Origin of the sequence: Nocardia arseniciresistens (assembly GCF_046764875.1) — a bacterium.
In the GTDB taxonomy this organism is placed as follows: domain Bacteria; phylum Actinomycetota; class Actinomycetes; order Mycobacteriales; family Mycobacteriaceae; genus Nocardia; species Nocardia arseniciresistens.
Map to the genome: position 1 here is coordinate 1 of NZ_JBKORD010000031.1, position 57358 is coordinate 57358.

Sequence of the window (57358 nt, forward strand, 5' to 3'; positions counted from 1 at the left end):
GTTCGCGGCCCCCTTGGTCTCGCTTCCGAGCAGTCGAGACTCGCGCCTTCGGCGCATGCGCTTCGACTGCTCGGAAGCGAGACGGGCCGCGAACTCTAGTGCTCGGTCTCGCTTCGCTCGGGATACGTGGTCGTGGCGAGTGAGGGCGTTCGGGGGGATGGTCACGATCTTGGTTGGTGCGCTGATCAGAAGTCGGGGCCCTTTTCGGCGGGTGCTTTGCGTGGTTTGCGGAGACTTGCCAGGCGGATGGCCGATTTCAGGTCGGTGACCTCGTGGACCTTCATGCCGCTCTTGGATCGTTCCAGGCCCGGCGGGACGAGGGCGGTGGTGAAGCCGAGGCGTTCGGCCTCGGCGAGCCTGCGGGCGAGTCCGGTTACCTTGCGGACCTCGCCTGCCAGCCCGACTTCGCCGAGAATCACCCATCCCGGCGGTAGCGCGGTGTCGGATTCCGCGCTGGCGATGGCCAGCGCGATGGCAAGGTCGGCGGCGGGCTCCAGCAGTCGCATGCCGCCGACCGTCGCGGCGTAGACGTCATGTTTGCCGAGGAAAACTCGACCGCGGCTCTGTAGTACGGCCAGGACCATCGCGACCCGGTTGTAGTCGAGGCCGCTGACCGCACGGCGCGGCTGCGGCATCTCGGTGTTCACGGTGAGGCCCTGTACCTCGGCGACCAGCGGCCGTTTGCCATCCATGGCCACCGTGACAGCGGTGCCCGACACCGAATCCGTGCGGTGATGCAGAAACAGCCCAGAAGGGTCGCTGACGCACGAGATGCCGTCGTCGTGCAGTTCGAAACAGCCGACCTCGTCGGCGCCACCGAACCGGTTCTTGATGCCGCGCACCATGCGCAGCGTGGAGTTCTTGTCGCCCTCGAATTGCAGCACGACGTCGACCAGGTGTTCCAGGGTGCGCGGGCCCGCGATGTTGCCGTCCTTGGTGACATGACCGACAAGCAGCACCGCGATTCCGCTCGCCTTTGCCAGTGAGGTCAGCGCGGCCGCGACCGCGCGCACCTGGGTGACACCACCGATGGTCCCGTCCACATCGGGCGCGAGCATGGTCTGCACCGAGTCGACGACGAGCAATGAAGGACGCACCTGTTCGACATGCCCGAGAACGACCGAAAGATCCGACTCCGCGGCGAGGTATACCCGCTCGTGCACCGCACCGGTCCGGTCGGCACGCAGCCGGACCTGACCCGCCGACTCCTCCGCGGTGACATACAACGACTTCTGCTCGCGCTGATTCGCCCACCGGTGCGCGACCTCGAGCAGCAGCGTCGATTTGCCGACTCCGGGCTCGCCGGAGAGCAGCACGACCGATCCGGGAACGATGCCGCCGCCGAGCACCCGGTCGAGCTCCGAGACGCCGGTCGGCTGCGCCTGCGTCACCTTCGAATCGATCTGCGAGATCGGCGCGGCGGCGGTGCTCGGTAGCATTGCCCGTCGCCCCGCGGGCGCGCCGACACCGGCCGCCGACCCGGCCAGCTCGTTCACCGTGCCCCATGCGCCGCAGTCGGGGCACTTACCCACCCACTTGGCGACCTCGTGCCTACAGGCCGAGCACTGGAAGATCGACTTGGTCTTTGCCACAGGCGCACCTTACGTACCACGTCCGACAAGCCGGCTGGACAAAATAGAAAACGGCCGCCGCGCATTGCGCGACGACCGTGTTCGCCCCGCGGCGGCGGGGTGACATCTAACTCAGTGTCCGCCCTTGGCCGGCTCGGCCGCGCCGGACTTATCGGACTCGTGCCGGTCGGTCCCGAGACCCGCATCGACGGGAACCTGCACCTGAACGGTGCCGTTCTGCTTGAAATTGAACTTCACGGTGTAGGTGAGGCCGGGCGTGATGTTCCTGGCCAGGCTGGTGATCTCGATCGTCGCGGGCTTGGCGGCCGGATCCGAGGACGGCTTATCTCCCGTCTCGTGCGCGGTCGTCGGCGCCGCGTCGTGGGCCTCCGGCTTGGCGGCGGCCGCGGCGGAAGGTCCTGCGACGACTGTCTGCTGCGGCGCGATCTCGACCTTCGCGTCGGAAGCGGGACCGGCGATCTTCACGGGACCGAGATCGGTGGTGACGCTGGTGAGCTCGTCGGGGACCGTCTCACTGTTGTTGATGATCGACAGCGCGATCAGTGCCTTGCCACCCTGGATGTTGGTGTAACCCTGGGCCGGGTAGACGATGTGCACGTTGCGCAGCGCGATCTTGTTGATGTCGGCGTGGTTGCCGTTCACGGCGGCGACCTGCGTCGCGGTCTGCGCGATCTGGCCCGCACTACAGCCGGACAATGCGAGCGCCGCTCCCGCGGCGAGTGCGGCAACCGTCACCATGCGACGTCGCGCCTCCTTCGAGGCGGTCACAGTTTTCAGGGCAGTCACGGGTTGTCCTCCATGTCGACCGGGCACACTCCGCTGGGGAGCGTAGTAACTAGGCAGCGTAGTAGTTGGCTCCCGGACGCGGGCGTGGGGGCTCGCGACTCGCGGGTGGTTGGTAACAGTTCGATCGAATGTCGCCCACTTGCTCGGGTGCTGCCGACCGCGCAGATCGACCGATGTGGTATTCACGCCGGTCGATAACTCCTTCTGGCACAACGTAATGCACACCGCACCGGTTCTGTCAACCCCCGCGGTGCGCTCGTTGTGGCCCTGACCTGCGCAGTTGATCGCGCCGTTATCGAGTCGCATGTTAAACTGTGAACATCGAAAGGGGCACGGGACACATGATTTTTAAGGTCGGAGACACCGTCGTTTACCCCCACCATGGAGCGGCGCTGATCGAAGCTATCGAGACTCGCACCATAAAGGGTGAGCAAAAAGAGTATCTGGTCCTGAAGGTCGCCCAAGGTGACCTGACTGTGCGCGTTCCCGCAGAGAACGCCGAATACGTCGGTGTGCGTGACGTAGTTGGCCAGGAGGGTCTCGATCGAGTCTTCCAGGTGCTGCGGGCACCGCATACCGAAGAACCGACTAACTGGTCTCGCCGCTACAAGGCCAACCTGGAGAAGCTCGCCTCCGGCGATGTGAACAAGGTTGCCGAGGTCGTTCGTGACCTGTGGCGTCGTGAGCAGGATCGCGGACTGTCCGCGGGCGAGAAGCGCATGCTGGCGAAGGCCCGTCAGATCCTTGTCGGTGAACTCGCGCTTGCCGAGGGCACCGATGACGGCAAGGCCGAGACGCTGCTCGATGAGGTTCTCGCAGCGGCTTCCTGACCGTGAATGATTTACACAACGGCGGTCCCGTCGTTGCGTTGGTACCTGCCGCCGGTCGCGGCGTTCGTTTGGGTGAGTCCATGCCCAAGGCGTTCGTCGCGGTCGGCGGCATATCTATGGTCCGGCTGGCCGTCGACGGCCTGATCGCCTCGAGGGCGGTCGACCGGGTCGTGGTCATGGTCCCCGCCGAATTCGTGGAGAGCGCCGTCGCCCTATTGCCTCCCTCGGACTCGGTGCGCGTTGTCATCGGCGGCGCCGAGCGCACCGACTCGGTGCGTGCGGGTATCGACGCGGCGCCGGACGCCTCCTACTTCCTTGTGCACGACGCCGCGAGGGCGTTGACTCCGCCCGAGCTGATCGCGCGAGTCGCCGCCGAGTTGCGCGCGGGCCACCGTGCGGTTGTCCCCGCGCTGCCTGTCACCGACACCATCAAGTCGGTCGACGCGCACGGCGGTGTGACAGGTACTCCCGACCGTGCCGGCCTGCGCGCCATCCAGACCCCACAGGGTTTCGCCGCGGACCTGTTGCGCGCGGCCTACGCGACCGATGTCCATGCCACCGACGACGCGGGGCTTGTCGAACTGCTCGGCACCCAGGTGCGCACGATCCCCGGAGACCCCTTGGCTTTCAAGATCACCACCCCGCTCGATCTCCTGCTCGCGCATGCGGTGCTGGAGGGCATGGACGCGAGGACCTCGTGACCATGCGCGTCGGCATCGGCAGCGATGTGCACCCCATCGAACCCGGCCGCCCCTGCTGGATGGCCGGGCTGCTCTTCGAAGATGACGACGGCTGCGCGGGGCACTCCGACGGCGACGTCGCGGCGCACGCACTGTGCGACGCGCTGCTCTCGGCGGCCGGACTCGGCGACGTCGGCGCGGTGTTCGGTACGGGAAGGCCGGAGTGGGAAGGTGTCTCCGGCGCGGCGATGCTCGAGGAAGTGCGCAGGCTGTTGGACGAAGCGGGCTTCGGCATCGTCAATGCGGCGGTGCAGGTCATCGGCAATCGGCCCAAGATCGGTCCCCGTCGTTCCGAGGCGCAACAGGTGCTCGGCAAACTGCTCGACGCACCGGTTTCGGTCTCCGGAACAACCACGGACGGACTGGGTCTCACCGGTCGTGGCGAGGGTGTCGCGGCAGTGGCTACCGCGTTGCTGGAGGCGCGGGTATAGCATCCGGCCGGTCACACCCCGAGCCGGGCCATGAACCAGCAGGTACACCAGCTAGTATCGACGGTCGTGACTCTGCGCCTCTTTGACACCGACACGCGGACCGTGCGCGATTTCGCGCCACTGGTCCCCGGCCGTGCTTCGGTGTATCTCTGTGGCGCCACCGTTCAGGGTGAACCGCACATCGGCCATGTGCGAAGCGGAGTCGCGTTCGATGTGCTGCGGCGCTGGCTGCTCGCACACGATTACGACGTCTGGTTCATCAGGAACGTCACCGATATCGAAGATAAAATCCTGACCAAGGCGGGCGAAGCCGACCGGCCGTGGTGGGAATGGGCCTCGACCTACGAGCGGGCCTTCGATCGCGCGTATTGCCTGCTCGGAGTGCTGCCGCCGTCGGCAGAGCCGCGGGCAACCGGCCACATCACGCAGATGGTCGACCTGATGCGGCGACTGATCGAGCGCGGCCATGCCTACGCCTCGGAGGGCAACGTCTACTTCGACGTGCTCAGCTACCCGGACTACGGCAGGTTGTCGGGCCACCGGATCGACGATGTGCACCAGGGCGAGAGCCTCGGCCACGGCAAGCGCGACGCACGCGACTTCACGCTGTGGAAAGCGGCCAAGCCCGGCGAGCCGTGCTGGCCGTCGCCGTGGGGACCCGGCCGCCCGGGCTGGCATCTCGAATGCTCCGCGATGGCCGAGTTCTATCTCGGTCCCGAATTCGATATTCATTGCGGTGGTATGGATCTGGTGTTCCCGCACCACGAGAACGAGATCGCCCAGTCCAAGGCCGCCGGCGACGGCTTCGCGCGCTACTGGCTGCACAACGGCTGGGTGACCATGGGCGGCGAGAAGATGTCCAAGTCGCTCGGCAATGTGCTTTCGGTGCCGAATGTGCTCAAACACGTTCGGGCCGTGGAACTTCGGTTCTACCTCGGCAGCGCGCACTACCGGTCGATGCTGGAGTACTCGGACAAGGCGCTGCACGACGCCGCGCAGTCCTACCAACGCATCGAGGCATTCGTGCACCGCGTCGTCGAGCGCGTCGGTGAGATCCCGGTCGGAAAATGGACCGACGCGTTCGCCGCGGCCATCGACGACGACCTCGCCGTGCCGAAGGCGCTCGCGGAGATCCACTCCGTGGTCCACGAGGGCAACAAGGCCCTCGAGGCCGGCTCGATCGATACCGCTCGGGATCTGGCCGGACAAGTGCGTGCCATGCTCGGCATTCTCGGGGTGGACCCGCTCGACCCGCACTGGTACACCCCCGAGGACAACTCGACCGCACTCGGCGCGCTGGACGTGCTGGTGCGTGCGGAACTGGAGCGTCGCCAGCAGGCGCGCACGGACAAGGATTGGGCGAGCGCCGACGCGGCGCGTGACCGGTTGCAAGCAGCCGGTATCGAAGTGACAGACACACCGAACGGTCCGGAATGGTCGCTGGCCGCTACAACATCATCGCCTGGCGCGGTGCAGAGTGGAAAGGCGAACTGATGGCAGGAAACTCGCAACGTCGAGGCGCGATTCGTAAGGGCGGCACCAAGAAAGGCGCGGTCGTCGGCTCCGGTGGCCAGCGCCGCCGCGGCCTCGAAGCGCGTGGCGCGACGCCGCCCGCCGTCGAGCGCACCAAGCATCCCGCTTCCAAGCGGGCCGCGGCCAAGGCGAAGGCCGAGGCAAAGGGCAGGCCGACAGGGCCGCGCGGTGCGACGGGTCGCGCGGCAGGCCGCAAGAACGACGACGCTCCCGAGATGGTGCTCGGGCGCAACCCGGTCGTCGAATGCCTGCGCGCGGGCGTTCCCGCGACGGCGCTCTACGTAGCGGTCGGCACCGAGAACGATGAGCGACTGACCGAGAGCGTGCAGATGGCCGCCGACGCGGGCATCTCGATCCTGGAGGTGCCGCGCAGCGATCTGGACCGTTTGAGCGCCAACGGATTGCATCAGGGCGTCGGGCTGCAAGTGCCGCCGTACCGGTACTCGCACCCGGACGATCTGCTCGCGAGGGTCAGGGACTCGGCAGAGCCCGCACTGCTGGTCGCGCTGGACAACATCACCGACCCGCGCAACCTCGGCGCCGTGATCCGCTCGGTGGCAGCGTTCGGCGGACAGGGTGTGCTGATCCCGCAGCGCCGCAGCGCGAGCGTCTCCGCGGTGGCCTGGCGCACCAGTGCGGGTGCCGCGGCCAGGCTCCCGGTCGCCCGTGCGACGAACCTGACTCGCACGCTGAAGGATTGGGCCGCACAGGGTTTCCAGATCGTCGGCCTCGACGCGGGCGGCGACACCACCCTCGACGACTTCGACGGCAGCGACCCGACCGTCATCGTTGTCGGCTCGGAAGGCAAAGGCCTCTCACGTCTGGTCCGCGAGACCTGTGACTCGATCCTCGGAATTCCGATGTCGGGCCCGGTGGAATCGCTGAACGCGTCGGTCGCGGCGGGCGTTGTGCTCTCCGAGATCGCCCGACAGCGCCGCGTCTGAGCCGGCGCGCTGGCATGCCCGATAAATCGGGCATGCCATTGAGCGGCAAATCGACTCTCGCCCCGTAGAATTCGTGCGGTGGTGATACCCAACCAGCCCATCGGCCAGCCGGTCGAACATCCGAATGCGACGGCTGTGTTGTTCCTCGGCGCGGTGAGTCTGCTCTGCTGTGGCCTACTCGGGCCGGTGGCATGGGCACTCGGCCGACGTGCGCTCAGCCAGATCGAGGAATCCGGCGGCGCCTACGGCGGACGTACCCAGGTGACGGTCGGGCTCATCCTCGGCATCATCGGCACGATCCTGATGATCATCTGGGCCGTGTTGTTCCTGCTGATCATGGTCGGCGGCAACGCTTAGGGGCGTACCGCCGCCTTCGCTCCGGCCGTGCGCGGATTCAGGAAGGGCCACGCACCCATCAGGGGTCAATCCAGGCTCGGGCGGTCGGCTTCGCCCTTGCTGTCCCACGCGGGCCATTCCGCGCTGATGCTGCCGGTCCAGTTCGGCTGCCTTCGATCGCGGAACGCCGCCATCGCCTCGCCACCGTCGATGCTGTTGGCGACGTGCTTGTTCAGGTCGCCTTCCAGCTGTCCGACCATGGTCGGGCTCATTCCGATCCCCTCCCACAGCAGCCGCTTCGACAATGCCACCGGCAGCGGTGCCGACCCGTTGACGATGTCGTGCGCGATCTCCAACGCGGTCGGCACTACCTCGCCGCCGGGCAGGCAGCCGTTGGCAAGGCCCATCGCCTTGGCCTCGTCACCATCGAAGGTCCGTCCGGTCAGCATGATGTCCGCGGCATTGGCCATACCGACCAGCCGCGGCAGCGTCCAGTGCGCGTAGCCGTCCGCGAGCACGCCGCGGCGCACCTGGTTGAGGCCGTACACCGCGTCACGCGCCATGTACCGCAGATCGCACTGCAGGGCCAGTGCGAGCCCGATGCCGACCGCGTGGCCGTTCACCGCGGCGATCACCGGCTTGCGTACCCGCCACGGCGGCGGGTCGATGGTCGCGCTGACATCACCGACCCGGTTCGAAAGATCCGCGCCTGCGCAGAACGCGGGCGGCGTACCGGTGATGACAACCGCGCGAATCGCGTCTTCGGCATCGCAGCGCGCCAGCGCGGCGCTGAGTTCGGCAGCCATCGCCGGGGTGACGGCATTCTGCTGAGCTGGGCGATTTAGCGTGAGCACGGCGATGCCCGCGGAGACATCGACGAGCAGTTCCGGACTCATGCTTCTGGATGTTAGTGGAGTTTGATTGGCAGCGGGCTGTGTCTTTTTGGCGACGCCTGCGGCGTCGCGTGTTCGCGGCCCCCTTGGTCTCGCTTCCGAGCAGTCGAGACTCGCGCCTTCGGCGCATGCGCTTCGACTGCTCGGAAGCGAGACGGGCCGCGAACTCCAGTGCTCGGTCTCGCTTCGCTCGGAAGACGGGGTCGTGCCTAGTAGGAGTGTCGGTATGGACAGCCGCGACCCGGTGGATGTGGCTGTATCGCATGTGCTTCGCCCACTCGGATGTAAGGCCGTTGGCTGAGACGCGGGCAAGGCCCGCTGGCCGCGACGCGGCCTTTAGCTGCCGCGCAGGACCTTGCGGCCGATGGCGTACTTGTGGACCTCCGTCGGGCCGTCGTAGAGGCGGAAGGCGCGCATGTCGCGGAAGATCATTTCGACGACTGTCTCGTCGCTGATGCCGATGCCGCCGAGTACCTGCACGCAGCGGTCGGCGACCTTGAACAGTTCCTCGGAGACGAAGGCCTTGGCGACCGAGCTCTCGTGGCGTGCCTTGTCGCCGTTGTCCATCAGCCAGCAGGCGTGCCAGATGGTCAGGCGGCACTGGTGTAGCGCGATCTCGTTGTCGGCCAGCATGAACGACACACCCTGATGTTCGCCGATCGTCTTGCCGAAGGCGGTGCGGGTTTTGGCGTAGTCGACCGCGATGCTCTGTGACCGCTCCGCCGCGCCGAGCCAGCGCATGCAGTGCGTGAGCCGGGCGGGGGCCAGTCGCAGCTGGGCGTAGCGCAGCGCCTGTCCGGTCTCGCCGAGCAGCGCGGACTTGGGCAGGACGAGGTCATCGAAGCGGACGACGCCGTGGCCGCCGACGTAGTTGCGGTCCATCGTGTTCATGGTGCGTTCGATGACGATGCCGGGCTGGTCACCGTCGGTGAGGAACAGGGTAGGGCCCTCCGGCAGGTACGGGTTCGGCGCGACCTTGGCCATGATGATCCAGGTCTTGGCGCCGTTCGCGCCGGTGATCAGCCACTTGCGGCCGTTGATGGTGAAATTCTCGCCGTCGAAGGTCGCGGCGGTGGCCAGTTGGCCCGGGTCCGAGCCGGCGCCGTCCGGTTCGGTCATGGCGAAGACTGTGCGCCGGTGTCCCGCTACCGCGGGCGCGAGGTGGTGTTCGACCTGATCCGGGTTGGCGATCTTGGAGAGCAGGAACATATTGCCCTCGTCGGGTGCGGCGCAGTTCATGGCGACCGGGCCGAGGGTGGACCAGCCCGCCGCCTCATAGATCACGGCCTGCTCGATGTGCGTCAGGCCGCGTCCGCCGAGCGCCTCGGGGGCCTGGACGGTCAGCAGCTTCTCGGCGCGCGCGAGCTCGACGAGTTCCTGCCGGAGCTCATCGGTCGGTCCGTGCGAGGTCAGTCGCGGGTCGCGCTCGAAGGGGACGATCTTGTCGATGACGAACTGCCGTACCCGGTCGCGTTCGACGGCGAGTTCGGCGGGAATCGTGAAATCGATCATCGTTGGTCACCATTCGTTCGTTCGGGGGCGCGTTCGTCGAGCATACGAAACCTGCGCGGCACTACTGAAGGCACCCGCCCTCAGCAGTCGGAGGTGGCACTCTCGACCTACGGCCGCGCGCCGGGTTGCCCCTCAGCTGATGCGGGCGACCCTGCGGCGGCGCGGTCCGACAACGCGGCAGATCAGGTAGATCAGGAACGAGATCGTCGTGACGAAGGTCGACACCGGAACGCCGGGCGCGAGCGAAAGCAGGATGCCGCCGACAGCGGCGATCTCTGCGAACACCACCGCAAGCACGGTGGCTCGGACCGGATTCGCGGTCAGCTGGGCCGCCGCCGCTGCCGGGGTGATGAGCAGTGCGAGCACCAGCAGGGCACCGACGATCTGCACGCCGAACGCGGCCGTGATGCCGAGCATGACGGCGAACACCACCGACAGCGCCCGCACCGGTACGCCGCGGGCAAGTGCGACCTCCGGATCGGAGCTGGCGAAAAGCAGCGGCCGATAAACCATGGCGAGCACCGCGAGCACCAGCACGGTGCAGGTCGCGAGCAGTGCGATCCCGCTATAGCCGACGCTGACCACCTGGCCGGTCAGCAGCGAGAACTTCGATCCCGCGCGTTCAGGGCCGAGCCAGAGGAAAAGCACCGAGAGCCCGAGCCCGAACGACAACACCACCGCGATCACCGAATCACGTTCCCGCGCTTTGGTTCCCAGCACCCCGAACAGTACCGCCGCGACCACCGAGCCGACGATCGCGCCGAGGCCGACCCCGACTCCGGCCAGCAGCGCGGCGGCCGCACCGGTCAGCGAAAGCTCGCTGGTTCCGTGCACCGCGAACGACATCTGCCTGCTGATGATCAACGGGCCGATGGCGCCCGCGAGCAGCCCGAGCAGGGCCGCGGCGAGCACCGCCTGCTGGACGAAGGAGTACGAAAGCAGATTGGCGGTGGTGGAGAAGTCGAACATCTTCGACAGCACACCGGAGAGCTTGTCGATCACGAACGAACCCCGCGCGATTCTATGTCGGTGTCGGAAGGCGCCGTGCCACCGAAAGGCACCGCGCCGTGGCAATGTTGGGCCCCTGCCGCACCGAGCGCGTCCATCGTGTCACCGGTACCGACGACGACCAGCCTGCCGCGCACCCGCAGCACATCGACCTCGGTCTGATAGAGCTCCGACAGCACCGCCGAGGTCATCACCTCCTCAGGTGTCCCGAGCCGGAACTTGCCGTCCATCAGGTACAGCACCCGATCCACCAGCGGCAGAATCGGATTGATCTCGTGCGTCACGAAAAGCACCGCCGTGTTGTGGGTGTGTCTGCGCCGATCGATCAGTTCGGACACCAGCCGCTGGTTGGCCAGGTCCAGGCTGAGCAACGGCTCGTCACAGAGCAAAACCTTGGGGTCGCCGACCAGCGCCTGCGCGACCCGTAGTCGCTGCTGTTCGCCGCCGGACATGGATTCCAGTGGCGCGTAGGCGAATTTCTCCGCGCCGACGTCGGCGATGGCGGCCGTGACCTTGCGCTTGCGTGCCGCGCGCCCGCGCAGCCCGAGTCCCCAGCGGTGTCCGTCGACGCCGAGGCCGACCAGGTCGACACCGCGCAGCTGGACGCCGGAGTCGATGGTCTTCTGTTGCGGCACATAGCCGATATCGGGGTTGCCGGCGCGGGCGGGGGCTCCCGCGATATCGGCGGTCCCCGAGCTGAGCCCGAGCTGTCCGAGCAGCACCTTCAGCAGCGAGGTCTTGCCGGACCCGTTGGGTCCGAGCACCGCGACGAACTCGCCGGGCCGCACGTCGAGATCCAGTTCCTGCCAGAGCGTGCGTTCGCCGAAGGACAGCCGGGCAGCATCGAGATGGACGGCGGCCGAACCGCTGTCGGTGCGCGGTGGCAGCAGCCGTTCGACCGGTGTGGCGTGCTCGGTCAGCGCTGTCGACTCGCTCATGGCTGGTCCCCCTGGCCGCATCAACTCAGCGCCGCGGCGAGAGCCTGGGCGTTTTTGGTCTGCCACTGAATGTAATCCTCACCCGCAGGAAGGGTTTCGGTCACCTCGACGACGGGAATGCTCGCCGACTGTGCGATCCCGCGCAGGTCCTTGGTGATCTTGTCCTGGGTCTGGATGTTGTAGACGAACGCGCGGGCCTTCTTACCGGTCAGCAGATCCTGGGTCGCGGCGACGGCGGCGGGTGCGGGATCGGTCTCCTGCTCGATCGCTTCTTGGAACGCGTGCGGGGTCAGATCCTCGGTGCCCGCGGCAACAAGCAGGTAGTGCGCGAGCGGTTCGGTTTGCAGCACCGGCGTTTTCGGATGTTCCGCGGCGATCTTGGTGGCGATCGCGGTGATCGCGCCGAGCTGACTCTTGAAGGTCGCGGCGCGATCGGCGTATGCGGTGGCATGGGCAGAGTCGATCTCGCCGAGGGCCGCGGCGATCCGGTCGGCGACCGCGCTCACCGTGCTGATGTCGTAGAAGACGTGCTCGTTCTCGTCGCTCTTGTCGGTGCGGGATTCGAAGGCGTCGACGGTGCGCTTGTTCATGCCGGATACGGCCTTCTCGATGAACTCGTCGTAGCCGCCGCCGTTGTAGACGACCAGGTCCGCGTCGCTGATCTCGGCGGACTCCACGGCCGAGGTCTCGTGCGAGTGCGGGTCGGCCGATGGATCGCTGATCAAAGACGTCACGGTGGCATCCGGCCCCGCGATGGTCGCGGCGATGCCGCCCCACACGTTGGTGGAGGCGATGACGCTCGGCTTGTCGGAATCCTTCGAGGTCCCGCACGCGGTGAGGGCGAGGGCGGTGACCATCCCCACGGTGATGCCTGCGAATCTCATGGCAATTCGTGTTCTCACGCGGGGTACTCCTGGCGGCACTCTGGATCTCGCAAAGCTGTTCCGACCGAGCTGTAAGTAGTCGCTAGCGGCAGTGCTCTAGATCATAATGGAAATCGTTACCGTTTACTTTAGCAAGAGGACCGCCAGGACACGAGTCGGTGTTTCCTGCGTCACCCCGACACGAGCAGGGCCCGCGAACAGGTGATTCGTTCGCGGGCCCTGCTGTGTTCGTGGTGCGGTGGTCAGACGAGCGCTGCGACCGGCTTGCCGAGCAGCTGGGCGCACCGCAGCAGGCCGAGATGGCTGTAAGCCTGCGGGTGGTTGCCCAGCGAGCGTTCGGCCACCGGGTCGTACTCTTCGCTGAGCAGTCCGGTCGGGCCCGCGACGTCGACCAGCTGAGCGAACAGCGCCTCGGCGTCGGAACGCTTGCCGATCAGCAGGTACGCCTCGACCAGCCAGGCCGCGCACAGATGGAAACCGCCCTCGCCGCCGGGCAGGCCGTCGTCGTGGTGGTACCGGTACACCGTCGAGCCGCTGCGCAGCTCCGCCTCGGTGGCGACGACCGTCGCGGCGAACCGCGGGTCAGAGGGATCGATGAGCCCGCTGAGTCCGATGTGCAGCGTCGCCGCGTCCAGGTCGGTGCCGTCGTAGGCGGCGGTGTAGGACTGCACCTCTTCGTTCCAGCCCTTGGACTTGACCTCGTCGGCGATGGTGTCGCGCAACGTGATCCAGGCCGGATCGATCTGACGGTCGAACTTCTGCGCCAGCGTGATCGCCCTGTCGATGGTCAACCAGCCCATCACCTTCGAGTACACGTGGTGCCGCGGGTTGCCGCGGATCTCCCAGATGCCGTGGTCGGGTTCCTGCCAACGCCGCCGCACCGCGGAAACCATGGCGTGCACCAGCTCCCAGTCGGCATCGGGAAGCGCGTGCGCGGGATCGGAGATGCCCTTGTGCTCGCGGCCATGGGCCAGTGACGCGATGAGGTCGACGATCGGACCGAAAACGTCCAGCTGCACCTGCATATTCGCGGCGTTGCCGACACGCACCGGACGCGAGCCCGCGTAACCCGGAAGCTGGTCGATGGAAGCCTCGGGCGGCAGGGTCTCGCCGTACAGCGTGTACAGCGGGTGCAGCCGCTCCGGGCCCGGCAGCGTCGCGAGTACGCGGTGCACCCAGCCGAGGAATTGCTCCGCCTCGGTCAGTGAGCCGAGCGAAACCAGAGCCTGTGCGGTCAGCGAGGCATCGCGCAGCCAGCAGTAGCGGTAATCCCAGTTGCGCACGCCGCCGATGTCTTCCGGAAGCGAGGTGGTCGCGGCGGCCAGGATCGAGCCCGATGGCGCGTGTACGAGCCCACGCAGGGTCAGCGCCGAGCGCTTCATCAGATCCGGCTTCAGCGGCGGCAATTCGAGCTTGGCCGCCCACTTGGCCCAGTAATCTTCCGCGTCCCTGCGCCGTTCTGGCTCGCTGCTCATGGTCGGCGCGAGATCAGCTGTACCGCACCGCATTTCCAGCACAATCGCGCCGCGGGACGGATCGACGACGGCACGCGCCGAATTGTGCGTGCCGTCGGTCAGGATCTCCCAATCCACGCCGGGGGAGCGCAGCACCATCGGGTCGTTGGTGCCCAGTACCCGCAGTCCGGTCGGCTCGCATTCGATGGTCACCGGTACCTGGCCGAATTCCGGGCGGGGCGCGAAGGTGACGACAGCCTTGGCATCGCCGGTGATCACCCTGGTCAGGTCGGTCCTGGTCGGTGCCACGTCATGGGGCAGGTAATCGACCACTTGCAGGCTGGCCCAACGCGTTTCGACGGTCATGGTGCCGTCGATGTAGCGCTGTGAGAGCGGCAGGCCCGGCCGTTCCGGCGCGATGGTGAAGTGGCCCGCGTCCGGTCCGCCGAGCAGATGCGCGAACACCGCCGCCGAATCCGGTTCGGGATGGCAGAACCAGGTGACCGTCGCGTCCGGGGTCAATAGTGCGACCGAGCGCGGACTCGCCAGCATGGTCAGGCGCTCGATGCGCGGCGCGCTCGCGCCGGCCAGCCAGGTGCGCCGCTCGTCGAGCAGGAAGGCCAGTGCCCATGACACCCACTCGGTGTTGTCCACCCGGTACTTGGCCATGCTCTCGCCCGGGCCGACCTTGATGCCGACATCGGGGCCCGAGAGCATGCGGAAGGCCTTCTCGTCGGTGACGTCGTCGCCGAAGAACACCGCGGCGGAGGCGCCTTCCTGGTGCCGGACGGTGTCGAGCGCGACACCCTTGTCGGTCTGGATCACCGCGAGCTCGATGACTTCCTTGCCCTCGGTCACCTGCACACCGACCCAGCACGCCGGGCCCTGTCTGACCTGTTTCACCGCGCGTATACCGATTTCCGGGCTCGCATTGCGCACGTGCAACGCGACGCTGGCCGGTTTGATCTCCACCGAGGCGCCGGGGTTGTCCGCGGCGATCTGGGAAAGAGATGTCTGTACTTCTTGCAGCAGCTGTTTGGCGTCGTTGTCGATGGCGTGCACGAAGCCGACATCGAATTCCGAGCCATGACTACCGATGAGTTGTACCTCGACAGGGAGTCGAGACAATGCCGCGAGATCCCGCAACGCGCGGCCGGAAATCACGGCCGCGGTTGTGCCGGTGAGGCCGGCGAGCGCGCGAAGCGCGCTCACCGATTCCCGGTGGGGAAAGGCTTTCGCCGGGTCGGACACGATGGGCGCGAGAGTCCCGTCGTAGTCCGATGCGACCAAAAGCCGTGGTACTCGCGCAGCCGTTGACAAGGCACGGCGAAGTTCCAGTGGCAGATCCTGTGCGCTCACGCATCCAACCTAGTGATCGGAGGAGTTTTTTCGGGGGCGCGGTGAACAATACTGTGTTTAATTTGCCGCACATACGCGCGCCGCTACGCGTGCGCATCATTACGCACTGTGTTTGATTTGCGGCGCCTGCGGCGCTGCGGGTTCGCGGTCCCGAAGGCTTGCGTCTGAGCAGCCGAGACTCGCGACTTCGTCGCATCAGCTTCGGCTGCTCAGACGCAAGCCGACCGCGAACGGTCGTTCGTAAAACTTGTGTGGTGGCGGCTGGTGCGCGCCGCGGATGTGACACAAATAACGCGTACCCCGGCTGAGTTTGCCTGGGGTGTACTGATTGTCGAGCTGCTGGTTTGCTACCTGCCGCTATCGCCGAGTAGCAGATCGACCGTCAATTCCAGGCGCTCGGTGACATCGGTCGCCGACGCGCGCCTGGTCAGCCAGGCCACCAGGTTCGAAAGCCACACATCGCTGATAACCCGCGCGATCGCCAGCTGACGCTCGTCCGGCTCGCCGTCGTTCATGGCGCGCGCGAACACTCGATCCATCACCTTGCCGACCCGGTCGACCTCGGCGGCCGCCGACGCGTCGGCGAACATGAATGCTCTGGTCATTGCCTCGGTGAGCAGTGGATCGCGCTGCATCATCCTGGTGATCTGGGTGAGCAGCAGGTGCATGCGTTCGCGCGGTGACTGTCCGGCGAGCGGCTTGCGTTTGCCCTCGATCTGCTCGAATTCGCGCGACAGCGCCGAGACGAGCAGATGCACCTTGGACGGGAAATACCGATACAGCGTCCCGACCGCCACATCGGCGCGTTCGGCCACCGCGCGCATCTGCACCGCGTCGTATCCGCCCTTGGAGGCCAGCGCCAGGGTCGCGTCCAGAATTCGTTTCCGGCGTTCCCGCTGTGCGGCCGAACTCAGCTCGTCCTCACTGAGCGTGGTGACCGTCGCGGTAGGCGGCGCCGTGCTCGCGTCGGCAGGCTGGGATCGGGAGGGACTGGCCATTGATGAGAGCCCTTTCCGGAAACGTCGTTTTTTCGACTTGTTTTTCGGTGGTTTGGCGTGCGCTTTCGGTCCACGGGGGGAGGTCGTCTCTTGACTTCGGCCCAGCTAGGATATTAGAACATGTTCTAGGTGTGGGAGTCACGCCGGAGAGGCGGTACGGAGTGTGACCATCGCCACCACTGACGAGCATAAAGCCGTTCAGGAGTCGATGCATGGATGGGCCGGTTCGGTACGTCCAATTGCAACAATGCGCGACGATGCCACGAACTTCTGGCGCGCCTATTGGCCCGCGCTCGCGGACCTCGGGATCTTTCACGTCGCGGTCCCGGAGGATGCGGGCGGTGCGGGCGGATCGGTCGCCGACCTCGCCGTTCTTGTCGAGCAGGCGGCACACGATCTGGTAGGTGGACCGGTGCTGGCAACGGCATTGGCGAATCTGGTCACCGTCGGCGCCATCGAGGAGAACGTGCCGTGCGGCGTCGCCCTCGACTTCCTTGTCGAATCTGCGGTGAGCCTACCGGCGGTCTCCGATGAGCTCGTGCTCACCGGTGTCTGGGATTCGGTACTCGGTGCCGCACCGGGAACCGCGGTGCTGCTGCCCGTGCAAACCCCGAATGGTCGGCGCTGGTGCCTGATCCCGGCGGATGCCGCAGGTTTGCGGGTCGAACCGCTGCCACCGTTGGATCCGAGCACTCCGCTGGCCGAGGTGCACTGCGCCGAGGTGTTGGTACCCGTCGCGCGGGTGTTCGAATCGCCGTACCCGGTCGAGGATCTCGTTGTGGTGCTCGTCGCCGCCGAGCTCGCTGGGCTCGCGGGCTGGTGCCTGGAGACCGCGGTCGAATACGCCAAGGTGCGTGAGCAATTCGGCCGTCGGATCGGATCTTTCCAAGCGGTCAAACATATTTGCGCCTGGATGCTCTGCCGCGCCGAGTTGATCCGAGCGGTCGCTTCCGATGCCGCTGCCGCGGTGGACGAAGGCGGCGCCGAGTTGCCGATCGCGAGTGCGATCGCCGCCGCGATCTCGCTCGATGCCGCGGTCGAGACCGCGAAGGACTGCATCCAGGTGCTCGGCGGAATCGGGTTCACCTGGGAGCACGACGCGCATTTCTACCTGCGCAGGGCCGTTGCCCTCCGGCAATTGCTCGGTGGTTCCGCGCGTTGGCGGGCCAGGGTCACCGACCTGACTCGGACCGGGCGTCGCCGAACCACTGGAGCGGACCGGGTCTTCGCGGCCGACGGCGTGACCGTCGACGACAGCAGTGCGAACGAACTGGCCGCCGAGGTGGCGGGTATCGCCGCGCTGCCCGTCGAACAACGTCGCAACGCCATGGTCGAGGCCGGGCTCGTCATGCCGCACTGGCCCGTGCCCTACGGCCGTGGCGCAGATCCGATGGCGGGTCTGATGATCTCGGAGGAACTGCGCCGCGCCGGACTGGAATCGCCGGACCTGGCGATCGGCGGTTGGGCGGTGCCCACCCTGCTGCAACACGGAACACCGGAGCAGGTCGAACGATTCGCCTGGCCGACACTGCGCGGCGAGGTCGTCTGGTGTCAGCTGTTCAGTGAACCAGGGGCCGGTTCGGATCTGGCCGCGCTGCGCACCACCGCAAAGAAGGTCGACGGTGGCTGGGTGCTGAACGGCCAGAAGGTGTGGACGTCGTTGGGTGACAAGGCGAACTGGGCGATCTGCCTGGCTCGCACCGACCCCGCAGCGCCGAAGCATCGTGGCATCAGCTACTTCGTTCTCGATATGCGCAGCGCGGGGCTAGAGGTACGTCCGCTCGTGCAGATCACCGGAGAGGCGCGCTTCAGCGAGGTGTTCCTCGACGATGTCTTCGTCCCCGACGACGGTGTGGTCGGGGACCTGAACAACGGCTGGAAGATCGCCCGCTCGACGCTCTCGACAGAGCGGGTCGCGATGGGCGGCAATGGCATCGGGCCGGTGCTCGAGGAGCTCATCGCCAAACTGCCTGCGACGGGGCCCGGCGCGGAACTGCTGAACGACCGTCTCGGCGGCTTCGTATCGGATGCGATCGCTGGATTGTTGCTGGAGCAACGTGCTGCAGTGCGAATGCTGGCGGGCGGTGATCCGGGCGCGCAGAGTAGCGTGCGCAAGCTCGTCGGTGTCCGCCATCGCCAGGCGGTGGCCGAATTCGCCGTGGAGACGGCAGGTCCTATCGGTGCGCAGGACTCGGAAGTGGTAAAAGAGTTCCTGCTCACGCGCTGTTTATCGATCGCTGGGGGAACCGAGCAGATCCTGCTGACCGTGGCTGGTGAGCGGATACTCGGACTGCCCCGCGACACGGACAGCTAGTCGACGAGTAACTGGGAGAAAAAGCGTGGACTTCACCAGGGACGAGGGCCAGGACGCGGTGGCCGAGGTCGTCGTGAGTTTGCTGGAACATGAACCGGCACGCGATATCGAGCTGTGGCCGAAGCTCGTCGACAGCGGACTGCTGTCGGTCGCGTTGCCGGAGCGCTTCGGCGGTGATGGCATGGGCCTGCCGGAAGTAGCGGTGCTGCTTACCGAGCTGGCCACCGACGCGGTGGCCGTGCCCGCCGTGTCGACGCTCGGGTTCGGGCTGCTGCCGCTCTTGGCCGCATTGCCCGAGAGCGTTGCCGAACAGATATTCCCCGAGGTAGCGAAGGGGGCCGTGCTCACCGCGGCGCTGAGTGAGCCCGCCAATCCCTTCGTGGTCAACCCGCAAACAACGGCGGTCTCCGAGGGCGATTCGGTGCGGATTACCGGCCACAAGGTCGCTGTGCCCTATGCGCAGCTGGCGCGCTGGCTGCTGATTCCCACCGATTCCGGTATCGCGCTTGTCGATTCGGATGCCGAGGGACTTACGCTCACACCGTCGCCGGTGTCCGGTGGGATCCCGGAATGCAGTGTGCGGCTCGACAACGTCGAGATTCCGGCCGAGCGGTTGCTGCCCGGTGGCATCCCGGAGCTGCACCGGTTCGCGGTCGCCTCGATCGGTTCGGTCGCGGACGGGTTGCTGAAAGGCGCGCTCGTACTGACCGCCGAGCATGTGCGTACGCGCAGGCAGTTCAACAAGGCGCTTGCCGAATTCCAGGCCGTCGCGCAGCAGATCGCCGATCTGTACGTCGTCTCGCGCACGCTGCATGTCGCCGCGGTATCGGCGAACTGGGCACTGGCACAGGACGATTCCAGCCAGGCGCACCAGGAGCGGATCGACGACGATCTCGACGTACTCGCCTACACCGTCGCCTCGGAATTGCCCGCCGCTATGCAGAAGTGTCATCACCTGCACGGTGGCCTCGGCGTCGACATAACCCATCCGATGCACCGCTACTACTCGCAGGCCAAGGACATCGCGCGCTGGCTGGGCGGCGAATCGTTGCGCCTCGATCGATTGGGGGCCAGATGTTCATCGACCTGACCGCGGAGCAGCTCACGCTGCGCGATAAATTGCGTTCGTACTTCGCCGATCTCGTGACTCCTGAAGAGGAAGCCGAGATGTCGATCAATCGACACGGCGACGCCTATCGCGCGGTGGTGCGCCGGATGGGTGCGGACGGCTGGCTCGGCGTCGGCTGGCCGAAGGAGTACGGCGGCCAGGGTTTCGGCCCGATGGAGCAGCAGATCTTCTTCAACGAGGCGGTGCGCGCCGATGTGCCGCTGCCGCTGGTGACTCTGCTGACGGTCGGGCCGACATTGCAGCAGTTCGGCACCGACGAGCAGAAGGCGAAGTTCCTGCCCGGAATCCTTTCCGGCGATATCCATTTCGCGATCGGCTACTCCGAACCGGAGGCGGGCACCGACCTGGCCGCACTGCGGACCAGTGCGGTGCGCGACGAGTCCGGCGACTGGATCATCAACGGGCAGAAGATCTTCACCACCGGCGCACACGAGGCCGACTTCGTCTGGCTGGCCTGCCGAACCGGCACTGTCGAGTCGAGGCACCGCGGCATCACGATCCTGATCGTGGATACCACCGATCCAGGCTATTCCTGGACGCCGATCATCACCTGCGACGGCGCCCACCACACCAACGCCACCTACTTCGACAATGTGCGCGCCTCGGCGAACATGCTTGTCGGCGAGGAGGATCGGGGTTGGAAGCTGATCACCACCCAGCTCAACCACGAGCGGGTGAGCCTCGGCCCGTCCGGCAAGATCGAGCAGCTCTACGACAGGGTGCACGATTGGGCGCAGCCGCGCGGTGTGCTCGGCGAGGTCGACGTGCGCCGTGCGCTCGGCCGCCTGCACGCCATGGTCCGGCTCAACGAGCTGCTGAACTGGCAGGTGGCCGCCACCGTCGGCGGTGACCAGGCCGCCGTGATCGCCGATGCGTCGGCGACCAAGGTGTTCTCCACCGAATCGCTCCAAGAGGCGGGCAGGCTCGCCGAGGAAGTCATCGGCCGCTACGGAGATCCCGCCGATCCGGCCACCGCCGAATTGCTGAGCTGGCTCGACCGCAGGACCAAACAGAACCTGGTGGTGACCTTCGGCGGCGGTGTCAACGAAGTAATGCGCGAACTGGTCGCCTCGTCCGGGCTGAAGTTGCCGCGAGTACCGCGATAGTGAAGGAAACCATGACTCCGGAAGCGATTACCGCCGCCGCCGAACGCATCATCGCGGCAGGGGACTGCGCGCCCCGGCTCGGGCGTGACCCGGTGAACCAGCCGATGATCAACAACTGGGTCGAGGCGCTGGGGGATACCAACCCCGTCTACGTCGACGACGAGGCCGCACGGGCCGCCGGTTTCCCCGGCGCCGTCGCGCCACCGGCGATGGCCCAGGTGTGGACCATGTTCGGGCTCAACGGTTCTCGCCCACAAGATGATCCGATGGCCAAGGTTACCGACCTGCTCGACGCCGCCGGCTACACCTCGGTGGTCGCCACCGACTGTCAGCAGACCTATCACCGGTATCTGAATGTCGGTGAGCAGGTCGCGGTCACCAGCAGGCTGGCCGAAATCCGTGGCCCGAAGCGAACCGCGCTCGGGGAGGGCTGGTTCGTCACCTTCCAGACCAGCTGGCAGGTCGGCGACGAGGTCGTCGCCGAGATGCTTTTCCGGCTCTTGAAGTTCGTACCCGGCACCGCCGCCGCACCGAAAGAGCCCTCGGGAGCTCGCGTCGAGCCGCTGGTTTCCCAGGACACCGAGTTCTTCTGGGCGGGCACCATGGTGGGCGAGCTGCGGATCCAGCGGCTGCCGGACGGCACCCTGCGGCATCCGCCGATCCCGGCGATCTGGAAAGACAAGTCCGAGCAGACCGACTACGTGGTCGCCTCGGGACGCGGCGAAGTATTCAGCTACGTCGTGCATCACGCGCCGAAAGTGCCCGGGCGGCAACTGCCGTTCGTTGTGGCGCTGGTCGAATTGGAGGAAGGCGTGCGCATGCTCGGTGAACTGCGCGGTATCGACACGGCCGAAGTGAAGGTCGGCCTGCCGGTCGAGGTCGAGTTCGACAAGCTCGGCGACGATGTCGTGCTGCCGGTCTGGCGGGCGAGCGCATGAGTGAGCGAGCAGAGATCGGCCGAGGCGATGTTCGGGTCGGTACCGAACTTCCCGACCTCGTCATCGAGGTCGACCCGACCTTCGTGATCAGCACGGCCCTGGCCACCAGGGATTTTCAGGATGTTCACCACGACAGGGACAAGGCGGTAGCCCGCGGTTCCAAGGACATCTTCGTCAATATCCTCACCGACACCGGTCTGGTGCAGCGCTTCGTCACCGATTGGGCAGGGCCGCGCGCGATCGTGCGGTCGATCGCCCTGCGGCTGGGTGTTCCGCTGTACTCCGGTGACACGCTGACCCTTTCCGGCACAGTGACCGAGGTGTCGGGCGACGACATCCACATCGCCGTCGTCGGCAAGGACAGCCTCGGTGACCACATCACGGCGAAAGCCGTTATCTCCTATCGGGGTTCGAATGACTGAGCACGGTATATCCGGCCGCGCGGCCATCGTCGGCATCGGCGCCACCGACTTCTCCAAGGACTCCGGGCGCAGTGAATTGCGGCTTGCCGCCGAGGCCGTCACCGCCGCGCTCGCCGACGCGGGCCTCACGCCTGCCGATGTCGACGGCCTGACGACTTTCACCATGGACACCAATACCCAGGCCGCGGTCGCCCGCGCCGTCGGGATCCCGCAGCTGAAGTTCTTCAGCCACATCGGTTACGGCGGTGGCGCCGCGTGCGCCACCGTTCAGCAGGCGGTGATGGCGGTCGCGACCGGGGTCGCCGACGTTGTCGTCGCCTATCGCGCCTTCAACGAGCGTTCGGTGTCGCGCTTCGGCCAGTTCTCCACGGCACTCGCCGCCGCGCCGACCTCCTCGGGTATCGACGCGGGCTGGTCCTATCCGCAGGGTCTCGGCACGCCCGCCGCGCAGGTGGCCATGGTCGCCCGCCGCTACATGCACGTCTACGGCGCGACGAGCGAGGACTTCGGCAGGGTTGCCGTCGCCGACCGCAAGCATGCCGCGGTGAACCCGAACGCCTTCTTCTACGGCAAGCCGATCACGCTGGAAGAGCACCAGAATTCGCGCTGGATCGCCGAACCGCTGCACCTGCTCGACTGCTGCCAGGAGTCCGACGGTGGTGTCGCGATCGTCGTCACCAGCGCCGAACGCGCCCGTGACCTGCCGCAGCGTCCCGCTGTGATCACCGCGGCCGCACAGGGTTCCGGCGCCGATCAGTACGTGATGACCAGCTACTATCGCGACGCCATGACGGGTCTACCCGAAATGGGTCTGGTCGGCGAGCAGCTCTGGGCGCAGAGCGGTCTGCGTCCCGACGATATGCAGGCCGCCATCCTCTACGACCACTTCACCCCGTTCGTCCTCATGCAGCTGGAGGAACTCGGCTTCTGTGGTCGCGGCGAGGCCCGGGATTTCATCGCCGACGGCGCGATCGAGATGGGCGGTCGCCTCCCACTGAATACGCACGGCGGCCAGCTCGGTGAGGCCTACATCCATGGTATGAACGGCATCGCCGAGGCCGTCCGCCAAATCCGCGGCACCTCCGTGAATCCGGTCCAAGACCTGGAGCACATCCTGGTCACCGCGGGGACCGGCGTGCCGACCTCGGGCCTCGTACTCAGCGCCAACTGACCTGATCCCCGCGTAGGCCGCCGATCACGGAGGAGTTTTATGACCGACCGGCATCTCGTCGACGCTCATGTCCTGGTCATCCGTGACAACGAGTTGTTGCTCAGCAAGCGTCGCAGCGAGGACGAGTTCGACGGCCTGTGGCATCTGCCCGCGGGCAAGCTCGAAGCGGGTGAGTCCGTTGCCGCCGCGGCGGTACGCGAGGCGCACGAGGAGATCGGCATCGTCATCGATCCCGCGGATCTGCGGCTTTTCCACACCGCCCACGTGATCGGTTCCGGCCGTGAATCCCGCCTCGGACTGTTCTTCGAGGTGCTGCGATGGAACGGTGCGCCGACCAACCGGGAGCCGGATAAATGCTACGAACTTCGCTGGTTTCCACTCGACGCCCTGCCCGAGGACTCGATCATCCGCTATCCGCTCGCCGGAATCCGCGCCTTTTCTTCCGGCAGCACCTACAGCGAACGCGGCTGGGAACGATAGTCGCACGAGGCTATGACAGCCCGAAGCGGCAGAACGACTATCAGCGCGATCGCGACCAGGATGCTGCTGGCGTAGACAGGTCCGAGTTCGGCCAGCTGGGTACTCAATGTGGCGGCAGCGACGGGTCGGTGGCGCAAAGCCCAAGGCGACCCACCCCGCGAGCAGTAGCGGCCCGCCGACCGCGATAACAAGACCGGGCCGTTGATCGGACAGGCGTCCTGCGACGGTGACGCCGACAAATGCCCCTGACCCGAACAGTACGAGTACGACAGGGACCCACATCGAATCCAGATCGGCGACCTGGGTGACGATCGGAGCGAGATAGGTAAAGGTGCCGAAAGTTGAGGCATTGACCAGCGCGCCAAGGAGCATGACCACGATCAGTCTCGGGTGCCGCAGCTGCGCGATTTCCTGGCGTAGATCCGGTCCGGTCGATGCCTCCGGCTGTCTCGCGGTGGCGGGAAGGCCACGCGCAACCGCGACCGCCGAAGGTAGGCACAACATCGCTACCACCCAGAAAGTGGCGCGCCAGTCGAACAGCGTCCCGAGCAAGGCGCCGCCGGGCCCCCCGCGCCCAAAGTCTTATCGGCCACCACACTTCGACGTGGGCGGCGCTGACGATTCAGTGTTTAGGTAGGAGCTAGGTGGAACGCGGTTGATTGCTGAGCAGATAGGTCGATAGCAGTGCGGTGAGTTGGTCGATGCTCTCCGGTGTCCCCGTGGGCAACTGGGTGCGAGCGCCCGCGAAGCGGTCGAACACCGCACCCTCGATGATGGCGACGAAATCTGCCGCGGCCGCCGCGGGATCCGCGAAACCCAAGGCGTGGAACAGGTTTCGCGCGCGCTCCACGGAGAACAGGCTGTGCGCCAGCCGAGGGTGTAGATCGGGGTCGGCCAGGAGATCGATCAGTAGCGCGTGCCGGACGATCAGGTGATTGCGGCGGTCGGTGAGTAGCCGGTCGAGCCAGGTCGCGATGGCGCGGGCGATGTCGGTGGGATCGATCGCTGTGGCGCCGTGCGTGGTGCGAGCTGGATAGCCGAGGTGCTGCGCTGGATCGGCGGCAGCTTGTGCGGTGAGGAAGTCCGCGCGGGAGCGCTCGGTGATGCGGTCGGTGATCGCTTCGATTAGCGCGCGTTTGGTGCGGAAGTAGTACGAAGCCGACCCGGCGGGCAGGTCGAGTGCCGTATCGAGGGCTCGGTGGGTGAGCGCCCGGATGCCTTGGCCGGCAATCAGATCGATGGCGGCTTCGACGATGAGCGTGCGACGGTCTGTTGTGGACATCCTCACCTTTCCTGGCTACCGCATCGCCTGATCCTCTACAACTGTAGAGGATCAGGAGGATGTCATGAATACCGATGCGCTCGAATTGAATGCCGACCAGCTGCGGGTCGCCGCTCGCCTCGGCGAACTCGTCGACCGGCGCGGCCGACCGGTCAACCGCCACCACGGGATCTACCTGCACGGCAGGCCCGGTCGCGGCAAGACGATGCTGATGGACCGGTTCTTCACGAGCGTGACATCGAGCCACAAGCGCCGCTTCCACTTCCACAGCTTCTTCGCCCGATTACACGCGGCCCTCGCCGCATCCGGATCCATCGATCGCGCCATCGCCACGCTCCTCGGCGACGCCGAGCTGGTGTGCTTCGACGAATTCCACGTGCACGATATCGGTGACGCGATGCTGATCGCGCGCACTCTGGACGCACTGTTCGCCCGCCGCATCCTGCTGGTGGTGACGTCGAACTATCCACCGCAGGACCTCTTGCCCAACCCCTTGTTCCACGACCGCTTCCTGCCGACCATCGACCGCATCGTCGCCCACCTCGACGTGCTGTCGGTCGACGGCCCACTCGACTACCGCACCCGCGCCTCGCGCGACGCAGCGCCAACCGGATTCGTAGCGGGCCGATACCTGGTCCGCCCAAACCGACCACAGAACCTCGTGCCGGGTGCGGCGTCGGCCGAATCAGACCTGCCGTACCGGGGAGACAGCGCGAGTGGCGTCGAGGTAGCCATCGGCACTCGGCACGTCCACGCACGGGTCGTCGAGGGCGCGTCGATCGTCATCGACTTCGATGCCCTGTGCGGCACGCCGACCTCCTCCGCCGACTACGTCGAGCTCGCGCGACACTTTTCGAACTGGACACTCTGCGACGTACCCCGCCTGCGCAATGTGCCACTCGACTGGGCGATGCGCCTGGTGAACCTGGTCGATGTCCTCTACGACGCCGACCTTCGGCTCACCGTGTCGGCCCACGTGCCGCTGCCGGATCTTGTCGCCGACATTCCCCTCCCCGACATTTCGCGCGCCGCCAGCCGATTGAGCGAGCTCGCGCCACCCAGCCCGTCGCCGATGCTGCCGCAGCCGGACCCAGCAGCAGTTGCCTGAAAACAACTGTCACCCTCGATCCAGCGATCGCCGCTGCTGGTCGCTGTCACAAGATTCGTCGGCAGCCGCTGTGATGTGGTCCGAACTGGGCTGATAGCGCGCGCCGGTCGGATCGACGCCGCGGCGTCGCGGGATAAAGAGGACCTGGTCCTATGTATTCGATTCGCTCCCGAGCGGACCGCTCGGCATGTAACTATGTGGCTGTTTTGTGCAGTACTGAGATGTGGCGGTAACGAAGTGGCCGGGGCGCGTGCGCCGATATTGCGCGTGATCGTGCTGATCACGCTGGTTGCGTTTGCCGCGATCGCGTTGCGCGGTCACATTCCGGGAGCGAGCGGCCCCGCGCAGTCTCGATCGATCCCTTCGGCGCTCGCGATCGCGCTGATGCCGGTGCTGCTGACCGTCTCGGTCGTCATTCTGATCGCCGGAGTAATCGCGAGTCAGCACCGTCTTCCCCTGGCCATGCCGGTGTCGGATCGCGCCGTCGAACGCAGGTCGGGGCGTCTCGGCAGGGTCGGCCTGCTGGTGCTCGCTGTGCTTGCGGGGCTCTCGCTGATACTCGCCGCGGCTTCTGCGGTCTTTTTCGTCGGCTTCGGCCGCGAAGCCGCCACCGATCGACCGCCGCTACCGACCGAATCCGCCGAACCGGCCGACCCGATCGTCACCACGCCCCCGGACCCGTCCGGACCGACTTCCCAGCTGACCGGCACCGCGCTGCTGCTGGCAACGGCCGCGGCCGTCGTGCTGGTCGCCGTGGCCATCACCGGCATGGTGGTGGTCGCGATGGCCGTCCGACGCAAGCCGGTCGCGGTCGCGGCCCCCGAAGCCCCTGCCGCGCCGACGGTGGTCGATTCACTGGCGAGGGCCGCCGAGATGGGCCTCGCCGCGATGAACGCGCCCGGCCAGGAGCCGCGCACCGCGATCATCGCCTGCTACGTCGCCATGGAACACGGCCTGTCCTTCGATCGCGCCGCAGCGCCGCTGGCCTCCGACACCCCGATGGAGGTGCTTGCGCGCGCCTTCGAGCGCGGCGCACTGCACGACGCGTCCGCGCGCGAGTTGGTCGCGCTGTTCGAGGAGGCCAGGTTCAGCCCGCACTCGATGCTCGAATGGCAGCGGATGCGGGCCGAGCAATTGCTGCGCATCGTGCTCGCCGATCTGCAAGGTGAGGTGCCGGTGTGAATCGCATGGGAACCGTGATCGGCGCGGTCGCCGTCGTCGTGCTGGTCGAGCTCATCACCTTCGGCAAGGCGCGCGACGCCATGCTGATCCTCGCCGGAGTTCCGGTGGCGCTCGCGCTGCTTCAGCTGATCTGGTCGCTGCGCGCGCGATCGACGCCGAGCCAGGACATCGACACCGACGAAATCGAGAACGGCCCGGCCGAGATGCTGTACCACTGGCACGCCAGGGCCGAGATGCTCGCCGACCGCGCGGACGGTAGCCGTGCCGATTGGGACCGGCACCTACGCCCGTTGCTTGCCAAGGAGTTCGAGCTGTCCACCGGTTTGCGGGTCTCGAAGAATCGAAGGGCGACCGAGACCGCCGGGATGCTCCAGTTCGGCCCGGAACTGTGGCGCTGGGTCGATCCGGCGAACTCGGCATTGCGCGATCAGACGACTCCCGCACCGGGGCGGGCGGTGCTCGATGAAATTCTGCGCCGTCTCCAGAGAATGTAATGAGGAAAATGCCCCATCGAACACGGACTGAAGAGAATGGGTTGAGACAAGTGCGGGAAGACAAATGACGATGCCGATGGACGCGACCGTCCAGCGCAGCGAGGCGGTGCTTCGGGAGTTATCCCGGGTCATCGTCGGCAAGCGCGAGGAGTTGCAGCTGATCATGATCGCCGTATTGTCCGGCGGTCATGTCCTGATCGAGGACCTACCCGGCCTCGGCAAAACACTCATCGCCAGATCCTTCGCCGCCGCGTTCGGGCTGGATTTCACCCGCGTGCAGTTCACGCCGGACCTGTTGCCCGCGGATCTGCTCGGGTCGACGATCTATGACATGGCTTCCGGCCGGTTCAATTTCCGGCGCGGCCCGGTGTTCACCAATCTGCTGCTCGCCGACGAGATCAACAGGACCCCGCCGAAGACGCAAGCGGCGCTGCTGGAGGCCATGGCCGAGGGGCAGGTCAGCATGGATGGCGAAACTTACATGCTGCCACAGCCTTTCGTCGTGCTCGCGACCGACAACCCGATCGAATACGAGGGCACCTATCCGCTGCCGGAAGCGCAGCTGGACCGGTTCGCGCTCATGCTGCGGCTCGGTTATCTCTCCGAGCACGATGAGACCCAGATGATCCGCCGCCGCCTGGAGCGTGGCTCGACGCCGCCGACGGTCGGGCAGGTGGTCGATGCGAACGGGCTGCTGGAAATGCGGCAGTCGGTCGAGTTCGTGACGGTGCACCCCGACGTGGTCGGCTACGTGGTCGCGCTCGCCGCCGCGACGCGTGGGCATCCGCAGGTGGAGGTCGGCGCGAGCCCGCGTGCCGAATTGGACCTGGTGCAGATGTCGCGCGCACGAGCCCTGCTGCTCGGGCGGGACTATGTGATTCCCGAAGACGTGAAGGCGCTGGCGATTCCGGCGATGGCGCACCGGATCACGCTGCGCCCGGAGATGTGGGTGCGCCGGATCCGCGGCGAGGATGTCATCGGCGAGCTACTGCGCCGCCTTCCGGTGCCGCGCGCTTCGGTGCCATGAGACATCGCGACGCGAGCACCCTCGTCGAGGCCGAATTACGCTGGCGTCCAGCGCCATTGGTGTTCATGCTCGCGGCATGCGCGGCCTTGGCACTGGTGCTCGCTGTGGCACTCGGCCGATGGCAGCTCGTCGTCTTCGCCGCACCGCTGCTCGGTGTGCTCGCCACCGCGTCGTGGCAGCAGTCGCCCACCAGGATTCAGGTCGACGGCGGCGGGACGGTGCGTTGCTTCGAGACGGAGGAGGTCGTGGTCACGGTCGCCGCCTTCGTCGAATCCGGCCATGCGCTGCTGCGCTGCAAGCCGGAACCGGTGGAAAGACTCGGAATCGAAGTCGAGGAGGCGCATGATTCCGGGGCGGCTCCCGCCGGGCTGCGGATGGCGCTGACGGCCGACCGTTGGGGTCGGTATCCGTTGGCGGTTCGGATTTCCGCGCTCAGCCCGGCGGGACTGTCGGTGGCGACGGCGGTGCTGCCCGCGGGTCAGCTTTTCGTCTATCCGATCACCGATCCGCAGCGAATGCGGTTGCCGCGCACCGAGCTTCCCGAGCGGCTCGGCACGCACCTGACCCGCAAGCACGGTCCAGGCGTCGAGTACGCCGACATCCGCGCCTATGCCCCCGGCGATCAGCTGCGGATCGTGAACTGGCCGGTGAGCGCGCGCCGCGGCAAGCTCTACGTCACCGAGCGGCTGACCAACCGTTCCGCGGATGTGGTTGTGCTCGTGGACACTTCGCAGCAGGCGCCGGGGCCGGCCACCGAATCCCTCGAGTTGTCGGTGCGTGGCGCTGCGCAAGTGGTGCAGTCGACGTTGCAGGCGGGCGACCGCACCGCGGTCGTCTGCCTCGGCCGGTCTCCGCGCTGGCTGCGGCCGGATATCGGGCGCCGCCAGTTCTATCGGATCATCGACACCGTGCTGGACGTCGGCGACGAGCACATCCCGACGACCGGGACGCTGGCACCGCACGGGGCGGTGCCGCTCGGCGCCATCGTCATCGCCTTCTCCACCCTGCTCGACACCCAATTCGCGCTGTCGCTGATCGATCTGCGCAAGCGTGGGCACGTGGTGATCGTCGTGGATGTCCTGCGCGGCCCGCCCTTCTACGATCACCTCGATCCGACGCTGGCCAGAATGTGGCAGCTGGAGCGCGCCTCCATGTATCGAGACATGGGCACCGTCGGCGTCGACATCGTGGCGTGGCCCGACGGTGCGCGCCTCGATGAGGTCATGCGCCTGATCCCGGAGCACCGTCGCGCCTTCCGGGTGCGCCGATGATCCGTTTCCTCGCGATCCTGTCCGGTGTGCTCTTGGTGGCCTCGGTAACGCTGATGACGCCATGGGCGGGCATTCCCGCGTTGATCCTGGTCGCCGCGGGCTGGTGGTTCCGGCTCGGAGCCGTCGCGGCGGTGCTGCTCGCGATCGGCGTGCTCGCCTTCGCTGACACCGGCGTACTCGCCGCCGCGGCAACGGGTTTGGTCGCCACCACCTACCTGTTGAACGCCGCGACGGTAGCGGCGCCGGTCGGTGTGGTCCCGACGACCGTGCCCTCGGTGGTCGGCGCGGTCGGATTCGCGGCGGTAGCGGTCGGAGCCGCGCTGCTGCCGCTGCGTCTGGCCTGGGTTCCGATCGCCGCGCCGGTGCTGGTGATCGTGTTGTACGGCTTGATCATTCAAGGAGTCGCGGTCAAGCGACGCCGCGATGACGATGGCACTGCCGCGGCCGGTTAGCGAGAACGACGCGGTCGAGCCGCATTCGGCTCGACCGCACGGCCGTGTTGGTTCAGCTGAACCGGAGTGCGACATCCGCGAGGACGGGGGCGTCCGCGCGCTCGACGACGGTGGCCGCGATGACCAATTCACTATCCTGGCGCCAGATCCGGGTGCGAATGGTCTCACCGGGGTAGAGAACACCGGCGAAGCGCGCGCGGAATCCGGTGACCCGGCTCGCGTCCGAGCCGAGCACGGTGTCGGTCGCGGTCTTGCAGACGATTCCGTAGGTGCACAGGCCGTGCAGAATCGGGTTGGGGAAGCCCGCGGCGCGGGCGAATTCGGGATCCGAATGCAGCGGGTTGCGGTCGCCGGAGAGGCGGTACAGCAGCGCCTGCTGCGGCAGTGTCGGTGTGCTGACATCGAAATCCGGTGCGCGATCGGGCAGCACGGACTTGGTGCTCGGCCCGCGTTCGCCGCCGAAGCCGCCCTCGCCCTTGGCGAAGATGGACGAGCGCGTGGTCCACAGCGGCGCGCCGTCGGAACCGGCGACAGTCTGTTCCTGCACTACGACCGCCGCAGAGCCCTTGTCCCACAGTTCGGTGATACGGCCGGTGCTCGTCGCTTTACCCTCGGCCGGGATCGGGCGATGCACCTCGACCTCCTGGTGTCCGTGCACCACCTTCGCGAGATCGATGTCGATGCCGGGGAAGCGCACCTTCGGTGGCTCGGTTTCGTGCAGCGTCGCCGCGACGGTCGCGAATGTCGGAAGCACCTGCGGTACGCGGTCATCGAGGTAACGCAGCTCGGCGGGGTCGGTCCAGCGGGTGCCCGCGCCGAGGCCGAGTTGGTAGAGCTGTACGTCGGACGGCGACCAGGCGAACTCCCGGCTCGGAAGTTCCGCGCCGAGCGCGATGTTCGGGTCGATGGGCAACGGCTGCTCCTTATCGTCTACCCGGTCCCGAAGGGCACGGGTTTGCTGCTGTTCTAACCGGCCGTCAGCGCAGTGGCTGCCTCGAGCCAACAATGTTCAGTGCGGCGTTTTATAGCAAGGGGGCGTCCGCTCCGTGAGACGGACGCGCCCTTGCCGCTATGCCTCGGCGGCCGCGGTGGACGACCGCGACTTCTTGCGTTCCGCGATATCCAGCACCGCCAGGTACCCGAAGGTGATCGCCGGTCCGATGGTGGCGCCCGGCCCCGCGTAGGTGTGGCCCATCACCGGGGTGCTCGAGTTACCAGAGGCGTACAAGCCCTCGATGACACTCTGGTCTTCCCGCAGCACCCGGCCCGCGGTGTCGGCGACAAGGCCGCCTTTGGTTCCGAGGTCACCTGGCACGATCTTGGCCGCGTAGTACGGACCCTGCACCAGCGCGGCCAGGCACGGGTTCGGCTTCACGGTCGGATCGCCGTAGTACCGGTCGTAGTGGCTGTCGCCGCGGCCGAAATCCTCGTCCTTGCCGATCTCGGCGAACTTGTTGAACCGGGCGACGGACGCGGCGAGGTTGTCCGCGGGCACACCGGTCTTGGCGGCCAGCTCTTCGAGGGTGTCCGCCTTGACGATGTTGTCGTTTTCCATCCAGCGGGACGGAAACCGCAGACCAGGCTGTAGTCCGGCGAAGATGTAGCGGTTCCGGTAGCGCTGGTCGAACACCAGCCACGTGGGGATGTTCTCGCCGGGCCCCTCACCCTGCCCGTATTCGCCGCCGTACATGGTGTGCACGGCCTCGACGTAAGGAGCGGACTCATTACCGAATCGCTTGCCGTCGGCGTTGACCATGATGGTGCCCGGCAGGTTGCGCTCGGCAAGGGCGAACCACGGCCTGCCGCCCTTGAAGATGGTCGGCCCCCACCACGCGTCCTCCATGAAGCCGACAGCGCCGCCCGCTTCCATGCCCGCGATGATGCCGTCGCCGGTGTTGGCCGCAGCACCGGTGGTCCACTCGGTGGTGATGGGCTGACGCTGGTACTTGGTCCGCATCTCGGCGTTGTGCTCGAAACCGCCGCTGCCGAGAACAACGCCATAGCGAGCGGTGAAGGTGACCGTCTCACCGTCCTGCGTGGCTTCGACCCCCGTGACCACGTCGTTGTCCACGATGAGCTTGGTCATCGGCGTGTTCAGCAGCAGCGGCACATTCGCGTCCATGAGCCCCTTGCGCATCGCGGCGATGATGGCTTGACCCATCACCATCAGATGCTTGCGGGTGGCCTTCGCCCAGTATGTGCGCGCGCCGACCCGAAGGGCACGCATGATGCCCTTCGGGTGCCTGCGGATCAGGTTCAGGCGGACGAAGTCGGCCTGCGTGACCGCGACGTTCAGCGGCGCCTTGGCGTAAGGCGGCTCGAGCTTGAACCGCTCTTCGCCGAGGATCATGGCGTTGAACGGCTTGGGCTCGCACGAGCGGCCCTCGCCCTTGCCGCCAGGGGCCTCCGGGTAGTAGTCGGAGTAGCCGGGCACCCAGTTCATCCGCAGCGGGGAGTGGTCGAGCACGAAGTCGAAGGCTTCCGCGCCCCGATCGATGAAGGTATCGATCCGCTCCTTCGGCACCACCTCGCCGATGATGCTGTGCAGGTAGGTGCGCGCCACCTCGCGGTCATCGGGTCGTCCGGACGCCAGCAGCGCCTTGTTGCCGGGGATCCACACGCCACCACCGGAGCGTGCGGTGGACCCGCCGTAGTGCGCGGCCTTTTCAATGATCACCGCGCTCAGCCCATGGTGGGCCGCGGCGAGGGCAGCGGTCATCCCGGCAGCGCCGCTGCCGACCACCACCACATCGTATTCCCGATCAGTCATGTAGAACACGTTATAGAATGGTGCGGCCGTTGGTCTATGTTGTGTGGCAGAAGACTTACTCGGCGTTCCATTCGTCGAGAAAACTTGTTTCAGTTTCAGACCGGAGTTGAATACATGGGCAGTGTTGTTTCGAGCGACCTGCAAGCAGTCGCAAGCGGCGAAGTTGTTTCGAGCGACCTGCAAGCAGTCGCAAGCGGCGAAGTTGTTTCGAGCGACCTGCAAGCAGTCGCAAGCGGCGAATGGGACCTGGCCGCCGACGTAGTCGTGGTCGGGTACGGCGCCGCGGGTGCGGCTGCCGCGCTGGAAGCGACGGACGCGGGCGCGCAGGTCCTGGTGCTGGAGCGGTTCGCCGGTGGCGGCGCCTCCGCGCTGTCGGGCGGCATCATCTACGCGGGCGGTGGCACATCGGTGCAGCAAGAAGCGGGTGTCAGCGATACCTCGGAGCAGATGCTCGCCTACCTCGAGCGAGAGGTCGGCACCGCCGTCACACCCGAGACGCTGCGCCGCTTCGTCGAGCAGAGCCCCGCGATGATCGAGTGGCTGAAGGGTCACGGCGTGCCGTTCGAGGCGTCGCTTTGCCCGTACAAGACCTCCTATCCCAACGACAGCTACTACCTCTACTACTCGGGCAGCGAGGTCTCCGGTTACGGCCGCGAGGTCGCCACGCCCGCGCAGCGCGGACACCGGGTCAAGGGCAGGGGCACCTCCGGCAAGAAGCTGACCGGGCCGCTGGCCGCCTCGGCTTCCCGGCGCGGCGTGCGGGTGGAAACCCTCACGCGGGTAACCCGTTTGATCGTCGATGACAACGGCAGCGTGACCGGCGTCGAATGCGAGACGCTGCGCGATGCCCCGGGCCGGATCAGGGACCGCTACACGCGGATCGCGAAAATCGCCGCGAAGCCCGGCATCTACTATCCGCCACTGCGCAAGGCGATGGAGCGACAGCTGGCGAAGATGGATCGCCGCTACCGCAGCACGATTCGGATCCGAGCCCGGCGCGGCGTAGTGCTCAGCGCGGGCGGGTTCATCGCCAACCGCGAGATGTTGCGAGAGTACGGCCCGCGCTACCGCGGCGGACTCGCGCTCGGCACCACCGGCGACGACGGCAGCGGCATCCTGATGGCGCAGCAGGTCGGTGCCGCCACGGATCGGATGGGCAATATCTCGGCCTGGCGATTCATCTTGCCGCCCAGTGCTTTCACCGGCGCGGTGCTCGTCGACGCGGACGGTAAGCGGGTGATCGACGAAACCCGCTACGGCGCGGCGGTCGGCCATGCGCTGATCACCGAACACGACGGCAAGGGCTGGCTGCTCGCCGACGACAACCTGATGCGCACCGCCATCTCGCAGATCGGTGGTCAAGCCGCCTGGTTCCAGCGCGCGCAGTTCGAGGCGATGCGGCGGACCGCGGTGCGCGGCGAGACCCTCGACGCCGTCGCGGCGAAGGCGGGTATTGACGCGGACGGTTTGCGCGCCACCGTGGCAGCGCACAACAAAGCCATCGAAAACGGCACACCCGATCCGGTCGGAAAGCCCGCCGAGTTCACCAAAACGGTAGGCGCAGGGCCATTCTGGTTGTTGGATGTCGGTATCAAACCGAGCGTCATCAACCCATGCCCGATGCTCACCCTCGGCGGCGTTGTCGTCGACGAGGGCACCGGAGCGGTGAAATCGACTGCCGCAACCGTTATCCCGGGCCTGTTCGCGGCGGGACGGACGGCGGTCGGCATCTGCTCGGATTCCTACGTCAGCGGACTGTCCCTCGCCGACTGCGTCTACTCCGGCCGACGCGCGGGCAAGTTCGCGGCGGGCGATGAAACCGGTTCCGTGCCCGTGGTGGCACTCGCGCGGGCCGCGATGCCCGAGCCGACAACAGTGGAAGGAAATTAGCGTGCTGTCCGACTCGGTACGAACCGAATTGGCCGATGAACTCGATGGCGCCGAGCGCGACCGGGTGGCCATCGACCCACTCGTCGCCAGGCATCCCGACATCGATGTCGTCGACGCCTACCAGATCCAGTTGATCAATATCCGGCGCAAGCTCGACAACGGCGCGAAGGTGGTCGGTCACAAGGTCGGTCTTTCGTCGCTGGCGATGCAGCAGATGATGGGCGTCGACGAACCCGACTACGGTCACCTGCTCGCGGATATGGAGGTCTTCGAGGACGTTCCTGTCGAGACCTCCCGCTTCCTGTTCCCCAGGGTCGAGGTGGAGGTCGGCTTCGTACTCGGCGCGGATCTGCCCGGCGAAGACTGCACCGAGGCCGACGTGCTCGCGGCGACGGTGGCCTACGCGCCGTCGATCGAGCTGATTGATACCCGGATCAAGAACTGGAAGATCGGCTTGGCCGACACCATCTCCGATAACGCGTCTTCGGCGGGCTTTGTGCTCGGCGTCGCGCGCGTCGCGCCGAAAGACCTGGATATCAAAGCCATCGATGCCGTGCTCACCCGCAACGGTGAGGTGGTTGCCGAGGGCCGCAGCGACGCGGTGCTCGGTGATCCGGTCATCGCGGTGGCGTGGCTGGCTCGCAAGGTAGCGAGTTTCGGGGTGCGGTTGAAGGCGGGCGACATCGTGCTGCCCGGGTCGTGCACCCGCGCCATCGACGCCCGCCCCGGCGATTCTTTCCATGCCGAGTTCGCCGGACTCGGTTCTGTTCGTCTGCAATTCAAATAGGAGGCCTGCCGTGTCCGAAACGGGGACCGTCACCGCCGCGATCGTCGGATCCGGCAATATCAGCACCGATCTGCTGTACAAACTGCTGCGCTCAACCACGGTGCAGCCGAAGTGGATGATCGGAATCGACCCGGAGAGCGAGGGTTTGAAGCGCGCACGCGGGCTGGGGCTGGAGACCTCGCACGAGGGCGTCGACTGGCTGCTCGGCCGATCCGAGCTGCCGGACCTGGTTTTCGAGGCAACCTCGGCGTACGTGCACCGTGCCGCCGCACCGCGCTACGCCGAGGCCGGAATCCGCGCTGTCGACCTCACGCCCGCCGCGGTCGGTCCCGCCGTGGTGCCGCCGGTGAATCTCGGCGCGAACTTGGATGCGTTGAACGTCAACATGATCACCTGCGGTGGCCAGGCCACCATCCCGATCGTCGCGGCGGTGTCGCGGGTGGTCGAGGTGGTCTACGCCGAGATCGTCGCCTCGGTGTCGTCGGTGTCCGCTGGACCGGGCACCCGCGCCAATATCGACGAGTTCACCAAGACAACCAGCCGCGGCGTCGAGACGATCGGCGGCGCGCAGCGCGGCAAGGCGATCATCGTCTTGAACCCGGCCGAGCCGCCGATGATCATGCGCGACACCATCTTCTGCGCGATTCCCGAGGATGCCGACACCGATGCGATCGCCGCATCGATCCACCAGATGGTCGCCGACATCCAGAAGTACGTGCCGGGCTACCGGCTGCTCAACGAGCCACAGTTCGACCCGCCCTCGGTGGTTTCCGGTGGTATGGCGAAGGTTTCGGTCTTCGTCGAGGTCGAGGGCGCAGGCGACTTCCTGCCGCCGTATGCGGGCAACCTCGACATCATGACCGCCGCTGCCACGCAGGTCGGCGAGGTCATGGCCAAGCAGATCCTCTCGACCCGGGTGTAAGGAGCTTCAACCATGGCATATTCCGCAGAACTCGACATCCGCGTCACCGACACCTCGCTGCGTGACGGCTCGCACCACAAGCGCCACCAGTTCACCGGCGAGGATGTCCGCAATATCGTCGCGGCCCTCGACGGTGCCGGTGTCCCGGTTATCGAGGTGACCCACGGCGACGGCCTCGGCGGCTCGTCGTTCAACTACGGCTTCTCGAAAACCCCCGAGCAGGAACTGGTCAAGATCGCCGCCGAGACGGCGAAGCGGGCCAAGATCGCAGTGCTCATGCTGCCCGGTGTCGGCGTCAAGGAAGACATCAAGGTCGCCCAGGACAATGGCGCCTCGATCTGCCGCATCGCGACCCACTGCACCGAGGCCGACGTCTCCATTCAGCACTTCGGCCTTGCTCGCGAGCTCGGTCTGGAAACCGTCGGCTTCCTGATGATGTCGCACACCCAGCCGCCGGAGGCGCTTGCCAAGCAGGCACGCATCATGGCCGACGCGGGCTGCCAGTGCGTCTACGTGGTGGACTCCGCGGGAGCCCTTGTGCTGGAACAGGTTTCCGACCGAGTCGCCGCGCTGGTCGCGGAACTGGGTGACGACGCCCAGGTCGGCTTCCACGGTCACGAAAACCTGGACCTCGCGGTCGCCAACTCGATCTACGCCGTCCGTGCCGGTGCCAAGCAAATCGACGGCAGCGCAAGACGTTTCGGCGCGGGCGCGGGAAACACCCCCGTCGAGGCCTTCGTCGGCGTCGCCGACAAACTCGGCATCAAAACCGGCATCGACTTCTTCGCCATCGCCGACGCCGCCGAAGACGTGGTCCGCCCCGTCATGCCCCAGGAATGCCTCCTGGACCGCCAAGCCCTCATGATGGGCTACGCGGGCGTCTACTCCAGCTTCCTCAAGCACGCCGAACGCCAAGCCGAACGCTACGGCGTCTCGGCCGCCGAAATGCTCGTCCGGGCGGGCAAGCGCAAACTGGTCGGCGGCCAGGAAGACCAACTCATCGACATCGCCCTCGAACTCCAGCGCGAACAGGCGGTTGTCTCCGCCTGACGCCGATTCGTTCAGCGCTCGACTGTTGGGTCGCGATCGGTGCGCGCGATAAGCCGATCGTGACCCAACTCGACGACTGTGCGAGGGCATTTCCTCTTGGGTAGCAGGCTCCTATACTTGCCAGTGCAACCCCGGTCGGGTGTCGGCGATCGCAGCGGTCTTCGACGGTCGGCGTTCGATGGATATTTCAATCGAGGTCGCTTGCGGGTCCGGTGTAGCGGCCGACGCCTCTCGCGAGGAGGGCCGCATGACCGATCCGATTCACACGAAAGTTTGTTTGACCTGCCGGGAGTACCGAGATCCGGTCTTGGCGGTATTTCTTGCTCCGCAACCGTTGGTGCGGGGCGGGTGCATTCTGCATCTGCTCGAACAGGTGCCGCTCACCGTGGCTGCCGAGGCGTCGCATCTGGATGCCGGTTTGACGGAGTTGGTGCAGACGCAGGTCGAGCCGAACAGTTCGGTGCGTGCGGAGTTCCGAGGTTTCTCTACGCTACTGCCCGACTATGCGCGTACCCGCGCCGTGCTGCACGATCATTTGATCGACGACCCAGAGCCGATCGGCCTGGACACCGCCGACCCCGAAGACATGGCTCGCCTGGCATTGCTCCCGGAGTTGCCGATCGGCCCACGACGCGTCGATGACTTCCAGGACTACGCGGTCCGCACCGCAATGCTCGCCGTCTACCGCCATTTCGATATAGACCAGCGAATCCCTCTGCTCTACCACGGGTATGCCGACCCGACGAGCGGCTGGTTCGCCCTGCGCGCATCCTCCGCCTGACCCCTCGGGGCACCATCGTCACCGCGGGCGAGACTGCATGGCACCTTCCCTGGGGAGCAGCGCTATGGATCTCAACACGATCACCGACATCGTTCGGCACCCCCCGGACCGGCCGGGTGCGGTCTGGCGCAATGGTGACGCGTGGCTCGCCGGGGGAACGTGGTTGTTCTCGACCGAGCAGCCGGATCTGCGCCGCCTCGTCGACCTCACCGCGCTCGGTTGGGACAGCTTGGTGCCGAGCGATGCCGGCCTCGAGATCGGTGCGACGTGCACAATCGGTGAGCTCAATGCTTTCCCACCGCCGAGCGACTGGCGCGCCGCTTCGCTGTTCGCCACAAGTTGTGCGGCGTTCCTGTCGTCGTTCAAGATCTGGAATGCGGCGACGGTGGGCGGCAACATCTGTATGTCCTTGCCCGCGGGCCCGATAATCACTATGACGGTTGCGCTCGAAGCCACGTACACATTGTGGGCTGCGGATGGGGTCGAACGGACCGTCGATGCGAGCGACTTCGTCACCGGCGACCACCAGAACGTCCTCGCTCCCGGCGAGATCCTGCGCCGCGTCGACATCCCGGTCAGCGCGCTTCGCAAGCGGCACACACACCGGCGTTTCACCCTGACGCGCCTTGGCCGCTCGACGCTGTTCATGATCGCCACCCAGTCGCCGGGCACCACCGACCTGCTGCTCACCATCACCGCCGGCACCACACATCCGGTGCGCATGGCGTTCGGCGCCATGCCCGACGCCGACGCGCTCCGGGGGTGCATCGATGCGATACCCGAGGACGTGTGGTTCAGCGATCCGAACGGCACACCCGATCACCGTCGCCACCTGGCCAGGCATTTCGCCGAGGAGATCCGCGTCGAATTCACCGAAGTATGCCCGCCATGACCTACACCGTGAACGGAACCACCTTCGAAGACGAGCCGAACCCCGGTCAATGCTTGCGCACGTTCGTGCGCTCGCTCGGCTACCACGGCGTCAAGAAGGGTTGCGACGCAGGCGATTGCGGCGCATGCACGGTGTGGCTCGACGGCTACCCGGTGCACAGTTGTATCACCCCCGCGTTCCGCGCCGACGGGTGTGAAGTCACCACGATCGAAGGCCTCGGTTCGCCGGAGGACCCGCACCCGATGCAGCGGCAGTTCCGCGACGCCCCCGGCTTCCAGTGCGGTTTCTGTACCGCAGGCATGATCATGACCGCGGTGTCGCTCACCGATGCCCAGAAGCAAGACCTGGCCCGCGCGTTGAAAGGCAACCTCTGCCGCTGCACCGGCTACCGGGCGATCGAAGACGCGGTCAACGGCTTCGCCGAGATCGAGGTCGCCCTGCCGGGCCGGGCCGTCGGCACGAGTGTCGGCGCTCCTAACAGCACCGAGGTGGTGACGGGCCGTGCCGAATTCACGATGGATACCGCGATCGACGGGATGCTGCACCTGCGGGTGTTGCACTCACCGCACGCGCATGCCCGGGTCGTATCCATCGACAAGACCGAGGCGCTCGCGGTCCCCGGTGTGCATCGCGTCTATACCTGGGAGGATGTGCCGCGCAAGCGCTTCACGACCGCGATTCACACCGATCATCTGGTCGATCCCAACGACACCTTTATCCTCGACAACACAATGCGCTTCGTCGGTCAACGGGTGGTCGCGGTGCTGGCCGACACCGTTGCGGCCGCCGAAGCGGGCTGCCGCAAGGTGGCCGTCGAGTACGAGGTGCTGCCCGCGGTCTTCGACCCGGAAGCCGCGATGGCAGACGGCGCTCCCCAGCTGCACGGCTCGGCCGACCCGTTCGTTCGAGATCCCGAGCACAACATTCTGCATGAGATCCACGGGCACGTCGGTGACGTCGAGGCGGGGTTCGCCGAGGCCGATGTGATCCACGAGGGCACCTACTTTTCACCGCGCGTGCAACACGCGCATCTCGAGACGCACGGATCGATCGCATGGATGGACGAGGGCCGCCTGCACGTACGCACCAGCTCGCAGTCTCCGTCGATCGCCAAGGGCAAGGTCGCCTATCTCTTCGACCTTCGTCCCGATCAGCTGCGCGTGTTCAGCAAACGTGTCGGCGGTGCGTTCGGCGGCAAGCAAGAGGTCATTTCCGAGGATCTGGTCGCCCTCGCCGCATTGGACACCGGGCGGCCGGTCTGCCTGGAGTTCACCAGGGCGGAGGAGTTCACGACGGCATCACCACGGCACCCGATGACGCTGACGATCAAGCTCGGCGCACGGGCCGACGGCACACTCACCGCGTTCCAGGTTCGCAATGTGTCGAACACGGGCGCCTACGGAAACCACGGCGGCGAGACCCTGTTCGCGGGTGGGGCCGCCATCGCGATCTACCGCTGCCCCAACAAGAAGGTCGACGCCTACTCGGTCTACACGAACTCCGTGCCGAGCGGCGCGTTGCGTGGCTACGGCATGACCCAGCCCGCGTTCGCGGTCGAATCCGCCATGAACGAGCTGGCGATCGCGCTCGATATGGATCCGTTCGAGCTGCGGCGGCGCAATATCGTGCGTCCCGGTGATGCCCTCGTAGCGTTCGACGACGGCCCCGACGACGTCATGTTCAGCGAGGACGGCCTTGCGCAATGTATCGATCTCGTCGACGACGCCCTCCGGCGAAACACCGACGGGCCGCCACCGGGAGACGGATGGCTCGTCGGTACGGGTGCCGCCAGCTCCCTGCACGAGACCGCGCCGCCGACCGACCACCTTTCCGAGGCATGGCTGACCCTCGGGGATGACGGCGTCTACGAGCTCGCCGTCGGCACCGTCGAGTTCGGCGAGGGAACCTCGACCGCGCATGTGCAGATCGTCGCCAACCAGCTCGGCACCACGTCGGCACGGGTGCGCATCGTGCAGTCCGACACAGACCGAACGGGCTTCGATACCGGGGCATTCGCCAGCGCGGGCCTCTTCGTCGCAGGGAACGCGGTACTGCGGGCAGCCGACGCATTACGCGATCGCATCCTGGCTCTGGCCGCTTCGCATGCGCAGGTCGATGTCGCTTCCTGCTCGATGGACAACGACGGGGTCGTCTGCGGTGGTAGCCGCTTGTCACTCACGGAGCTGATCGAGTTTGCGCGCCGCCGTGGTATCCGGTTGACGGAGGCGCGCAAGGCTTTCGGGTCGCCGCGCAGCGTTGTGTTCAACAGCCACGGCTTCCGTATCGCCGTCCATCAGGTGACGGGTGAGATCCGCATCCTCTACAGCGTGCAGGCCACCGACGCCGGAGTAATCATCAACCCGGCGCAGGTGCGTGGCCAGATCGAGGGCGGTGTCGCCCAGGGCATCGGTTTCGCGCTGACCGAGAACTTCCACGTCGACGAGAACGGCGTCATGGTCAACCCGAACCTGCGCAATTACCGCATCCCGACCTATGCCGATGTGCCACGGACCGAGGTGCTCACGGTCGACTCGACGGATTCTGTCGGGCCGTTGCACTCGAAGGGCATCGCGGAGTGCTGCATCAACCCGGTGGCGCCCGCGCTGGCCAACGCGCTCGAGAATGCGACGGGGGTCCGATATCGGGCGCTGCCGTTCACGCCGGAGCGCATCTACAGCCTGCTCGACGAGGCCACCGGTTCCGGCGCGCGCTGAGCGTGAGGAGAGATGGTGATGGAAACCGGAAAGCTCACCGACAGTGCCGCGACGGTCATCATCGGCCAGAAGGTGCGCGCCGGTTTCGAGCGCGCTTTCAAGACCTGGCAGGAGGACGTGAACGCCGCGGCCTCCGGCTATGCCGGATTTCTCGGCGCCGAGATCGCCCCGCCGACCGCAACGCAGAACGAATGGGTGGTGGTCTACCGCTTCGATTCCGTCGCGCACTTGCAAGCCTGGATAAACAGCGCCACCCGACAGGACTTTCTCGACAAGGGCGGGCAATACTTCGACGGCCCCGCCACCCAGCAGGTCATCAGCGGCGGCATACGACCCCCGGATCCTCTTGTCACGGTCGTTGTCACCCACCGCGTAAATCGCGACAGCGTCGCGGATTTCCTTGCCTGGCAGACTTGCCTGACGCATGAGGAGGCCGAATTCGAGGGTTTCCGCGGCAGCGAACTCTTCCGCCCCATCGAAGGCGTTCAGGACGAGTGGACCGCGCTCTACCGCTTCGACACCGCCGCGAACCTGGCCACCTGGCTCACTTCGGAGCGGCGCAAGGAAATCCTCGCCGAGGGCGAGAAGTTCAGCGACTTCGAATTGCGCACGATCGACAACTCGTTCGGCAGCTGGTTCGCCTTCGACGACAACGGCAACGAGGCTGCCGCTCCATCCGACACCAAGACGTCCATCGCGGTCTGGGTAGGTCTCTATCCGACCGTTGCGCTGCTGACCCTCGCGTTATCCCCCTTGAAAATGCCGCTGTGGCTCGGGCTGCTCATCGGCAACCTGTTCTCCAGCTTCATCATGAGTTTCTTCACGATGCCGTACTACGTGAACCGGGTGCTGAAGCGGTGGCTGCGTCCGCCCCCGGAGGCGGACGCGGCGAAGACGAACCTCAGGGGCGTCGCCGTCGTCACCGCTCTCATGCTGGCCTGGGTCATCATCTTCTACCTGGTGACCACCCGGTTCTGGATGCTGCCCTGACCTGTGGCCCGCGCACCCTATCGGCCGCCGACCGGCATCGGCCCGGTCGGAGTGGCAATCGGGGCAAGTGTGCGCAACAGCGTCGGTGTCAGGGTTGTGGCATCCGGTTCGGCTCGACCGAGCCCATACTTGCGGACCTCGGTCCCAGTCCCCGCGCGCCCACTCACGAGCAGATCCGCGCCGGAGGTCGTACTGGTGGTCGCCACCTGTACCCCAGCGCCGCCGACGAAGGGTACGAACGAGGTGATCTCTCGGAACGAGACCGTGCCCGAATGGTGGTTCGGGCTCTCGGTGTACATCGCGGGCTCGCCGTCGAGCCGTGACCCGCTCGACCAGACCCGCACCGTGCCCGCACCGCCGAGCATGCCCGTGACGATGCTCTTCGCCCCGCCCTCGGCGCCGGCCACCCATCCTGTCGAGAGCGAGACACCACCCAGGTAGCTTTCGTCGAAAGCCAGGAAATCCGAGGTCATCTTCGGCTCACTCCGATGACCGGCATGCGGATCTGTCGTGCCTCGCGCAACCGCGGCAGCGGTCGGCGTGTACAGGTCGTAGCGGAAGGTCTTCACCCGCGGGGCGTCGCCCGGCCCAGGGGCGGTGACGATGCTTGCCCGACCCGAAGAGGTATCGACCATCCCGGTGGCAACGGTGACCCCGGCCGTCGATCCGGGATACGGCGTGAAGCTCGAGTACCGCTCGGGGGCGGTGCCCAGCTCGCTGGGCAGGGTCGAGGAAAATATCCGCACTGCCGATTCGATGCCAGGACCCGAGCCGACAATGATGTTGTCGGCCAACGCGTTGCCGTCGATATCGGCCCCCGCGACGTTGACGCCGCCACGAAAGTCGGGCCCGAACGGGGTGAACCGAGCCAGCTCGGTGCTGAACCGGGTCGCGCCGATACCGCTGTACGCCGCGACCTCGGAGCCGACGCCCGCACCGGTCCCGGCGAGGAGATCGAGCACCCCGTCACCGTTGACGTCGGTCATGGCCACCGAGGACGTGCCCTCGAACGCTGGGAACGGCGTGACGGTCGCGACCAACTTGTCGCCGTCGCCGTCGTAGACCTGCACGGTCGCGGGCTTGCCCGGCGATCCAGGAATCGCCACCGCGTACGTCGATACCTCGGGGATGACGTTGACGAGCGCCATCAGGCCGTTGTCTTCGTGGTTGAGGCGATGGCAATGGATCACGAAGGTGCCGGTGTAGTCGGTGAACCTCATCCGCAATGTCACCGAAGCCGGCACCAGCGGGTTCTCGTTCTCGTCGGTCACAGGAGCCGGGACGTTGAGGTTGTCCTCGCCCCACATCTGCACGCCGGTATCGGAGTTCGCGACGGGATCGACAATCTCCATCACCTGTAGGTCGTTGACGTGGATGTGCATCGGGTGCTCGTCGTTGTTCAGGTTTGTGATCAACCACTGCTCGACCGAGTCGAGTCGCGGCTGGAGCAACGGGATGTTCGGGAAGGTGTTGTCGTCGAATTGGTAGGTGAAGGCCTTGGGATCGCTGTTGCTCGCCTTCTCGTTGCCGAAGCCACCCGAGACCGTCAGTGTCCGATGCACATCGGGCGTGGTGGCCGAGGTGTCCACAAAGGGGGTGTAGGCGTCGAGCCGCCGGCCGGGTACGAACGGCGTGGTCCGGCCCGCGCCGTTGTCGGGGCGTACCTGGATGAGCTTCTGAGTGGGGAAGGTGAAAAAGCCGTCCTGGTAGCTGATGACCGAGGGGTCGATGTCGACTGTGCCCAGTACGGCGGGCGGCTTGTCGGTGCGGTTGTTCGTGTAGAGCACGCCGGGCTCCCTGACGGGCTTCGCGTCAGGGGCGGGTGGCATCTCCAGTACGAGATCGCCGGTTTTCGGCATCGTGACCGCGATCGCGTATCGCGACGCCGGGGGGATGACCAGACGGGTGCCGTCGCCGTCGACCGGCCGGTTGACCTCGGAGAAGGGGACGCCGTCTTGGCCGAGGATCGCGAATTTCGGATGGCTGTCGGTCGCCGTCTCGGTCAACATGACGGGCATGTAGGCCATGTCGCTGATGTTGGCCAGCACCCAGATCTCGGTCTGCCCCGGTTTCAGCTTCAGCGCGGGCTGGAACTGCCCGTTGATCGTGAATTGCACGTCCCGCTGGTTGTCCGGCAGCGCGAGGTCGGTGGGAACCGAGATCCGATCGCTGGTGAAGCTCAGCAGGTTGCTCGGCACGAACTGGTTCTGACCACGATGGTTGGCAGTCGAGAGTGGCCCGCTGTACCAGTTGGTGACATATCGGGAGCCCGGCGTCGTCTCCGCGAAGTTCACCGGGGCCAGGCTCGGCCGGTACGTGCCGTCGGCGAGTTGCGTTCCCTCGGGCGGCTTCAGTGTGCTCACGTACTGCGGCCAGTTCGGGTCGTTCAACTGGTGGCCGCTGCCCTTGCGGTCGAAGACGAAGTTGTACTGCAACGCCATGTCGCGGATCGGGATGTTGTTCGCTGTCACCAGCGGCAGGTTGCCGTCGGGCCGCCCGATTTCCAGCAGACCCGCGAGCCCCTTGTAGGTCTGCTGAGCCGTGAGGGTGTGGCGATGGCTGTGGTACCAGTACATGCCGTTCGGCATAGTCTTCGGCACGGCGTAGTCGTATACGTTGCCCATGCCCGCGGGTATGTCGAGCAGGACATTGTCGGCGTTGCCGTCGGGGCTCACGTGCAGCCCGTGGGTGTGCAAGTTGAGCGGCGACGATGTGAGGGCAGGCGGGTAGATCGGAACGTTCCCACCAGCTGGGGTGAAAGCGGGGTCGTAGTAGTCCGCGAGTGTCAGGTCCCGCAGATCGTTGTCGTAGTGCACGATCAAGCGCTCACCCGGATCGACCCGCAGCGTCGGCGCCGGGTAGGTGTTGTCGCCCTTGGTCGAGCCGTCGGAGGCGGTGCCTTTGATGACCTCGTAGCCGAAGACCAGCAGGTTCGACACCGGCGTCGAGACCGTGTCGAGGGCGACAGTGCCCTGATGAGCCGACAGCCGCACTTCGAGGACGCCGTCTTCGCTGGTGAGCTTGACCGGCTCGCGGTATGCGGCCGGGGTGGCGTCGGGACCGGCGTTGCCACCGCCCGATGTCCTCGACCCATCGGACCCGCACGACGCGAGCAGCAGAGTGATGGACGCGGCGACAGCGACAACCAGAACAATCGGCTTCCTGCGATGAGTGACCACATGTTCCCCGTTCCACAACGGCGGATGAGCAGCTCCTGAGCATCGATCGACGGTCGAAGAATATCGGGGAAATGGCCTGCGTGAAGCTAGAGCCAGGTATCGAGCGTCGTTGTGGTGAGGAAGTGGTCCAGGTCGTAGCGCCAGGGGGCCGGGACGGTCTTGTCCGGTTCTATCGCGCTGTACTGGCCGCGGTAGAACAACAGCGGCCTGCCGGAGGTGGTCGACTCCGACAGGGCCAGCACTCGGCCGATCACGATGTAGTGATCGCCGCCGTCGACGACGCTGTCCACCGTGCACTGGATGGTGGCCAGGGCGTCGTCCAGCAGCGGAAGCTCCAGTTCTGAGGTGCGCCAGCCGATTTCGGCGAACTTGTCGGGTTCGCGGGAACCGAAGCGGGCACACAGCTGCTGCTGTTCCTCGGCGAGGACGTTGACGCAGAAGCGTCCCGACTGTTCGATGGCCGCCCAGGATCTCGAGGTCTTGGTCGGGCAGAACAGCACCAATGGCGGTTCGAGGGAGAGGGCGGCGAATGACTGGCAGGCGAAACCCATCGGCGCGCTGTCACCGTCGAAGGTGGTGATCACCGTGATGCCGGTGGCGAACTGGCCGAGTACGTTGCGGAACTGCCGTCCGTCGATCGCGGGATATTCTTCGGTTGTCATGTCGCTCGCCCCTGTGGTCACTGCTGTCGCTGTCCTACCGTGAAGTCGTGACCCCACAGGCTCACCGCGGTGGATTCCCGGGCGATCCATGAATGATCGTCGACTTCGAGACCCTCGCAACCGAATTCGACATCGAAGCCGCCAGGGGTCTTCATATAGAAGGACAGCATCTTGTCGTTGACGTGCCTGCCGAGCGTCGCCGACATCTTCACCTTCTTGCGCAGCGCGCGATCGAGGGCAAGCCCGACGCTGTCGGAGCCCTCCACCTCGAGCATCAGGTGCACGATGCCGCTCGGGGTCGGCATGGGCAGGAACGCGAGCGAGTGGTGACGCGGATTGCAGCCGAAGAAGCGCAGCCAGGCGGGTTCGCCGTCGGCGGGCCGCCCGACCATCTGCGGTGGCAGCCGCATGGAATCGCGCAGCCGGTAGCCGAGCACGTCTCGGTAGAACGTCAGCGAGGCTTTGTCGTCTTTGGTGCTCAGCACCACATGGCCGAGTCCCTGTTCGCCGGTGACGAACGTATGCCCGTAGGGGCTGACCACACGCCGATGTTCCAGCGCCGCACCGTGGAAGGCCTCGAGCGTATTGCCCGACGGATCCTCGAAACGGATCAGCTCATCGACCCTGCGGTCGACCCGCTCCGCCGCGGTGCCCTCCTTGAAAGGCACCCCGGCACCGTCGAGCCTATCCCGAATATCTTGCAGTTCAGCGGCATTGGCGGTCTCCCAGCCGGAAACCTGGAGCTGGTCCTTTTCGCCGGGCACGATGACCAGGCGAGCGGGGAAGTCGTCCATCCGCAGATACAGCGCGTTGGGGTCGGCGCCCTTGCCCTCGACCATGCCGAGCACCTTGAGCCCGTACTCGCGCCAGGCCGCCATATCGGTGGCCTCGATGCGCAGATACGCCAGTGATCGAATGCCCATCACTTCTCCTTGACGCCGGCAAGGAAGTCGCTTGCCAGCCGGTTGAATTCGTCGAACTTCTCCAGCTGCGCCCAGTGCCCGCACCCACCGAACACGTGCAACTGGACCCGCGGAATCATCTTCGTCGCGACCAGCGCGCCGTCGAGTGGATTCACTCGATCCTCTCGGCCCCAGATGAGCAGCACCGGCTGGCGCAGCTTGTACGCCTCCCGCCAGATCATGCCCTTCTCGAAGTCGGGTCCGGAGAACGACTTGCCCATCGCCCTTGTCGCCGCGAGCGATTCGGGCAGGCTGGCGGAGGCGAAGCGCTCATCGATCAGTTCCTCGGTGATCAGCGACTGATCGAAGACCATGATCCGCAGGAACGCTTCCAGGTTCGCCCTGGTCGGTTCGTAACTGAACTTCGCGAGGTTCTTCACGCCTTCGGTGGGATCCGCGGCGAACAGGTTGACGCTCAACCCGCCAGGACCCATCAGCACCAGCTTGCCAGCGCGATCCGGGTAGTCGAGCGCGAACCGCACCGCGGCGCCGCCGCCGAGGGAATTGCCGAGCAGGTGCACCCGCCCGGTGATCTCCAGGTGGTCGAGCAGATCCTTCAGTGCCGAGGAGCTGTGGATGTAGTACTGCGGATGGTCGATCGGCTTGTCCGACAACCCGTACCCCGGCTGGTCCACGGCGAGCACATGGAAATTCCGCGCTAGCACCGGAATATTGCGCGCGAAGTTCGACCAGGAGGAGGCGCCGGGTCCGCCGCCGTGCAGCAGCACGATCGTCGGGCCGTTGCCGACGCCTGCCTCGTGGTAGTGCAGCCGCAGGTCGGGGCGGACCTGCGCGTACTGCGAGGTGGATTCGAAGGTGAGTTCTGCTGTCGAGGTCACGGACTCTCCTAGACCATGCCGTCTGTGACGGGCAGGCCGAACTCGTGGGTGCCGTACATGACATAGGCGCGCTCGGGATCGTTGGCCGCGTGTACCCGGCCCGCGTGCGCGTCGCGCCAGAAGCGTTGCAGCGGAGTGCCGTTCGCGAGCGCGGTAGCGCCCGAGCTCTCGAAGAGCTTGTCGATGGATGCGATCGCCCTTCCGGTGGCGCGGACCTGATCGCGTCGAGCCCGCACCCGCAGGTCGAACGGAATCTCCTCGCCGGCGAGTAGCAACGCGTATTCGTCGGCGACATTGCCCGACAGCTGCCGCCATGCGGCGTCGATATCGCTGGAGGCCTCTGCGATCCGCACCTTGGCGAACGGGTCGTCCTTGGCCTTCTCGCCCGCGTAAGCGGCGCGGATGCGCTTGCCCTGGTGCTCGACGTGCGCATCGTAGGCGCCGTAGGCCATGCCGACGATCGGCGTCGCGATGGTGGTGGGATGGATGGTGCCCCACGGCATCTTGTACACCGGGTCGGTGTTCTGCTCCAGGCCGGGCGAGGCGAGTTCGCTCATCTTGCGGAAGCTGAGGAATCGGTGCGACGGCACGAAAACCTCGTCGACCACAACGGTGTTGGATCCGGTGCCGCGCAGGCCGACCACATTCCACACGTCATCGATGCGGTAGTCGGTGCGCGGGATCAGGAAGCTGCCGAAGTCGACAGGCTTGCCGTCCTTGATCACCGGGCCGCCGAGCACTGCCCAGGTGGCGTGGTCGGAGCCCGAGGACCAGGCCCACGCGCCCTTGACGATGTAGCCGCCATCGACCACCGTGCCCGCGCCCATCGGAGCGTAGGACGACGAGATACGGACCTCGGGGTCCTCGCCCCATACGTCTTCCTGGGCCTGCTGCGGGTACAGCGCGAGGTGCCAATTGTGCACGCCGACGATGCCTGCCACCCAGCCGGTGGAGCCGCACGCGCTCGCGATCTTGCGGACCGTGTCGTAGAAGACCACCGGGTCGGCCGCGTGCCCGCCCCACTGCTTGGGCTGTAGTAGCCGGAAGAATCCGGTTTCCTGCAGCGCCTTCATCGATTCGTCTGGGATGCGCCGCAGGTCCTCGGCCTCCTGCGCGCGCTCGCGCAGCGTCGGCAACAGCGCTTCGACCCGTTCGGTCACTTCTTGCGTCATCTCGGGACCTGCTCCTGCCTGGTCGGATTGATAACCGGTACTCATTTGCCTCTGAGACTAGAACAGGTTCTTATTTATGTCGAGAACGTGCGTTCATCTCGAAGTAAGTATGGACATGTGCTGGAAGTCGGCCGAATCGCTGGCGTGGAACGCGACATTTTTGTAACGTGTTCTAGTACAGAAGGAGGAGGAATCGCGATGGCAGTTACCCCACAGGGGAGCGGTGCGAAGGTCCGAGAGCTCGATGTGGGCTCCGCACCCACCCGATATGCGCGGGGTTGGCATTGCCTCGGCCTGGCGAAATCGTTCCGTGACGGCAAGCCGCACGCGGTCGAGGTGTTCGGCACCAAGCTCGTGATCTGGGTCGATACGAACGACGAACTTCGAGTGCTCGACGCCTACTGCAGGCATATGGGCGGCGATCTGAGCATGGGCGAGGTCAAGGGCGACGACATCGCCTGCCCGTTCCATGACTGGCGCTGGTCGGGCACCAGCGGCAAGTGCACCGCGATTCCCTACGGGCGGCGTGTGCCGCCGCTGGCGCGGACCCGCAAGTGGACGACCCTGGAGCGCAACGGCCAGCTGTTCGTCTGGCACGACCACGAGGGCAGTCAGCCACCGCCGGAAATCACCATCCCGTATATCGAGGGTCCGTACACGACCTCCGATGGCGGGACGCTCGAGCAGCTCGACAGTGGATGGACCGACTGGACCTGGAACTCCATGCTGATCGAGGGTGCGAACTGCCGCGAGATCATCGACAACGTGGTCGACATGGCGCACTTCTTCTACATCCACTTCGCGTTCCCGACGTACTTCAAGAACGTCTTCGAGGGGCATATCGCCACTCAGTTCCTGGAGACCAAGGGTCGTCCCGACATCGGCATGGCCTCCAAGTATGGCGGCGACACCATGCTGAAGTCGGAGGCGTCGTACTTCGGCCCGTCGTACATGGTCAATCCGCTGGTCAATCTCTACAGCGGCTATGAGGTCAAGAGCGTCTTGATCAACTGCCACTACCCGGTGTCGCAGGATTCCTTCGTCCTGCAATGGGGCGTCACGCTGGAGAAGCCCAAGGGTGTCGAGGGCGATATGGCGGACAAGCTGGCCGCGAAGATGACCGAGGGCATCAGCGTCGGCTTCCTACAGGACGTCGAGATCTGGAAGCACAAGTCCAAGGTCGACAATCCGCTGCTCTGTGAGGAGGACGGCCCCGTCTACCAGCTGCGTCGCTGGTATGACCAGTTCTATGTCGACCTCGCCGAGGTGACCGAGAAGATGACGCAGCGTTTCGAGTTCGAGGTGGACACCACCAAAGCCAACGAGGCGTGGGAGGCCGAGGTCGCGGAGAATCTGCGGCGCAAGGCGGAAGCGGACGCGTTGGCGACCACGGAAGCGGAAGCGGGAGTCTGATGACGGCGACCTGGGCGAAAGCACCCGACTTCGCCGACCAACCGGCGCGGCGGGCCGAGGTGCAGGCCCAGACCGTGGTCGACAAGCAGCGCTATCTGGAGGAAGGACTGACGCCGCTGCGGTGTCAGTCCTGCCAGAGCGAGGTGCTGGTGCGCAAGGGTTCTTCGCACCAGACCTCGGTCCAGTGGACCGAGAATCCGGCGGCTCGCTGCCCCGTCTTCGCCAAGCTGAGCGCGGAAGGGTACGGCCCCGGCCGCCCCGAAACCTGTGCGCAACTGGAGAAGACGATCAAGCGGGCAGTCGACGAGGGCGTGCTCAAAGTAGTCGAATAATCAGTCCAGCTGGAAATCCGCGAAATCGAACCCGGGCGAGACGACGCAGCTCACCAGTACGTAGTCCTCGCCGGCCGGGCGTGCGGCCTGGCTGACACCACCCGGCACCACGGCCTGTAATACCTGACCGTGCTCGACGTCGGGCCCGAGGACGATCTCATCGCCACCGATGTCGAGTACCAACGGCCCGCCTCGATGCCACAGCCACACCTCGTCCGACCGCACTGTATGCGGAGCGGACTGCTCGCCTGGCATCAACAGGAAGTAGATCCCGGTCGCGCTCGCGCGCGCACCCGTATACCCCCGCGGTGTGAATTCCACGGCGCTGCGCCATGTCTCCCGATACCAGCCGCCCTCCGGGTGCGGTTCCAGATCGAGTGCGACGGCGAGCGGCGGTCGTTTGTCGGTCATCGTCCGACTATGCCTGATCGGCGTGCGGGAACGGTGGTCTGTTCATGGCTGCTTCGTGCGGCGCTCGCACAAGTTCATCTCATGAGCCAATAGGTGACTGTTAGATCGGTTTCTATGCCTTAAACACTCGTCGAGCACGCGCTATGGTAATCGAGTGGATATTCTCAGCGAGACCATCGCGGCCATCCGCACCGGCAATCCGGCCTCCGGCATGTTCGTCCGGCATGCGCCGTGGGGGCGCGCCTACCCGGTGGTGCCCGGCGCGGGCTTCCATGTGGTGCTGCAAGGTTCTTGCTGGTTGGTTCCGCCGAGCGGGGAGTCGTTCGCGCTCGGCGTCGGCGATGTCATCTTCATGCCGCGCGGCGCCGACCATGATCTGGTGGATCGTCTCGACAGCGCTGTCACCGAGCAGGCGCGGCCCGGGGAACCGCGCGAGATCGCGGGCAGCGGTGCACGGACCGCATTGCTTTGTGGTGCATACGAACTCGGTAGACAGCGGAGTCATCCACTGCTCGACGAACTACCCGAATTCATCCATCTGCCTGCCAGGCCCGGCCGCCACCCGTCGCTGCGCGCGACCGTCGACCTGCTCGCCGCCGAGGTGGCCGAGCCGCGCCAGGGTAGCGACGCGGCAGTTCCCGCAGTGCTGGAGACCCTGCTGCTTTTCATCCTGCGCGCCTGGTTCGACGAACAGGCCGCGACCAGCGCGCCCGTCACCGGCTGGGCGGGGGCCTTCGCCGACCCCGCCGTCGCAGCCGCTCTGCGTGCGGTGCACGAAGAACCCGCCCGTATCTGGACCGTTCCTGACCTCAGCGATGTCGCCGGCGTCTCCCGCGCAACCCTGGCTCGCCGTTTCACCGCTACCGTCGGGGAGCCCCCGCTGGCCTACGTCACCCGCTGGCGGATGCTCACCGCGGCGCGTCTGCTGCGCGATACCGACAGCTCGCTGAGCACCATCGCCCGAAAAGTCGGCTACACCTCGGAATTCGCCTTCGCCAAAGCCTTCAAGCGCGAATACGGCCAGGCCCCTGGGCAATACCGCCGCGCAGCGGACAAGCCCCCGCTGATCGCGGTCTGAACCGATGCCGGCCGGATCGCGTACCGTCTGTGGGGCAACGGATTTCGCGGCCCGGCCGTCGTGTCCGCGACTCACAGTTCGATGCGCCAGGTGATGCCGAACCGGGCGAGGGCGTCGAGGAAGTTCTCCGGGTCGAATGCTTCGGCGGCCGCGAGCGCCCCCGGCTTCGCGGTGCTGTCGGCGAGCCGGACCGCGGCCTCCACCGCCATCAGCGCCGAGTCCCGGTAGGCGTCGGTGCCGCTCAGCACGCCGCGCGCGGTACGGCCGACGCCGCCGAACGCATCGACGACGAAGTCGTAGCTCAGCCCCGAAGTCGGCTCGTTCGGAAGTGATTCGACGATTTCGGCGGTCAGTCCGCCGAGTTGGCTATGGAATGCGGTGTCGAGCACGCCCTCGACGTAGGAGACATTCGAGTGGCGAGGAATGGTGAGCACCGGGGGCTGCGGGAACTTCGAGACGGTCGTGGGTTCGGTGGCGCCGGGGAAGGTCATCTCCCCGTGCCGTGCGGCAGCGCCGGTCCGGAACTCACCGTCTTGGTAGTGCCAGCCGCCGGTGCGGAACCAATCGAGGCTCGCCAGCACCGTTTTCGCGCTGCCCTTGGAGCCGTTGCCCTCGCTCGTGCCGTGCAGGCTCATGGAGATCTCCACCGGGCCGGCGAGAAGTCGAGAGGTCAGGTAGCCGAGCAGGTCACCGGGGAGATTGCTATTGGTGATGCCGGGGACCACGCTCACCCCCGCCGCCTCGGCGCGGGCCGAGTACTCGTCGAACACCCGCTTGATGAACAGCTGCTCACCGGAGAGGTCCGTGTAGTGCGCACCCGCGTCGATCGCCGCGGCGAGAACTTCCTCGCCGTGGTCGACATAGGAGGGCAGGCTGCTGATCACCACGTCAGAGCCGGTGAATGCCGCGACAAGCGCGCCATGGTCGGACACCTCCGCGACCCGAACCTCGGCGGTCGGCAGTCCGGCGGCGGTCGCCGCCGCGTGCATGCGCTCGGCGTTGCGGCCCACCAGGATCGGTGCGATGCCGCGGCGGTTCAGTTCGGCAAGGAGATGGCCGCCGGTTACTCCGGTGGCTCCGTAGACCGCGATCGTCTTGGTGGACTCATTGGCATTCGTGTTTGTCATGACTCAAACAGTATGGCGATGATGTGAGTTAATGAATGGCTTGATTACTCGTAGTAATGTCTGAAACGCTCAGTATGTGTGGTGCTGAGCGCAGTGCGTCAGTTCGGCGCCCAGACTCCGGTCGCGGCGGCGGCGCGCGCGTAGTCGGCGAAGTCGCGCGGTCCGCGGCCGAGGATTTTCTGGACACCGTGCTCCAACCGGGCGTTGCGTCCGTCCATGAGCTTGGTGCGCAGGTATACCGACTGTTCCACCTCGGCCGCCGGCATGCCTTGCGCGGTCAGCGTTGCGGCGTAGGTGTCGGGTGGCACCTCGACGAATCGGATGTCCCGCCCTGTGGCAGCGCTGATCTCGGCGACCGCGTCGGTGAAGGTCAGCAGTCGCGGTCCGGTGAGTTCGTAGATCGCTCCCGAATGCCGCGGTTCGGTGAGCACGGTCGCCGCTACCTCCGCGATGTCGTCGGCGTCGATGAACGCCTCACCCACCGAGCCGACCGGCAATGCCACCTGCCCCGCACGCACATCGTCGAGCAGAAAGCCTTCGTCGAAGTTCTGGTCGAACCAGGCGACCCGCAGGATCGTCCACTCGGCACCGGACTCCTGTAGTCGCCGCTCACTGTCCAAGCCGAACTCGGCTCGCTGGCCCGACAGCATGACCAGCCGCCTGGCGCCCGCCGCAACCGCCTGCTCGGCGAAAGCGCCGATCACCTCCGGTGCTCCAGGCATCGCGACATCGGGGGAGTACACGACGAATACGGCGTTGATCCCGTCCAGCGCTGCCGCCCAGGTTTCCGGGTCCGTCCAATCGAACGGCGGCGTCCCCGAGGTGGAACCCACACGCACCGAACGGTTTACGGCACGAAGCCGATGCACCAGGCGGCGACCGCTCTTGCCGGTTCCACCGAGCACGAGCGTCTGCGCTGTCTCCAACATGCTGCTCCGTTCGAACGAAGGGATCTGGCACGCAAGGGTCCGGACTCGGCGGACGCTACAGGGATTGCCTGCGCGAGTCGGGGCAGACGCGCCGAAGAGCCGGTGGGGTTCAGTCGTCGCCTACGGTGATTGCCCGGGCCTCGTCGAGGCTGTGCGGCGCCGGGTCATGGTCGTCGATGTGGGCCAATGCGGTGCGGCCTGCGAAGAGGACCAGGATCCCGGCGGCCGTGCAGGCGGCGCCTACCCAGAACGGGAGGGCGACGCTGTGCTCGCCGAGCTTGCCTGCCAGGTAGGGGGCCGCCGCGCCGCCCGCGAAGCGGACGAAGCTGTATGCGGCTGAGGCGGTTGCGCGTTCGACCGGCGCCGAGATCATCACGGCCTCGGTGATCAGGGTGTTGTTGACGCCGAGGAACAGGCCCGCGATCACGGTGCCGCCGATCAGCACCGCTTTGTTCTCCGCGAAGGCGGCCATCACGGCGAGGTCAACGGCGAACAGCGCCAGCGATACGCCCATCATCGGCAGCGAGCCGAATCGGCGTTGCAGACGCGGCGCGAGGAAGACCGACGAGAGGGCGAGCAGGATGCCCCAGCCGCAGAAGATGAATCCGATCGCGTAGGTGCCCATGTCGAGTGGGAACGGGGTGTAGGCGAGCAGCGTGAAGAAGCCGAAGTTGTAGAGCAGCGCGGTGATGCTGACGGTGAGCAGGCCGCGATGGCGCAGTGCCTGGAACGGTGCCGCGATAGAGGTGCGGTGCGCCGGCTTCGGGGTCTCGGGCAGCAGGGTGAGAATGGCGATGAACGCGATGACCATCAGGACCGAGACGCCGAAGAACGGTCCGCGCCAGCTGATTCCGCCGAGCACACCGCCGACAAGTGGACCGGTCGCGATGCCGATGCCGAGTGCGGCTTCGTAGAGGATGATCGCGCGGGCGACGCCGCCGCTGGCCGCGCCGACGATGGTGGCAAGCGCGGTGGCGATGAACAGCGCGTTACCGAGGCCCCAGCCCGCGCGGAACCCGACGATCTGCGCGACGGTATCGGAAAGGCCCGCGAGCGCGGCGAACACGATGATGATCGAAAGTCCGGCCAGCAGTGTCTTTTTCGCGCCGAATCGGCTCGAGACCACACCGGTGATCAGCATGGCGACACCCGTTACGAGCATGTAGCTGGTGAACAGCAGTGACACCTGGGAGGGTGAGGCGTGCAACTGCTCGCCGATCGGTTTGAGAATCGGGTCGACCAGACCGATTCCCATGAAGGCGATCACGCTCGCAAACGCCACGGCCCATACGGCTTTCGGTTGCCCGGTCTGCTCCCCGGTGTCCGCAACCTTGTCGGTGCGGGACATGGTCATGCTCATCGGTATGCCACCTCGATGTCGATTAGTGCTGTGGCGTCGCCTTTTTCAGGGCGTCCAGCAGTTGGTTCAGATCTGTTTCCATTCGGGCGAGTCGGTCGGTGTCGAACTCGGACAGTCGGGTCGCGAGTGCGGTGCCGAAGGCGCGGCGCGCTCGGTGCAGCCGGTCACGTCCGGCCGGGGTGAGTTCGATGACAACGGCCCGGGAATCTTCCGGGTCCTTGCGTCGGGAGGCGAAACCCTCCGCGACGAGGCGGCCGATCAGCACCGTTGCCGCCGGCTGTGAACATCGATCGATACGGGCGAACTCGCTGACCCGCACGGCGCCGTGCTCATCGAGCACCGCCAGCGCTCGCATCACGGCCCGCGGCAGATCGTCGCCGCTGATCACCCCGGCCAGCCGGGTCAGCCGACCGGCGGTGACGAGTAGATTGACCACACTGTCTTCTGCTGCTGTCACCGGATTCTGCTGCACTGATTTATTATT

General features: G+C 66.3%; 52 protein-coding genes and 1 pseudogene. 30 read left to right on the top strand and 23 right to left on the bottom strand.

From position 1 onward, the window contains the following. Positions 1-185: 185 nt before the first annotated feature. Together radA and ACLMAJ_RS36930 are read right to left on the bottom strand one after the other, a co-directional pair. Positions 186-1592, bottom strand: coding sequence for a DNA repair protein RadA (gene radA, locus ACLMAJ_RS36925; RefSeq protein ID WP_412018558.1), 1407 nt, complete (start codon positions 1590-1592; stop codon positions 186-188). A gap of 111 nt (positions 1593-1703) precedes the next feature. Then, on the bottom strand, positions 1704-2378 hold the full coding sequence (locus ACLMAJ_RS36930; protein ID WP_412018559.1) for a copper chaperone PCu(A)C domain-containing protein: 675 nt from the start codon (positions 2376-2378) through the stop codon (positions 1704-1706). Positions 2379-2719: 341 nt separating this feature from the next. Between ACLMAJ_RS36930 and carD the strand changes: the two genes are divergently transcribed. From carD to ACLMAJ_RS36960, 6 genes are all read left to right on the top strand, one after another. Further along, entirely contained in the window at positions 2720-3208 is a 489-nt protein-coding gene (carD, locus tag ACLMAJ_RS36935; protein ID WP_011206964.1) for an RNA polymerase-binding transcription factor CarD, read from the top strand. Between the two features lie 2 nt (positions 3209-3210). After that, on the top strand, positions 3211-3909 hold the full coding sequence (gene ispD / locus ACLMAJ_RS36940; RefSeq protein WP_412018560.1) for a 2-C-methyl-D-erythritol 4-phosphate cytidylyltransferase: 699 nt from the start codon (positions 3211-3213) through the stop codon (positions 3907-3909). A gap of 2 nt (positions 3910-3911) precedes the next feature. Then, positions 3912-4379, top strand: a complete 468-nt coding sequence (gene ispF, locus ACLMAJ_RS36945) for a 2-C-methyl-D-erythritol 2,4-cyclodiphosphate synthase (protein WP_412018613.1) — start codon at positions 3912-3914, stop codon at positions 4377-4379. Positions 4380-4445: 66 nt separating this feature from the next. Then, positions 4446-5873: a cysteine--tRNA ligase gene (cysS, locus tag ACLMAJ_RS36950; RefSeq protein WP_412018561.1), complete on the top strand. Its 1428-nt coding sequence runs from the start codon at positions 4446-4448 to the stop codon at positions 5871-5873. Beyond that, a complete protein-coding gene (gene rlmB, locus ACLMAJ_RS36955; protein ID WP_412018562.1) occupies positions 5873-6856 on the top strand; it encodes a 23S rRNA (guanosine(2251)-2'-O)-methyltransferase RlmB in 984 nt (327 codons plus the stop codon). The genes cysS and rlmB overlap by 1 nt, the downstream gene beginning before the upstream one ends. Positions 6857-6934: 78 nt before the next feature. Next, positions 6935-7213 carry a DUF4190 domain-containing protein gene (locus ACLMAJ_RS36960; protein ID WP_412018563.1) on the top strand — a complete coding sequence of 93 codons (279 nt, stop codon included), beginning with the start codon at positions 6935-6937 and terminating at the stop codon, positions 7211-7213. Positions 7214-7278: 65 nt separating this feature from the next. Here ACLMAJ_RS36960 and ACLMAJ_RS36965 read toward each other — a convergent pair whose 3' ends face one another. The 7 genes from ACLMAJ_RS36965 to kstR form a co-directional block, all read right to left on the bottom strand. Further along, on the bottom strand, positions 7279-8088 hold the full coding sequence (locus ACLMAJ_RS36965) for an enoyl-CoA hydratase/isomerase family protein (RefSeq protein ID WP_412018564.1): 810 nt from the start codon (positions 8086-8088) through the stop codon (positions 7279-7281). Positions 8089-8421: 333 nt separating this feature from the next. Further along, a complete protein-coding gene (locus ACLMAJ_RS36970) occupies positions 8422-9597 on the bottom strand; it encodes an acyl-CoA dehydrogenase family protein (protein ID WP_412018565.1) in 1176 nt (391 codons plus the stop codon). Positions 9598-9729: 132 nt separating this feature from the next. Further along, the gene (locus ACLMAJ_RS36975) at positions 9730-10566 is read right to left on the bottom strand and encodes a metal ABC transporter permease (protein ID WP_412018614.1); all 837 of its coding nucleotides are present in this window, start codon (positions 10564-10566) and stop codon (positions 9730-9732) included. 29 nt (positions 10567-10595) lie between these two features. Then, positions 10596-11543, bottom strand: coding sequence for a metal ABC transporter ATP-binding protein (locus ACLMAJ_RS36980; protein WP_412018566.1), 948 nt, complete (start codon positions 11541-11543; stop codon positions 10596-10598). A 20-nt stretch (positions 11544-11563) separates the two neighbouring features. Further along, positions 11564-12445 (bottom strand): metal ABC transporter solute-binding protein, Zn/Mn family, encoded by an 882-nt coding sequence (locus tag ACLMAJ_RS36985; RefSeq protein WP_412018567.1) that lies wholly within the window; start codon positions 12443-12445, stop codon positions 11564-11566. Between the two features lie 224 nt (positions 12446-12669). Further along, entirely contained in the window at positions 12670-15240 is a 2571-nt protein-coding gene (otsB, locus tag ACLMAJ_RS36990; RefSeq protein ID WP_412018568.1) for a trehalose-phosphatase, read from the bottom strand. A gap of 347 nt (positions 15241-15587) precedes the next feature. Further along, positions 15588-16238 carry a cholesterol catabolism transcriptional regulator KstR gene (kstR, locus tag ACLMAJ_RS36995; protein ID WP_412018569.1) on the bottom strand — a complete coding sequence of 217 codons (651 nt, stop codon included), beginning with the start codon at positions 16236-16238 and terminating at the stop codon, positions 15588-15590. 163 nt (positions 16239-16401) lie between these two features. Between kstR and ACLMAJ_RS37000 the strand changes: the two genes are divergently transcribed. From ACLMAJ_RS37000 to ACLMAJ_RS37030, 7 genes are read left to right on the top strand one after another with little or no spacing between them, the layout of a single operon-like run. Further along, positions 16402-18552 (top strand): acyl-CoA dehydrogenase family protein, encoded by a 2151-nt coding sequence (locus ACLMAJ_RS37000; protein ID WP_412018570.1) that lies wholly within the window; start codon positions 16402-16404, stop codon positions 18550-18552. A 25-nt stretch (positions 18553-18577) separates the two neighbouring features. Then, positions 18578-19642, top strand: a complete 1065-nt coding sequence (locus ACLMAJ_RS37005) for an acyl-CoA dehydrogenase family protein (RefSeq protein WP_412018571.1) — start codon at positions 18578-18580, stop codon at positions 19640-19642. Further along, on the top strand, positions 19627-20787 hold the full coding sequence (locus ACLMAJ_RS37010; protein WP_412018572.1) for an acyl-CoA dehydrogenase family protein: 1161 nt from the start codon (positions 19627-19629) through the stop codon (positions 20785-20787). The genes ACLMAJ_RS37005 and ACLMAJ_RS37010 overlap by 16 nt, the downstream gene beginning before the upstream one ends. Positions 20788-20798: 11 nt before the next feature. Beyond that, on the top strand, positions 20799-21725 hold the full coding sequence (locus ACLMAJ_RS37015; RefSeq protein WP_412018573.1) for a bifunctional MaoC family dehydratase N-terminal/OB-fold nucleic acid binding domain-containing protein: 927 nt from the start codon (positions 20799-20801) through the stop codon (positions 21723-21725). Next, the gene (locus ACLMAJ_RS37020) at positions 21722-22147 is read left to right on the top strand and encodes a MaoC family dehydratase (RefSeq protein WP_412018574.1); all 426 of its coding nucleotides are present in this window, start codon (positions 21722-21724) and stop codon (positions 22145-22147) included. The genes ACLMAJ_RS37015 and ACLMAJ_RS37020 overlap by 4 nt, the downstream gene beginning before the upstream one ends. Beyond that, on the top strand, positions 22140-23318 hold the full coding sequence (locus ACLMAJ_RS37025; RefSeq protein WP_412018575.1) for a lipid-transfer protein: 1179 nt from the start codon (positions 22140-22142) through the stop codon (positions 23316-23318). Before ACLMAJ_RS37020 ends, ACLMAJ_RS37025 begins: the two co-directional genes overlap by 8 nt. A 39-nt stretch (positions 23319-23357) precedes the next feature. Next, on the top strand, positions 23358-23798 hold the full coding sequence (locus ACLMAJ_RS37030; protein ID WP_412018576.1) for an NUDIX hydrolase: 441 nt from the start codon (positions 23358-23360) through the stop codon (positions 23796-23798). Between the two features lie 141 nt (positions 23799-23939). Here the strand turns inward: ACLMAJ_RS37030 and ACLMAJ_RS37035 are convergent. Further along, positions 23940-24368, bottom strand: a pseudogene (locus ACLMAJ_RS37035) (MFS transporter); the annotation flags it as partial. Between the two features lie 70 nt (positions 24369-24438). After that, positions 24439-25080, bottom strand: coding sequence for a TetR/AcrR family transcriptional regulator (locus tag ACLMAJ_RS37040; RefSeq protein WP_412018577.1), 642 nt, complete (start codon positions 25078-25080; stop codon positions 24439-24441). Positions 25081-25144: 64 nt separating this feature from the next. On the opposite strand from ACLMAJ_RS37040, the gene zapE reads away from it, so the two are divergent. The 6 genes from zapE (at position 25145) to ACLMAJ_RS37070 (ending at position 30614) form a co-directional block, all read left to right on the top strand. Then, positions 25145-26188, top strand: a complete 1044-nt coding sequence (gene zapE, locus ACLMAJ_RS37045) for a cell division protein ZapE (protein ID WP_412018578.1) — start codon at positions 25145-25147, stop codon at positions 26186-26188. Between the two features lie 237 nt (positions 26189-26425). Beyond that, entirely contained in the window at positions 26426-27370 is a 945-nt protein-coding gene (locus ACLMAJ_RS37050; RefSeq protein WP_412018579.1) for a DUF4129 domain-containing protein, read from the top strand. A gap of 5 nt (positions 27371-27375) precedes the next feature. Then, entirely contained in the window at positions 27376-27864 is a 489-nt protein-coding gene (locus tag ACLMAJ_RS37055; RefSeq protein WP_412018615.1) for a hypothetical protein, read from the top strand. 64 nt (positions 27865-27928) lie between these two features. Continuing rightward, positions 27929-28891, top strand: coding sequence for an AAA family ATPase (locus ACLMAJ_RS37060; protein WP_412018580.1), 963 nt, complete (start codon positions 27929-27931; stop codon positions 28889-28891). Then, positions 28888-30162 carry a DUF58 domain-containing protein gene (locus ACLMAJ_RS37065; RefSeq protein ID WP_412018581.1) on the top strand — a complete coding sequence of 425 codons (1275 nt, stop codon included), beginning with the start codon at positions 28888-28890 and terminating at the stop codon, positions 30160-30162. Before ACLMAJ_RS37060 ends, ACLMAJ_RS37065 begins: the two co-directional genes overlap by 4 nt. Beyond that, entirely contained in the window at positions 30159-30614 is a 456-nt protein-coding gene (locus tag ACLMAJ_RS37070; protein WP_412018582.1) for a hypothetical protein, read from the top strand. The genes ACLMAJ_RS37065 and ACLMAJ_RS37070 overlap by 4 nt, the downstream gene beginning before the upstream one ends. Positions 30615-30666: 52 nt before the next feature. Here the strand turns inward: ACLMAJ_RS37070 and ACLMAJ_RS37075 are convergent, their stop codons facing one another. Continuing rightward, positions 30667-31527: a MaoC family dehydratase gene (locus ACLMAJ_RS37075; protein ID WP_412018583.1), complete on the bottom strand. Its 861-nt coding sequence runs from the start codon at positions 31525-31527 to the stop codon at positions 30667-30669. A 156-nt stretch (positions 31528-31683) separates the two neighbouring features. Further along, positions 31684-33393, bottom strand: coding sequence for a 3-oxosteroid 1-dehydrogenase (kstD, locus tag ACLMAJ_RS37080; protein ID WP_412018584.1), 1710 nt, complete (start codon positions 33391-33393; stop codon positions 31684-31686). 105 nt (positions 33394-33498) lie between these two features. On the opposite strand from kstD, the gene ACLMAJ_RS37085 reads away from it, so the two are divergent. The 8 genes from ACLMAJ_RS37085 to ACLMAJ_RS37120 all read left to right on the top strand — a co-directional run bounded on the left by ACLMAJ_RS37085 (position 33499) and on the right by ACLMAJ_RS37120 (position 43410). Further along, a complete protein-coding gene (locus tag ACLMAJ_RS37085; protein ID WP_412018585.1) occupies positions 33499-35274 on the top strand; it encodes an FAD-binding protein in 1776 nt (591 codons plus the stop codon). A gap of 1 nt (position 35275) precedes the next feature. Then, positions 35276-36061, top strand: coding sequence for a 2-keto-4-pentenoate hydratase (locus tag ACLMAJ_RS37090; RefSeq protein WP_412018586.1), 786 nt, complete (start codon positions 35276-35278; stop codon positions 36059-36061). Positions 36062-36071: 10 nt separating this feature from the next. Then, the gene (locus ACLMAJ_RS37095) at positions 36072-36983 is read left to right on the top strand and encodes an acetaldehyde dehydrogenase (acetylating) (RefSeq protein ID WP_412018587.1); all 912 of its coding nucleotides are present in this window, start codon (positions 36072-36074) and stop codon (positions 36981-36983) included. A 12-nt stretch (positions 36984-36995) separates the two neighbouring features. Then, positions 36996-38033: a 4-hydroxy-2-oxovalerate aldolase gene (gene dmpG, locus ACLMAJ_RS37100; protein WP_412018588.1), complete on the top strand. Its 1038-nt coding sequence runs from the start codon at positions 36996-36998 to the stop codon at positions 38031-38033. A gap of 247 nt (positions 38034-38280) precedes the next feature. After that, entirely contained in the window at positions 38281-38814 is a 534-nt protein-coding gene (locus tag ACLMAJ_RS37105; RefSeq protein ID WP_412018589.1) for a hypothetical protein, read from the top strand. A 64-nt stretch (positions 38815-38878) separates the two neighbouring features. Further along, complete coding sequence (locus ACLMAJ_RS37110) at positions 38879-39706, top strand: FAD binding domain-containing protein (protein ID WP_412018590.1); 828 nt, start codon at positions 38879-38881, stop codon at positions 39704-39706. Next, positions 39703-42420 carry a molybdopterin-dependent oxidoreductase gene (locus ACLMAJ_RS37115; RefSeq protein WP_412018591.1) on the top strand — a complete coding sequence of 906 codons (2718 nt, stop codon included), beginning with the start codon at positions 39703-39705 and terminating at the stop codon, positions 42418-42420. The genes ACLMAJ_RS37110 and ACLMAJ_RS37115 overlap by 4 nt, the downstream gene beginning before the upstream one ends. A gap of 18 nt (positions 42421-42438) precedes the next feature. Next, positions 42439-43410, top strand: coding sequence for an antibiotic biosynthesis monooxygenase (locus ACLMAJ_RS37120; protein ID WP_412018592.1), 972 nt, complete (start codon positions 42439-42441; stop codon positions 43408-43410). Positions 43411-43427: 17 nt separating this feature from the next. Here the strand turns inward: ACLMAJ_RS37120 and ACLMAJ_RS37125 are convergent, their stop codons facing one another. The 5 genes from ACLMAJ_RS37125 to hsaA all read right to left on the bottom strand — a co-directional run bounded on the left by ACLMAJ_RS37125 (position 43428) and on the right by hsaA (position 50224). Then, on the bottom strand, positions 43428-46589 hold the full coding sequence (locus tag ACLMAJ_RS37125) for a multicopper oxidase domain-containing protein (RefSeq protein WP_412018593.1): 3162 nt from the start codon (positions 46587-46589) through the stop codon (positions 43428-43430). A gap of 86 nt (positions 46590-46675) precedes the next feature. Further along, the gene (gene hsaB, locus ACLMAJ_RS37130; RefSeq protein ID WP_412018594.1) at positions 46676-47251 is read right to left on the bottom strand and encodes a 3-hydroxy-9,10-secoandrosta-1,3,5(10)-triene-9,17-dione monooxygenase reductase subunit; all 576 of its coding nucleotides are present in this window, start codon (positions 47249-47251) and stop codon (positions 46676-46678) included. 17 nt (positions 47252-47268) lie between these two features. Beyond that, the gene (hsaC, locus tag ACLMAJ_RS37135) at positions 47269-48174 is read right to left on the bottom strand and encodes an iron-dependent extradiol dioxygenase HsaC (RefSeq protein WP_412018595.1); all 906 of its coding nucleotides are present in this window, start codon (positions 48172-48174) and stop codon (positions 47269-47271) included. Next, positions 48174-49052: a 4,5:9,10-diseco-3-hydroxy-5,9,17-trioxoandrosta-1(10),2-diene-4-oate hydrolase gene (gene hsaD / locus ACLMAJ_RS37140; protein ID WP_412018596.1), complete on the bottom strand. Its 879-nt coding sequence runs from the start codon at positions 49050-49052 to the stop codon at positions 48174-48176. The genes hsaC and hsaD overlap by 1 nt, the downstream gene beginning before the upstream one ends. Positions 49053-49060: 8 nt before the next feature. Beyond that, the gene (gene hsaA, locus ACLMAJ_RS37145; protein WP_412018597.1) at positions 49061-50224 is read right to left on the bottom strand and encodes a 3-hydroxy-9,10-secoandrosta-1,3,5(10)-triene-9,17-dione monooxygenase oxygenase subunit; all 1164 of its coding nucleotides are present in this window, start codon (positions 50222-50224) and stop codon (positions 49061-49063) included. A 198-nt stretch (positions 50225-50422) separates the two neighbouring features. Between hsaA and ACLMAJ_RS37150 the strand changes: the two genes are divergently transcribed. Together ACLMAJ_RS37150 and ACLMAJ_RS37155 are read left to right on the top strand one after the other, a co-directional pair. Continuing rightward, positions 50423-51637 carry a 3-ketosteroid-9-alpha-monooxygenase, oxygenase component gene (locus ACLMAJ_RS37150; protein ID WP_412018598.1) on the top strand — a complete coding sequence of 405 codons (1215 nt, stop codon included), beginning with the start codon at positions 50423-50425 and terminating at the stop codon, positions 51635-51637. Then, positions 51637-51969 carry a hypothetical protein gene (locus tag ACLMAJ_RS37155; protein ID WP_412018599.1) on the top strand — a complete coding sequence of 111 codons (333 nt, stop codon included), beginning with the start codon at positions 51637-51639 and terminating at the stop codon, positions 51967-51969. Before ACLMAJ_RS37150 ends, ACLMAJ_RS37155 begins: the two co-directional genes overlap by 1 nt. Here the strand turns inward: ACLMAJ_RS37155 and ACLMAJ_RS37160 are convergent, their stop codons facing one another. Then, the gene (locus ACLMAJ_RS37160; RefSeq protein WP_412018600.1) at positions 51970-52380 is read right to left on the bottom strand and encodes a cupin domain-containing protein; all 411 of its coding nucleotides are present in this window, start codon (positions 52378-52380) and stop codon (positions 51970-51972) included. Positions 52381-52534: 154 nt separating this feature from the next. On the opposite strand from ACLMAJ_RS37160, the gene ACLMAJ_RS37165 reads away from it, so the two are divergent. Continuing rightward, positions 52535-53458 carry an AraC family transcriptional regulator gene (locus ACLMAJ_RS37165; RefSeq protein ID WP_412018601.1) on the top strand — a complete coding sequence of 308 codons (924 nt, stop codon included), beginning with the start codon at positions 52535-52537 and terminating at the stop codon, positions 53456-53458. Between the two features lie 71 nt (positions 53459-53529). On the opposite strand, the gene ACLMAJ_RS37170 is transcribed toward ACLMAJ_RS37165, so the two are convergent. The 4 genes from ACLMAJ_RS37170 to ACLMAJ_RS37185 form a co-directional block, all read right to left on the bottom strand. Next, positions 53530-54585, bottom strand: a complete 1056-nt coding sequence (locus ACLMAJ_RS37170) for a saccharopine dehydrogenase NADP-binding domain-containing protein (protein WP_412018602.1) — start codon at positions 54583-54585, stop codon at positions 53530-53532. A gap of 98 nt (positions 54586-54683) precedes the next feature. Further along, the gene (locus tag ACLMAJ_RS37175; protein WP_412018603.1) at positions 54684-55514 is read right to left on the bottom strand and encodes an NAD(P)H-binding protein; all 831 of its coding nucleotides are present in this window, start codon (positions 55512-55514) and stop codon (positions 54684-54686) included. 109 nt (positions 55515-55623) lie between these two features. Next, positions 55624-56874 carry an MFS transporter gene (locus ACLMAJ_RS37180; RefSeq protein ID WP_412018604.1) on the bottom strand — a complete coding sequence of 417 codons (1251 nt, stop codon included), beginning with the start codon at positions 56872-56874 and terminating at the stop codon, positions 55624-55626. 22 nt (positions 56875-56896) lie between these two features. Continuing rightward, a complete protein-coding gene (locus ACLMAJ_RS37185) occupies positions 56897-57331 on the bottom strand; it encodes a MarR family winged helix-turn-helix transcriptional regulator (protein WP_412018605.1) in 435 nt (144 codons plus the stop codon). Positions 57332-57358: the final 27 nt, after the last annotated feature.

Bases quoted from the DNA above. Each gene is read 5' to 3' on its own strand.
- ACLMAJ_RS36970 (WP_412018565.1), bottom strand. From the start codon at position 9,597: ATGATCGATTTCACGATTCCCGCCGAACTCGCCGTCGAACGCGACCGG.
- ACLMAJ_RS37105 (WP_412018589.1), top strand. From the start codon at position 38,281: ATGACCGATCCGATTCACACGAAAGTTTGTTTGACCTGCCGGGAGTAC.
- ACLMAJ_RS37155 (WP_412018599.1), top strand. From the start codon at position 51,637: ATGACGGCGACCTGGGCGAAAGCACCCGACTTCGCCGACCAACCGGCG.
- ACLMAJ_RS36965 (WP_412018564.1), bottom strand. From the start codon at position 8,088: ATGAGTCCGGAACTGCTCGTCGATGTCTCCGCGGGCATCGCCGTGCTC.
- ACLMAJ_RS37110 (WP_412018590.1), top strand. From the start codon at position 38,879: ATGGATCTCAACACGATCACCGACATCGTTCGGCACCCCCCGGACCGG.
- ACLMAJ_RS37120 (WP_412018592.1), top strand. From the start codon at position 42,439: ATGGAAACCGGAAAGCTCACCGACAGTGCCGCGACGGTCATCATCGGC.
- ACLMAJ_RS37115 (WP_412018591.1), top strand. From the start codon at position 39,703: ATGACCTACACCGTGAACGGAACCACCTTCGAAGACGAGCCGAACCCC.
- ACLMAJ_RS37060 (WP_412018580.1), top strand. From the start codon at position 27,929: ATGACGATGCCGATGGACGCGACCGTCCAGCGCAGCGAGGCGGTGCTT.
- hsaB (WP_412018594.1), bottom strand. From the start codon at position 47,251: ATGACAACCGAAGAATATCCCGCGATCGACGGACGGCAGTTCCGCAAC.
- ACLMAJ_RS37070 (WP_412018582.1), top strand. From the start codon at position 30,159: ATGATCCGTTTCCTCGCGATCCTGTCCGGTGTGCTCTTGGTGGCCTCG.
- hsaA (WP_412018597.1), bottom strand. From the start codon at position 50,224: ATGACGCAAGAAGTGACCGAACGGGTCGAAGCGCTGTTGCCGACGCTG.
- ACLMAJ_RS37180 (WP_412018604.1), bottom strand. From the start codon at position 56,874: ATGAGCATGACCATGTCCCGCACCGACAAGGTTGCGGACACCGGGGAG.
- ACLMAJ_RS37040 (WP_412018577.1), bottom strand. From the start codon at position 25,080: ATGTCCACAACAGACCGTCGCACGCTCATCGTCGAAGCCGCCATCGAT.
- ACLMAJ_RS37170 (WP_412018602.1), bottom strand. From the start codon at position 54,585: ATGACAAACACGAATGCCAATGAGTCCACCAAGACGATCGCGGTCTAC.
- ACLMAJ_RS37175 (WP_412018603.1), bottom strand. From the start codon at position 55,514: ATGTTGGAGACAGCGCAGACGCTCGTGCTCGGTGGAACCGGCAAGAGC.
- ACLMAJ_RS37055 (WP_412018615.1), top strand. From the start codon at position 27,376: ATGGGAACCGTGATCGGCGCGGTCGCCGTCGTCGTGCTGGTCGAGCTC.
- dmpG (WP_412018588.1), top strand. From the start codon at position 36,996: ATGGCATATTCCGCAGAACTCGACATCCGCGTCACCGACACCTCGCTG.
- ACLMAJ_RS37030 (WP_412018576.1), top strand. From the start codon at position 23,358: ATGACCGACCGGCATCTCGTCGACGCTCATGTCCTGGTCATCCGTGAC.
- ACLMAJ_RS36980 (WP_412018566.1), bottom strand. From the start codon at position 11,543: ATGAGCGAGTCGACAGCGCTGACCGAGCACGCCACACCGGTCGAACGG.
- ispF (WP_412018613.1), top strand. From the start codon at position 3,912: ATGCGCGTCGGCATCGGCAGCGATGTGCACCCCATCGAACCCGGCCGC.
- ACLMAJ_RS36975 (WP_412018614.1), bottom strand. From the start codon at position 10,566: ATGTTCGACTTCTCCACCACCGCCAATCTGCTTTCGTACTCCTTCGTC.
- ACLMAJ_RS37065 (WP_412018581.1), top strand. From the start codon at position 28,888: ATGAGACATCGCGACGCGAGCACCCTCGTCGAGGCCGAATTACGCTGG.
- ACLMAJ_RS37020 (WP_412018574.1), top strand. From the start codon at position 21,722: ATGAGTGAGCGAGCAGAGATCGGCCGAGGCGATGTTCGGGTCGGTACC.
- ACLMAJ_RS37150 (WP_412018598.1), top strand. From the start codon at position 50,423: ATGGCAGTTACCCCACAGGGGAGCGGTGCGAAGGTCCGAGAGCTCGAT.
- rlmB (WP_412018562.1), top strand. From the start codon at position 5,873: ATGGCAGGAAACTCGCAACGTCGAGGCGCGATTCGTAAGGGCGGCACC.
- ACLMAJ_RS37015 (WP_412018573.1), top strand. From the start codon at position 20,799: ATGACTCCGGAAGCGATTACCGCCGCCGCCGAACGCATCATCGCGGCA.
- ACLMAJ_RS37160 (WP_412018600.1), bottom strand. From the start codon at position 52,380: ATGACCGACAAACGACCGCCGCTCGCCGTCGCACTCGATCTGGAACCG.
- ACLMAJ_RS37025 (WP_412018575.1), top strand. From the start codon at position 22,140: ATGACTGAGCACGGTATATCCGGCCGCGCGGCCATCGTCGGCATCGGC.
- carD (WP_011206964.1), top strand. From the start codon at position 2,720: ATGATTTTTAAGGTCGGAGACACCGTCGTTTACCCCCACCATGGAGCG.
- ACLMAJ_RS37010 (WP_412018572.1), top strand. From the start codon at position 19,627: ATGTTCATCGACCTGACCGCGGAGCAGCTCACGCTGCGCGATAAATTG.
- zapE (WP_412018578.1), top strand. From the start codon at position 25,145: ATGAATACCGATGCGCTCGAATTGAATGCCGACCAGCTGCGGGTCGCC.
- kstR (WP_412018569.1), bottom strand. From the start codon at position 16,238: ATGGCCAGTCCCTCCCGATCCCAGCCTGCCGACGCGAGCACGGCGCCG.
- hsaC (WP_412018595.1), bottom strand. From the start codon at position 48,174: ATGGGCATTCGATCACTGGCGTATCTGCGCATCGAGGCCACCGATATG.
- ACLMAJ_RS37085 (WP_412018585.1), top strand. From the start codon at position 33,499: ATGGGCAGTGTTGTTTCGAGCGACCTGCAAGCAGTCGCAAGCGGCGAA.